Here is a 46096-nt window from a genome sequence, read left to right on the forward strand (position 1 = left end):
TAGAGTCACAGTGCCAAATGAAAAAAGCGAGGTATTCAACGATTAAATCGTTGAATACCTCGCAATGTGAGAAGATATAGACTTTTTCAGTGCCCTCCAATAATGCCGACGATTTTTCCTTTTATCGAAGTTTAGCTTCTATCAGCCTGGTCATTTAGTAAACATCATTGCTCTTTTAAACGCTCTAAAGCTAATTTAAAATCCTGACTTTCCCCTACTTGACGGAAATTTTTAAAGGGGTTGCTCACATTTTTCATTCGCTCCAGTACAGCGGGAATAGTAAAGAGGTCTGGTGTTAAATGCTCATTGACTTCTTCCCAGTGTAATGGCGTTGCTACTAACCCCTTTTCGTTGCCACGAGTCGAGTATGGAGCAATAATCGTTTTGCCTTCTGCATGTTGCACATAATCTAAATATAATTTTTGATGTCTATTTTTCTTTAATCGTTCGATTGTATACAATTCCGGTTTTTGCTCACATAAAAAACGACAAACAAATTCAGTAAATACTCGCACCTCTTCATAAGTAAAGGCATTTTCGGGTAACGGTATATATAACTGTATTCCTTTGCCTCCTGATGTTTTAACAAAAGATTGTAGCTTAAAATAATCGATAATTTCCTTTAAATCCAGTGCCCCAGTAACAGCAAGTGAAAATTGCTCAACAGAAGGAGGATCTAAATCGAAAACAATCTCAGTCGGATGCTCAGTTTGCAATGTTTGGAATGGTATGTGCAGCTCTAATGCAAGCTGATTGCCTAACCACAACAATGCCTCTAGATTGTTGCACACAACATAATTTATACCGTCCATCCACCCTGTTGAAGCAAATGCAGGTATTTTCTCAGGGCTACTTTTTTGATAAAAGCTTTCACCAGGCACTCCATGAGGAAATCGTATTAACGTAAGTGGTCGATCTCGCAAAAAAGGAAGCAAATACGGAGAAATCATTTGCAAATAATACAAATAATCATCCTTCGTAATACCGATTTCTGGCCAAACAGGCTTTTCAGGATGCGTAATCTGCACCGAATCAGGGATAGGATAAAGTTGACGTTGCATATGCTGCCAATGACAGTCCTCTGGCAACATCTCCAGTCGGAATGCATGGAAACGCGGTTCCCGACATTTGCTGCCATCGAAATCAATACAGGCAATATCAAGGCAAATGGACGGCTCCAGCTTCCATGTTTCATTATTCCTCTGTCCATTTGCTTGAAAAAAAGCAATGAGTGTTTTCCGCTCTTCCTCTGACATTCCATGTTTAAAAATAACTACTTCAACTAACACTCCCTGTTGATAAATACTGCCATGAAAATAACCATTTCCATGATCATATTTCGTTACTATGACCGTTACATATCTCCAATTCTTTATTTTTAACCAATGGGTCGAGCGTGTATCTCCTATCCATTTACTCGTCTTCTTCTTTGCAACCATTCCCTCCCCATTGTAAATCTTAATAGCCTGCCAAAGAGGCTCACTATGTTCCACACAGTTAATCACTTGCAAAGGACATGAATCCTCATAATTGACAGTCGCCGGGAGCTTTAACGTTGTAAAAAGCTTAGAAAGTTGCTGTTTGCGTGTTTTTAAATATTTATTGGTCAGCGACTCCCCTTTATAGCACAGTAAATCAAATGCAATATAGTGACAAGGAAAGTCTTTGGCATGCGTAGCAATAACCTCTTTGTTTTGCATCCGCCCTCTTTTTTGGACAAGTGAAAAATCACTTGTAAAGTTATTCGTTAAATACACTAATTCACCATCCAATGATAATGGTAAAAACTTTTTAATGTTATTAAATATGCTTTTACAAAAATCAAGTATCTCTGGAAACAGGTGCGTTAAGTTATTGCCATTTCTGCTTATTAGCATCGGCTGTTCTTCCCATACTAACATACATCTAAATCCATCATATTTTGTTTCGTACATCCATTCCTCACCAATAGGCGTTTCGAGCACTTCTGTTAATAGCATTGGTTTCATATAAATACCTACTTTGCTTTTTACCTTCAGTTTTTGACGATTTCACTTTAAGATACATAAAAATAAGCAAAATATATCATAGTAAGAAAAAACGAGGTGATACAAATGCATACAGTTTGGAAAGGTAGTATCTCATTTGGTCTTGTCAATATACCAGTAAAACTTCATGCTGCAACTGAAAATAAAGACATTAAATTACGACAACTCCATAAAGAATGTCATACCCCTATTAGCTATAAAAAGGTTTGTGAAGGTTGTAACCAAGAAGTAAAAGATGAGGATATTGTTAAAGCATATGAATATGCCAAAAATAAATTTGTCGTATTAGATCCAGAAGAATTAGAAAACTTGCGGAAGGAAAATGAAGATAAGGCAGTTGAAATCATCGATTTTATAAAATTAACTGAAATCGATCCTATTTATTTTGAACGTACTTATTTTTTATCCCCTGATTCGACTGGCGGAAAGGCTTATGCCCTATTACGTCAAACATTAGAACAATCTGGAAAAATAGGTGTGGCCAAAATTATTATCCGTTCAAAAGAGCAATTAGCCATTGTCCGTGTTTATCAAAACGCTTTAGTGATGGAAACGATTCATTACCCTGATGAAGTAAGGAGTGTTGGTGACGTTCCAAGTATTCCAAGTGAACAAAACATTGTTCCAAAAGAACTAGAAACCGCACTCATGTTAGTCGATCAATTAACAACAGAATTTAATCCTGAAAAATATACAGATGACTATCGCAATGCTTTAATGGAGCTTATAGAGGAGAAAAAAGCTACAAATACAATCTCGACAAGCGATAAACGTCCAGTACCTGATAATGTAACGGACTTAATGACAGCTCTTCAAGCCTCTCTAGAAAAAACAAAAAAACCAGCAACAAGAAAACGAGCACCGAGAACGAAAAAAAATGCTTAAAATGTAACGGAAGAAGCGTATCCATTATTTTGGATATGCTTTTTTTAAAGAATCTGCCTCTTACTTGAGATGACTAATAGCTTGTCATAATATATTCCATATTTGTGATAAAAATTAGGTTTGCCAATCTCCTCAAAATAACGATTCCACTTAAACATTTTAATGAATATCGCAAAAGTTGGTTTGTAATTGGACTTTTCCAAACCGAGTTTTTGGCGCGTAAATCTTTTTATGATTCGATAGATTCTGATGAAATAATTTGTATCTAAAAAAATTATTAAGTCGGCATTCAAAAAGCTTTGTGCTACCCAGTCCTCATTATGAACGCCCTCAATAATCCACGCATTTGTAAGAATAATATTATGTAAATAATCCATTTTTTGTTGATCGGTCCTTCTAATATCACCGGAATTTTGCCTTATCCAAACAACATTATCTAATTCATAATATGGTATGTTTAATTTCGTGGATAATTCTTTCGCTAAAGTTGTTTTCCCACTAGCAACAGAGCCTATGATATGTATTTTGTGTGGAAATTTCTTGTTCAAACGAATCCCCTCTATTCATTATAGTTTATTAATTATGTAACTCATCACCAATATTTAGTGATGATAGGGGCTGGGCGACTCCTTGGGAATAGCGTTAAGATGAGACCATGGAGTGCAAGTGAAGCGGCGCATCGGACACCGTAGGAAAGCAATGGAAATCAATCCCACGTTCATGAGATAGCCCAATTTGTGTGAATATTGTATTTATTATACAATATATCTCAAATAAAAATATAATTGATGGAGTTGAATTGTATGTATCAAAATGAGTTTAATGGAAATTTAGAGAAATATAATAACCCTATTGAATATGATGCACTTCATGAAAATTATAACGTGGATTTATATTTTATTAAAAATCTTCTTAACAAAAATAATGATACGATAATTGAATTAGCCTGTGGCACTGGCCGATTAGCTATTCCGCTTGCCAAGCAGGGATACAATGTTTATGCAGTAGATATCCATGAAGGGATGCTGCAATTGGCCATTGAAAAAGCGAGAAAGGAGAATGTTAATATACATTTTACAGTGCAAGACTGTACACAGCTTCAATTACCAATCACATCAAATTTTGTCTTTATGACAGGAAATTCATTTCAACATTTTTTAAGTAATGAAAGTCAAAATGCTTTATTCCATTCCGTTAAAAAGCACTTACATCCAGGAGGAGAATTTGTATTTGATACGAGAAACACAATTCTAAGTGAACTGTCTATCGTAGATGAATACGAAAAAAGTTCAGTCAATAGCGAAGGTGGAAAACTAACTATTCAGCATCGTGAAGAATATGACCCTATCACACAAATCTTAACTTGCCGTTCAATAAATAAGCTAGAACAAGCTACTTTCGAAGATTCAATTCGACTTCGCTATACATATCCAATGGAAATGAAAAGGCTATTAGAACAACATGGGTTCGAAGTGTTACACATCTATGGATCATGGAACAAAAATGACTTTACAAAAGATAGTCCATCAATGATTGTACACGCACGTTTACTAAAATAAAACGAAAAAGCGAACACCTGTTCCGACATTCTGTTATAATTAAGAATAAAAATAGGAGCTAAGTAGATGATAAACATTCGTGAACGCATGGAGCATTACCGTATAGCTGGCCTAAGTCTAGTAGCTATCGATAAGGGAAAAATCAGTAGCACAGGTCATTTTGGTGTTCTGGAGGCAGGTACCGATAAAAAAGTTAATGAGCATACCGTTTTTAATGCTTGCTCGATCAGTAAATTTCTAACAAGTATTTTAGTGATGAAATTAGTGGAACAAGGGATGGTAGATTTAGATGAAGATGTTAATAAAAAATTAGTTTCATGGAAAATTCCTGACAATCCGTTGACAAAGCACAAAAAAGTTACATTACGCAACTTACTATGTCATCAATCTGGTATTGTGGACCCTGAGGGTAGCTTTATGGAACTACAATCTTTCAACACAATACCGTCCATGGTAGAAATATTGAATGGAACAACTCCTTATTGCCCTACTACGATTGAAGTGACATATGAACCTGAAACTGAATTTCACTATTCTGATGCAGGTTTTTGTCTTATTCAATTATTACTAGAAGATATAACGCAAAAACCTTTCTCTCATCTCATGGACAATTTTATATTTAAGCCACTGAGCATGACGAACAGTACGTTTTCTACCTCTCTTTTAACATCAAATTTAGATCATTTTGCATGTGGCCATGATCAAAATGGAGAGGTAATTCCAGGGAAATATTCTATTTATCCTTATCTTGCAGCTTGTGGTATATGGACGACCCCTAGCGATTTAACAAAATTATTACTGGATATTATGGATGCTATCAAAGGACAAAGTAAAATCGACATTACGTCAAAACAAGTACAAGAACTATTCCGCCAACAAGGGTGTAAAGAATGGACCGGTCTCGGCGTATTTCTAGAAAGCGCGGACGACAAATTCGAGTTTTCTTCTCTTGGCTGGGGTGTTGGGTTTCAATGTATGCTAGTTGCCTATCCATACCTTGAACAAGGGATTGTTATGATGACGAATACTGATACAGGAATGCATCAAATGAAGGGAATTATGGGGGAAATTTATCATTCGCTTTACTAAAACGGAAAAAGAGGCTGTTATCAAGCCTCTTTCTTCACCTTATAATGCATTTGCACCATTTGCCCAAAGCGTTGTGTATTTACTAACTCCAGGTCTTGAAATGGATTATTTTCCTTAAACAATGGAATACCAGAACCTAATAGATGCGGTGTAACCGTAATAATTATTTCATCAATCAACTGTTCCTTTATAAAGGGATCGAGAATTCCCGCTCCACCTACCATCCAAATTTTTGAGCCATCCTGTTCCCTTAACTTTTTCGTAAACGCTACAATATCTTCATTTACAAACTCAACATGTTCGTTTTTACCAGATCGTGATGTTGTGAATACATAACATTTCTTATCGAGATATGGAAAAGGCTTAATATGGTCTACAACGTAATCGTACGTTCTCTTGCCCATAATAATAGTATCGATGGATTGATACATGTCTGAATAGCCAGCATCCCCCTCCCCCTCTGTTTCTTCTAGCCATTGTAAATCATCATTCTCTTTCGCAATAAATCCATCCAAACTAGTCGCAATATATAAAATGATTTCTCGTGACATACTGTCATCTCCTTTTCTTTTTTGTAAAACTCATGAACAATATTTATACTATACACAATACATGACAACTACTGGCATGATTAAAAAAGAAAAGGTGAGAAAATGTCAAAAGCACAACGTTTATTAGATATCCTGCTGTTTGTTAGTGCAAAAAAGAAATTTACCGCTCAGGAAATTGCTGATGAATTCAATATATCGATTCGTACGGTACATCGCTATATTTTAGACTTAAGTGATATGGGCTTATCTATTTACGCTGAACAAGGGCGAAACGGCGGCTACACTGTTCTATCGAGCAGATTTCTTCCCCCTATTTTATTTACAGAAGATGAAGCCGTTTCAATTTTCTTTGCATTTCAATCACTGCACTATTATCGTGATTTACCTTTTAATACGGAAAGTAAGTCCGCTTCTCATAAGCTTTATAACTCGCTTCAGGAGGTGGCGAAGCGGAAAGTAGATAAACTTCAATCCTATATCGCGTTTTGGAATCCTAAACGAGCGATTGAAACACCTTTATTGAAGGCTGTTTTAGAGCTAGCTATTGAAAACAAAAATCTACATATTCAATATGAATCTAAATCGGGTACAACAACGAAACATATTCATCCTATTGGTGTTTACGCACATGATGGATTATGGTATATGCCCGCCTTTGATTTCACGAAACAAAAAATATTATTGTTTCGTGTAGATCGTATTCTTTCTATCGTAAAAAGCGAAGAAAACAAAGAGAAATTTTTAAATCTAGAGGAGTGGTTTGGCAACACCTATGAGATTAAACAACCCATTCGTTTACATGTACTACTAACAAGGGAAGGTGTACGACAATGCAAAAGCGAACCAAACTTTGAAGACTTAGTCGTCATCAATGAAGATGGCACAGGCTATATCGATTCCATAATAGACAAAGGTGAACTAAATTTTATAAGTCCCCTCTTTTATCGACTTTGTATGCATGCTCAAATTGTAGAACCAAAAGAATTAATCAATATTTTACGACAGCAGGCAAAGGACATCCTATCAATATATCCAGAAAATGATTAATGTTATATGACGATTTTGTAAGATTGGCGTAACATTCATCGTTACTACTTTATGGACAATTTTCTTATACTTTGTAAGTGAGGAGGAGAAAATATGCAACCAATTGAACTAAACAAACGAATTGATACATTAGATTATTTAAGAGGATTTGCTTTATTAGGCATTATATTAGTAAATATTCCGGCGTTATTATGGATTAAAACACCGGACACATCTATAGATATTGCCTATAACAGATTTTTAATATTATTTGTGGAAGGTAAGTTTTTCTCGATTTTTTCATTTTTATTTGGTGTAGGATTTTATATTTTTATTTCCCGAGCAATGGCTAAAAATAATAACGCCTATCTTTTATTTATTAGAAGAATTATTATTTTATTGTTAATTGGGCTTGTACATTTTTATTTCCAACCTGGAGAAGCATTAACCGTTTATGCAATTTTCGGGCTAATTGCTTTACCATTTTACAAAGTTCGTAAAGAAATAAACATAACTTTAGGGCTTATCCTATTAGCCATAACAGCTTATTATGGCATCAAAATCGCGATGCCGTTCCCACTAATTTTACTAGGATTAGCTGCTGGGCAATATCAAATTTTCGAAAAGATCCATGACAATCGTAAAAACATATTAACCTTTACAGTGATTATGTTCATGATTAGCATAGGTGGCTTGCTGTATCAATGGCATTATGTGCCTGAGGCAATGGTGAACATTGACAATATGACAACGGATGAAATGACTGAACATATGACAAACATTGAAAAATTTTCATTAATCGGTCTTCAATTTAGCCCTTTTGTATCGGCATTTTATGTAGGTTTATTAATGTTATTACTTAAACTTCCTTTATGCCAGGCCTTACTTTCACCATTAAAAGACTATGGACGAATGGCATTAACAAATTATTTAGGGCAAACAGCGCTCATCTTACTAATTGGCAACACTTTTGACCTTATTGGCAATATTCGTTTTATCCAATCTCTTTGGATTTGCATAAGCATTTACATTTTTCAACTACTGTTTAGCAAAATTTGGCTTAAATACTTTAAATTTGGACCATTAGAATGGTTGTGGCGAATGGGTACTTATTGGACAGTACCTTCATTGCTAAAAACTTCTGATTTTAAGGAACGCTCCTAACCAAAAAAATTAAAATGACAAATACCTAACAATTAGCTTTCATTCTTCATAAAATAGTAATGTACCTAATTCGCTTCCAGCTTGCTCAGATAATGGGCAAGAAACACACCCCCATTATTAATTTTTTATTTTTTGGTCATTTTTCTTAGGAAAAGTGACCTTTTTTCTATTTTGTTTACATAAAAAGCCGACAAAATCATAAAGATTTTGTCGGTACTCTACTTATTTAGCAGCCCAAATATCTATTTCTATTTTAATATCAGGGAGTCCTAAAGCCGTAATATAGGCTATCGTCATAGAGGGATAGGGATTTCCAAACATCGATTCCCATTGCTGATCGAAGTCATCCCAATCAATTTCTTCTGTTGCCCAAATATTGGCCTTCACCACATTGTCTGCACTAAGTCCCTCTGCCTCTAATATAATTTGAATATTTTTCAACGTATTTTTAACCTGCTCAGATAGTGATGATGGCAACTCACCGCTAGCCCCTACTCCAATCTGTCCAGATAATGCATACATTGTTGCATTCTTAGGGATTATTGTAAGATGACTGTAATTGCCAACTGGGCTAGGTACTTGGATAGGATTTTTGCGTGTTATTTGATTCATGGTTATTCTCCTTTAGGTTTTTATTTTTCTAAAAAAGGGCAGACTCGTCCCTTAAAACTCAATTTTAGAAAAAAACAGCTGTTGAGAATCCAATACCCATACTTAAAAAACATATTGATCTTTTTTTCATTTGGATTCTCCCCCTTACCTAAAGTTAAATTCAAATTACCACGTTTTTCATAAAAAATCAAATATCTACACTTTTAACCGATTTTGGTTTTCGGTAAAAAGCTTCACTAATCCCAATAAACAATAAACCACACCTGACACTATAACACTATAAAATAACACAGTGATTGAGGTTGGACCCCATACTTTAATAAACGTCCAATTTGATCCATCTAATAAAATTTTTGGGGACATACTCATTAGTGCAAAGATTATTGCAACACTTACAGAATGCAAGATTAATAATAAGGTCCTTTTCATAGTTAAAGCTACTTTAATTCGTTGTTTTTTAATAATTTCCTTCAAGGTTTTTAACAATAGAATGCTTAAAAACATCCCAAAGCCTACAATAATAACGCATAAAAGTGAAACAGTTTTATCCAGCTTCTGAAGGTTATCAGAATGAACAGTATCAACCGTTTTCCCTTCCCATAAATCCATCACACCTTGACCTATCGCTGTTGTATAGCTCGAATTCATATTAGATAATATGGCCACTCCCAATTGTTGATCAGGCTGCATCATAAAATAAGATGTAAATGTTGGATTTTCCCCGGCATGAAATAAATATTGTTTTTTATTTCTTTCTATCACTCCCCACCCACTACCGTAGTATGTATCCTTATCGAAAGGTTCAACAGATTGATCTGGAATATGTGATTCTTGAATAATTTTTTTATCAATCGAATAAATTTGGCTATTGCCTAACTGTAGCTTTAACCATTTTGCTATATCATTTATGTTACTTATTATATAACCAGCAGGCACATTTCCACGGTAGATAGGTGGTTTATAAGCCTGCTCTTTCATAAGCCCTATCTTATATCCTGACGCCATCTCATTAGATTTAACTTGATGAAGTCCAACAAATGAATCCTTCATATTAATCGGCTCTAATATATGCTGTTTGATATACATATCAAAGGGTTGTTTTGAAACTTTTTCAATAACTAGGCCCAAAACATCATAATTGAGTGTTGCATATTCGTATGAACTACCCGGTTGTCTATTTAAAGGCTGATCAAGCAATTTTTTGACGGTTAACTCAAGAGCATTCGGTTCGTTACTTTTTGGGATATTATATAGAGTGTTAGTAGTGATACCACTTGTATGATATAGAAACTGATTAATAGTAATGGACTGAGGCTTGCCATTATATTTTAACGTTAACCATGGGATATACTTTTGGACATCATCAGAACGTTTTAGTAAGCCTTCCCTTTCCAATTGGAGAATGGCTAGACCTGTGAATGCTTTCGATGTAGATCCTAGTTCAAATAATGTCTTAGAGGTAACTGGTGTTTTTGACTGAACATCGGCATATCCAAAGCCTTTTTCATAAACCGTTTTCCCCTTCTCAACAATTACTACCGATATCCCAGGAATTTTACTAATTGCCTTTTGTTCTTTAACAAATTGATCAATTTTCTGAATTTTTTCAGTTGAATTTGCCTTTGCTATTGTAGGCGTTATACTATAAAAGATGACAATCATAACTAATATAAACGAATAATATTTTAATAATGGTTTCATTTTCATTTCTCCTTTAAGCTAGGTACAAGGTTATAAATTCCTTAAAGACTTTGTTAACTATAACAAGGAATTAATACGATATCCATTGTTTTACATGACAAATAACATGACAACATGACAGTTTTGTAACGTACCTTGCTTTTAGAAAATCTTGAATAAATGCAAAAAGATCAGCTACTCATAAAAATAGAGCCGACCTTTTTTGATGACGGTTAAGATTTAAATTTCTGCCCTAAAAGCTTTCCCTAGCTGGTGCCCAAGTCCAAAATAATGGCGGAAATTATAAATGAGTGGGCTCCATTTATTTGGATCAATATAATTTTCATTAACGATAATTTCCTTATGGGCATGTACATGTATTACTTGTGTCTCAACAATGGCAAAAAAGGCAGCATAATCAGGGATTCGAATATGTTTTACTCTTGCCTCAAGTTGAATTGGACACTCTGCAATTCTTGTAGGCTTTACTGATTTAGACTCGTTAGGTGTTAAATTACTAATTTCATATTTATCTTTTTCAAATGTAAATCCATTTGCTAGCTTATATTCAGGAACGGGGTTTTTTCCTGTAAATGGCGCTAATTTTTCTACATTCCCCCATAATGAAGGATCTGGAACATTAATAACACATTCAGGATGTCGTTCTAAATTTTCAATAGCCTTTCCCCCAAGCCCAATTCCTAAAATAATATAATCTCCTAAAGCCCATGATGACGAAAGAGGGCTAATATTTACTGTGCCATCTTCATTTAGCGTAGTTAATAAAATTACAGGAGTCCCGTAGTAAAGAATTTTTGGATTAATCATCTCTGTGTTAGCAATTTGAGTCATTTTATCTCCTCCTAATACGTACTTTCAATTTATATAGTACAAGATAGATATTTCGATTTTCATCGAAATATGGATTACGTATTAAATATTTGACTATAGGATTAAAAAGTTAAATAAGAAGGAGGGTCATTATGAAAAAAGAAAATACTTTTTCCATTATTTTAGAAGATGGACATCTATTAAATTACAAGATTTATGGTAATCCTAAAAATAATCCCATAATTTACTTACATGGCTTTGGTTCATCAGCTTCAGGATTATATATTAATGAAAAGAAATTAGATGCTAAAAATTTTTATGTAATTGCTATTAATCGTCCTGGTTACGGATCTTCAAGTTTAAAACATTATAATATGACTAACTTTTCTAGGGATATAAAATCGTTATTGGAGAAACTTAAATTAGATATGGTAGATATAATTGGCTGGTCAGCAGGTGGAACATATGCTCAAATCTTTGCTTCCATGCTTCCATCTATCCTGATTGTGTGAAATCTTTGACTCTTATAAGTAGTGCTATTCCTTTGAAAGGAAAAAATACTAAAAAGGATTTACCAATCAATTGGAAATTCATCGGTTTTTTTAATAGTTACTTCCCTTTAATGACTAAATATTATTTTAAAAAGTTAAGTAAAAAGATTAACCATCATATAGAAACAACTGTCAAAGATTCGATTAATAAAATGACTGAGGCTGATCAATTAGTAGCCAATCAAAGGAATTTTCAAGAAGTAATAATAAAAGCTGCCGTAGAGGCTTATCAAAATAATGGGCTAGCAGTATATTATGATGCAATGGCAATGACTGAAAAAGTTTCTTTAAACTATGCTGCTCGTCCCTATAAAATTTACATTTGGCATGGCGAAAAAGATAATGTTTGGCCATTAAAGACGGCTAAAATACTAAACAAGCTTTATACAGATTCTTCATTACACATAATAGAAAATAAAGGACATTTACTGTATCTTAGTTATTTTGAGGAAATAGTAACTGAAATAGAAAATGACCAGGCTTGACTTAAATGAAGAGCCTGGTCATCTTAATTTCAAATATTATCGTCTATTTTTAATAACAACTTCAGTTACAGCTAACGCTTTTCTTGGTTTAATATTTTCCATAATAATATCTGCGATGTCATTAGGATCCATTAATGTCTTAGTTTTTTCCTCGGTAAACACACCGTCCCAAAATTCTGTTCTCATGCCACCCATGTACACAGCACATACATTAATAGCGGTATCATTTAATTCCAGTGCAAGACTCTCTGTAAATCCACGTACACCAAATTTACTAGCACAATAAACAGATTCTGTTACTTTTCCTTCTAAACCAGCTGTAGAAACGATATTGACGATTGTTCCTTCATTGTGTTCCCTCATACCTTTTAGTACTTCTTGTGTGCAAAAAATTGTTCCTTTTAAGTTAATATCAATCATTTGATGAACTGAATCCTCATTCAAGTTTTCAGCTTTATCAAAATAGCCAACACCAGCATTATTAATAAGTAATGGAATTGAACCAAAATCATCTTGTATAGAACGCATTATTTGAGTAACCATTTGTTTCGAAGTAACATCAACCTCATAAATAGAATAGCCATTGGTTAAAGCTTTAGCCGTATGCTCAAGCTTTGATTTCGTACGGCCGAGTAAACAAATGTGATAGCCTAAAGATGAATATTTTTTCGCAAGTGCTGCACCTAAACCACTGCCAGCCCCTGTTATAACAACGATATTTTTACTCATATTGATCATCCTCTCTCGCAGTTAATTATACCAGAGGAGGAACGCTAAATTGTACCAATATTCCCCCCTATTCAATTTAAAAAAACTATGAGAGCACGAGAAGTTAACGAAAAATGAATTGAATATGATACCAAAAAGCTAACTACTCTCCAACCAATAGTAGTTATTTCTCTCAAAACCCCAAACAAAAATAAGACTAAAGAACTACACGGTATTTATTCATTTCGATGCATATAAGTTCCAATTCATTCAAACCCCCATGTCAATCAACACTTTTATGTCATTTTTTGGTTATTCAATACATATAATATTATATTTATTAATAAAACGACATAATTTCATCGAACACAGAATATAATTCTGGAGGGTGTTAAATGAATACAATTAAATCTTTAATTTTCCCCCAAGACTTGCATAGATTAAGCAAAACTCAACTCAAAGAGATTTGTAATAAATTGACTTTAGAAACAACTGGCAATGTAAATGAATTAGCTAGTAGAGTGTGGAACTCTTTTGATCATATTGAAGGCGATGTTCTTAAAATGATAAGCAATAATATTTTCTCCGGAGCAGTTTCTTTAGCTTGGTTTCAGGCGACAAATAATACTGGTTTAATTGGATTTAAACAAAGTATTATTGAAAAAATGCCATTTAACCCTTTCGAAAAAGTAGTTACACCAAACAGCGAAAATGTCCCTATTGATCCTACGATTATTGCCGCTGCTGACATCGAAGGTTCTCAAGCATATTATTTAAGATTTATTCATAGAACTGGTGTTAATGTTGATTACTTTTTAGCTAACCGAAGAGAATACATTAAACACGAAATAACAACAGTTTATATTGATGAAGACAAGGGAATAATTGAAGTACGAGCAAGTTCAGCTGTTGCCAAAAAAATCATTGCTTGGTTAACTAAAACAGTCGATGATAAATATGAATTCAAACAACATGATTTGTTAGAGAAGTACGGGGGTAATCTTGAGTCTTTAGCTGATACACTTCAAGGAAGGCTTATTGATGCTACAGGAAGACCAGCAGGGTCAGTAAATACATTTGAAGAAACACAGGGTCAATCAATTGTGAGTATACTTTCTGCAATTGACGAATACTATACTAATGGTGAATTATCCATTCTAGAGCAAAATTTAAATAGCGAAGATATTACTGGCATTTTAGAAACAACACCTTTTACGTTGCTCCTTTTAAGTGGTCTTGAAACAATAGGATTAGGTAGTATTAGAGAACTAAGAGGTTTACCATTATACAATTATTTAGAACCTTATCTATCCAAACAAAAAGGATCCATATTATTTGAACATAGTGTTGATGGCGTGAAACAAGAATATTCTATTCGAATCGGCGTCAATACAAAGACATTTAAGTTCAATGTATTTGCGTCTGAGCCTGTATTGGATTATATTAGAGAAAAATTGATTTACCAAATTTATTCTGCGAGGTAAAAGTATTGAGCAATTTAAAGCCATGGGAAATTTCTCAAAAAATAGATAATGCACTTGAGGCAATTGCTATCAGTAAGATTGAAAAATTTTACCATAGTTATATTGCAAAAATAACTAACTTACCTCTTGGAGTAGTTATTGATACATTATCTGAATTAGAAAAAAAAGAAGCGCTCGTTATAAAATTAGAATTTCACTGCGAGGAATGTAGTAGAAGTATTTTTACTGCTGATAAATCTGAACTTGAAAATATTGATTCCATTCCTTGCAAGTATTGTGGTACAGAAAACTGTTTTGATCCTTTAAACGCCATTCCAATAATCGAATTAAGTGATGATTTCAGACAAAGTTTTTCAAAAAAAAAATTAATAACAAAACGGAAAATGTCGGGTTAAGTAAGCAAAATAAACCTGAAAGTTTAAGAGAAATTATCGGTATTTTAGCCGAAGAAAATTCTGATCAATTATTAGAGAAAGTATCAAAGCTCGGGAAAGTTACTATTATCTTAGGAGATGGTTATATGGGTGATTCTAGTAAATATGGTGGTTTAACTTTTGGAGAAAACAAAGGTAATATAACTATTGAAAACAATGGTACACTCAATCAAGGGATAGCAAGCTTGCCTAATGACATTATCAATGCTTTACAACAGCTTCATGAAGAAATTCAACACCTAGCTGAGGAACAACGAGAGATTGCGGAAGCTAATTTTGAACTTCTTCAAACTCACATAGAAAATGGAGATAACGAGAAAGCTAAAAAACCATTAGAGAAATTAACTAGTATACTAGGTGTTATTAGCTCTATTGTATCGATCGCTTCTGCCTTAGGACTTGGTATTCCTTTAAAATAATAGGAGTCCAACAAATTATTTTTGAAATATAGATCAGAAAAAATCGGATGCCATCTATCGACAACGAAAAATCGATGTAGAACCAGTTTTTCTAGTCTTAAGGCTACTTTGCATTTCACGAGATTTTTTGTCCGTGGAAAATTGCTTATAGGTAGAAAACGAATTGGGCTTTGTGTAAGAGTAGGAAACATTCGTAAATACGTGACCATTAACAGTGAACTAGAATAGTAAATAGCATAACTTAATAAATTTAAGCAAAAAGAGAACTCGAATAACGTCGATTTCTCTTTTTGCTTGAATATCAGCTCACAATTTATTTACCTATTGGATTGGACAATGCTTTCCAGGAATGCACGTAATGGGCGGCGGCGGAGTACCACCAACACCTCATATTGTCAGCACTTGTCCCCGACCAAACGATAAAAGCACAAAACTGCAGTAACAACTGACCATACTGTTTTCTTCTTTTGCACTTACTTCTATTCAAATTTGTCTTTCAATTGTTATATCCCACATTCTTTGCTAAAAACATTTAAAAGAAAAAATTAAGAATTGAATCGCTTCCTCCATTCCGGGATTTTAATAGAACCATCTTTCCCTCTTGCGATATGCTAGCTAAAATCATCTTCAAAGTATGGTGTCTTTGTCGTCCTGTAGCGAGGATAAACGGATTAACTGTATAACATGGTACGAAATAAGCTAATTAGTTACCTTTTTCGCCCATTGAAGCTACAAAGCGATCGTTTCGTACTTTCATTTAATTTACTAACTGCCGTAAAAAAGTACTAAAAAACGCTGACTCGTTTATTACTGGCCGCCAGCGTTAGTACGTGAGATATTCATTAGCTATTGCACTAAACATTACTACACAAATTATGGGTACAAGCTATTTTCTTGTACCCTTCATTCATAGAACTATCTAAATATATTATGCTCGTATAGGAAATCATACGAAAGATCGACGAACAAATATTCATGCTCATTAATAGCAATAGAAAATGTCCTTGTAATTTCTCCTGTCTCGATATCTCGATAAAGCTCTGAGATTTCTCCACTTTGATCGTTGCGCATTTTAATGATTGTTTGTAGGAAGTACGGGCGCCAACTCCAATTTTTATTGATAGCTCTAGGCTGCAGCTCCCACAGTCCATCTATACGCATTACGTTTGGAGAAAGTTGGAAGCCATCTTCATTACAAATATATACTCGGAACGAATAACTATCCAATAGCTGTGCTAAATGCTCTAAAAGTGTGATGTTGTCACTAGAAGGTTTGACACGATGGACAATCGCTTCTAGCTCCTCTCTCAGCTTTTTCAACTCGAAATATTGTGCCTCTAGAATTTTCTTTTCAGAGGTAATAAACTGCTGGCACTCTTCCTTAAAACGTTCCTTTAAAATATCCTTCTCTACGAATGTTATGGCAGGATTTGCCAAGTATCGCCCCTGATAAAATCGTCCCCCGTTTTTCCAAGCAAACTGCAATTGATACACAGTTTCGATTCCTTCAAATAAAAGATTTGCGCCAATTTTATACGCGAGACTACCTATTGCTGATATCATATCAGACTGTGCAGACCATGAATCATAATTTAAGTCTTGAATATCGACCTTTAAAATTTGTGGTGATAATAGAGCAATGTGCTCTAAATGACTCTCCGCTCCCACTTCCTGAACGGCAATTTTGACACCAAAAGTCGTAAAGTAACGTACTGCATGGTGCAGCTTATGAATATCGCCTAAAAAACGATGCTCAGAAACAACTAATACAATACGATGTAAATCGTCTTCACTTATATATTGTTGAATAATATTAAAATGACTTTCACCAAAATCCTGCATCAGTAAGTTCGGGTTACTAGGAATATAAATATCAATATCCTGTCCGATTTCTTCTACTTTTGCTAATGCAGCATGTAGAATTTTATGTTCCATATCAATACGATACTCTTCTGGAATATCTTCATTATTCACAAAATCTTTTAAATTAATTTGTTGACCCTCGATTTGTAACTGTCCGGAAATTTCGTAGGCAATCACCGTATGCGCATCCGCGCTAAAAATAGGTTGAAAATACCCATGTATTTGATCTAAATTTGTTAAAACTTCAATTGCATCCATTGTCGAAACCTCCATACATGATGTTATCCAAGAATAACATTGCATTCACAGCTTATTACATGAAAAAAAAGCTCTCTGACTGTATAATAATTTGTTTAAAGTAAATTGGCAACTTCACATGGCGTTATTTTATGGAAAAAATCTGTCCTGGAAATTTAACAAACTTCCACCTAACTGATTTATTTTTTTCTGACAATTCATCACTAATAACGACTTTCTCGCCTAATAGGTTGCTGGAGTATGCTTATTGTTATTTAGCGTCACCCTATATGCATTCACAAAATTTTTCCTGTATCGCTGTCCTTCAAAATACCTTTATCTTATAACTTATGCAACAATTCAATATGAAAGCTATGATCATTAAAGGTTTTCATTCTTTATCCTAAAATTATTCAGCCGTTCACCCACACCAGTAAAAAGCAGTATTCCAAAGTATGGATTATATCCTACAGGAATACTGCTCATGACTATTCTGACATGAAGAAATACCAAATAATCGCAATTGCAATTAAAGATAAGATAACTGCAATTGTTACACGAAGTGGTGAAATAGGAGCATCCCCACCTACTCGACCTGTTTGTCCATTTACCATAAAGCGATAAATTTTCTCTTTGTAACGGAATGAAGAAAGCCAAATCGGCAACATTAGATATTTGTATGTAATATCATCATGAGTCGTTGAGAAATGTAAATTGGATACTACATCCGCATTATGTTCCCAACGTATTTTTGACGTAATTTGTGCATTCAAATGATCAGAAATTTCCCTCTTCGCCTGACTCCATCCGTCCTGTAAACCAATACTGTAGCGTTCTGATAAAAATCCTGATACGTATTCTGGTTTATAGGCTTTATTATTAAGTAAATTAAAGGGTTCTATTTTTCTCATCATATTACGATCATAACGTGTTGTCGCACTGATTAAATGATCATCAATAAATTCCTGATAAAAACCACTTGTAGAATACCAATCAGTTTCAGTTCGAGTATTGCCATCTTTATCTGTAACTGTGCGATGTCTACCGTACCTTGCAGAATACCTCGAGCTTGTTTTCGTATCGAAAGTCCAATAAGGAAGATATACCCCTTTAAATGAATCAGGCTTTGCACTCTCTTTTGCTGCTCTCGGTGTAAACCATTTTCCCTTAATCCAACTTTGGAAGTTCTCTCCCGCTTGCTTATCTGTTATTTCAAATGCGCATACTCCGTTCGGGGCTAGTGTATTTTCAGCACTAGCCTCCATAACCTGATTAGAGCCACAGTATGGGCAACTATCAGCTACCTGTAATGCATCATAAATCGTTTCTGCCGCACAGGATTTGCAAATGACTGTTTTTTTCTCAACACCCCAGTTAAAATTCCCACGTTCTTCAGCCATTGCAAAATCCATTTCCTGGGCAACTTTTTCCTCTTGCTTCTCTGGGGCTGCAATTTCAGTTTCATAGCCACAATAAGGACATGTTAGCTTCCCAGTTGCTGGGTTAAATTCAATGGATGCACTACATGATGGACACTCAGCGTCAAAATCAAGCTTTACTTGTTTAGCATTTTCAGCGTCTTGCGTTGGCATCATTAGTCATCTCCTTACTTAACATCATTCTCATCAAACACATCGCCACACTCTGGGCAGAATTTAGGTGGGTTTGCAGGATCCTCTGGTAGCCAACCACATTTATCGCAAACGTATTGCAATGCTCCTGAAGGTTTTTTAGCACCACATTCGCTACAGAATTTTCCTTTGTTGACAGCACCACATGTACAAGTCCATCCTTCTTCTGCTGGCTTTGGTGATCCACAATTTGAACAGAATTTACCCGTGTTTTCACTACCACATGCACATTTCCATGTAGCTGAGTTCGTCGCTGTTTGTCCTTGTTGAGCTACCTGTTTATTTTGTTCATTCATTTGGTAAAGCTGTCCTGCATTAACACCGCCTGCTTGTGTCGCCATGTTCATGCCCATAAATCCTGCCATTGCTCCGCCATCATTATTAGCTGCTGCAATCATTGCTTCCGCCTGTGCACCTGTTAAATGAGCTGCAGCCATACCTGGATCACGCATTACTGCATTTCGTTGTAGTTGTTTTATCATTGCTTCATCTTCTTCAGATGCTTTTAATGAACTAATGCCAAATGATACAACTGCTAAACCACGTGTTGCTAGCCACTTCTCTGATAACACTTTATTTAGGGCATCTGCTAGAGCAACCGTATGTGCAGGAATTTCACTATAGCGTACCCCGCTTGCTGAAATATGTGCGAAAGCCGGCTGTAACGCCGTCATCAATTCCGTTTTTAATTGGCTATCGATGGCATCTCTTGTAAATTCACGCTCAACGTTTCCACATACATTTGTATAGAATAATAATGGATCGACAATTTTATATGAATATTCGCCATGGCAACGAATAGCAATATCAATATCTAGGCCGATATTACGATCGATCACACGGAAAGGAATCGGTGCAGGTGTCCCGTATTTATTACCTACGATTTCTTTTTTATTAAAATAATACACACGCTGATCCTTTGCAGGCTCTCCGCCAAATGTGAAGCGTTTACCAATCTGCTTGAATGTTTCCTTTATACCTTCGGACAAATCATTGCCATACATTATCGACGGCTCTGTGGATGTATCATAAACATACTCACCAGACTCCGCAGAGAACTCTACTACTTTCCCTTGCTCGACAATCATCATACATTGCCCTTCATTGATAGCAATAATAGAGCCATTACTAATAATGTTGTCATTGCCTTTATTTGACCCTCTTTTAGAAGTACGTTTACGCCCCTTTTCCACAAGCACATCCGCTGACAGCGACTCACAATAGAAATATTCACGCCATTGATCTTCTAGAACACCTGCTAATGCCCCAACCCCTGCTTTTAATAAACCCATATTTATTCCCACCTTCAACTTATATACTTAAGACTTATTTTATCATAGCAATTATGCCTCAGCTTAATTGCGTCCGGATTCGGCTTTGTGCTTAGACCAGTCATTTCGATATTGCCGCAGGTATGTGGCATTTTTACCGATGCAGGTCAGTTAGCCATTATCTTATTTTAGGCTAACCCAAAATGAACTTCTTGCCGAATCAGTGACATTCGCCGAAAGATAAATAATCTAATCATTATGTAGTACGCATAAAAAGGATGATTTGTTTCATTTTTTTCAAACTTCTCTATAAAAAGAGATAGCTCCAAAGGAACTACCTCTATCGTATTGTAAATACTATCGTTTTTTAGTGAATCTTAGCGGTTCTTAAGATAATGCGGAAATAGCCACAAGCACCCAGGCAACGATAAATAACAAACCACCGATTGGGGTAATCGCACCAAGCTTTTTCACACCTGTAACAGCTAATACATACAAACTGCCTGAGAAAAACACAATACCTGCAAACATTAAATAGCCTGCCCAAGAAAGCATACTTGAAGCGCCTAAAAGGGCTTCACTCGATAAAATCCCAAGCCCTAGTAAGCCTAATGCATGATACATATGGTATTGCACTGCAGTCTCCCAAATAGCTGCATAGTGTGGTGACGCAAATTTATCTTTTAGTGCATGCGCTCCAAAAGCGCCTAACACAACACCAAGACAAGCCATAATTGCACCGATTGTCAATAAAAGTTCCATATATGATTCTCCTATTTCGTCTCGCGTGCGATTTCTTTGTATTTCGCATCCCATGCCGGATCAATTTTACTTAAGGATACCGGACGTAACGTATCTTTTTGAGCTAGAATATGTACGGACTGAGCAGTAGCTGCAATCGTGCCATCCTCATGTAAAATTTCATAGCCATATGTTGTACGTAAACGATCGTGTTTTTCCACCCATGTACGGACCGTCGCCACTTGGCCATAATGCATAGCAGCCTTATAAGAAATGGATAAATCCATCACTGGCGATACATAACCGTCTTTTTCTAACTTAGCATACTCAAAGCCTGCATCATTTACTAACTGAGAACGGCCTATCTCCATCCAAATGATGTAGTTCGCATGATACACCACGCCCATTTGGTCGGTCTCAGCATATCGAATTTCAATTTGTTTTTCACTAACAAACATTTTCTTCACCTCGTCCTACATTATAGCGTAAAAATATTGATTTGGTGTAACGGGTTCTGTTTTCGAGTACAAAACTCTAAAAAACATTATAAAAAAGATATCAAATCGCAATGATTTGGATATCCTTTTTTTATTGATATAAAGCGACTTTTTAACAATTTTCATACGAAATGGTATATCAAATCGTATAAATAAAGGTACATTATAAAACATTCTATAACGATGCGAATACATAATCTTTTTTCGCACGAATTAGTTGGCGTAATATGTTATATGGCAAGGAACTATATTCAACCAACGATGTAGTTTACTGCATTATGAAGGAATAATGTAAACTGTAATAAAAGGCGGTTTATGCAGGGTTAAAATAGGAGGGTGAACCAACAATGGATAAGACAGTTACTTTTTCATTCAGTAGTACAAAATATGAAGGTACAGAGGCGACAGAAACATTTACTTTTAAAGAATTAGGTATTGATGATGATTTGGATGATAAAGCACTAAAAATAGAAATAGATAGAATTTTTCAGGCTTGGGTTTGGGATAAGCTTAATATCTCATTTAGTATAGTAATAGAATAAGAGAAACACACATAGTACACATGATGTTCGGTAACAATATTTGACGAACGGGTTGCTTTAGTTAACTTTTGATGCACGAAATATCAAACCAAGTTGTACATAAAATAATTAATTGTCTTTTAACCTGCGATTTTGCTTTTTGTACTTCAAAACAGAACCCGTTAGAATTGTTGGGTTTTTGTTTTTGAACAAGAGAAAATTAAAATTTTTGATTTTTACAAAATTTAGAATCTTCATTTTAATAATTAATTTGGTAAGAAAGGTATCCGTTTTTACCCTATGTACCCCACTTAATTGGGGTTTACTCAAAAGAAGTGACTTCCGAAAAATTTATTCCTAATTTCATCTAGACTTACATTATTTAGTTACCTATTATTAAAATGAGGTGATACTTTGTCAGGCATTTTTAAATTTACAAAATACATTCTTATTCTCATTTCTTTGTTTCAGTTAATGAGGTTCAGTCCAGAACATTTAGAACCCATACTTTTATATGAGTATCTTGCATTTATAGGATTTTGTATTTTACTTGGTGTATTAGAAGACTTTTTCAAACCTAGTAAAAGAACAAATATTTTATTACGTATAGCCATTATCATTTGTTCTCTTGCTTTATTGATTACATCATTCTCTTTTAAATCCACTTCTACCATTATTTTTTCTATAGTAATGTTTATTGCAATTGGTTTCTCAATATTTTTAGAAATTAAGCAAAAGAAAGATTAACACCTTTTGCTTTTTACCCCCTCTACTAATTTTTTGTTAAATTCTTCTTTGGGTCTTTCTTGAAAGTAAGCTCCTTTAACTCTTACACATGTTCTTTGTATACTTGAAACGTTGCATTCTTTTTTAATAGAGTGCTCTTTTTTATGCAGAAATTGAATATCACATTAATTTTCATGTAACATAATTCTGAATTTCGGAAGTAAAATATTTTAGTAACGCTATAATATCAATGTACTTACAACTTCACTTTTTATTGCCTATTTAAGATTGAAAGACTACTTTGTTTTATTTCGCCTATATTATTACTACCTGCTATTAATGGTGGTTTGTGTAGCAATCATATTGTTCAGTAAAATTAATTTGAGATTAGTCCAAATTTAGGTACATAAAATCACTCGTATTTGCAAATAACAACAAACAAATACAGAAAGGAATTTTTTTATGATGAAAAAAATAATCATCTCGTTACTTTTAATGAGTTTCCTAGCCATAAATTTTGCTTTTGCTAAATCAGATACTGAATATTTCCCACAAGATCAACCACCGAGTGTTATAGAGTTAGCATTTTTACGTGAATTAGGTCTACCAATTCTTGAAACAATGTCTTCATACGGTAATAATCAATTATTCGATTATGGAAGAATCGAAAAAATTGAAAGAAATAGACAAAATGACTACTATGATGTTAGTTTAAGGGTTATTTCTTTTGAAGGTGCTCACAATCCACCATTTAAACTAATTAACATCACTTTTCGTATACCTCCTGGTGAAACTTCAGAAAAGTATAAAGTTATTTCAAATAAGGCCGTTATTTCTTATAAAGTTAAAAATATTACTCCTGAAGAAGTTGATAAGTTATCTAAATTCACTAATTAACTCAAAACTGCACATTTTCTTTCAAATCTTCACTTGCCCGCCTATGTTCCATAGTTGCCTATAAATCTAGTATTTCCTGCATTTCTTGGTACTTTCCAATCAACTCTTTTACTACTTCTGGCTGGACACGGAATCGGTTGATTGTTCGGTAGATTGGTTCATGCCCTTGAGCTAACCACATCATCCGAAGACTATCTTTTAAAAGCGCTTAAATTTTGCGCCCTGAGAAGACAGATTGCGTGTAGGCACATAAGCTAATTTTATGCATCATGCGTGGATGGTAGGCAGGACATCCCTCATTTCGAAGGAATGGTTCAAATGCTTCAGGCGGGATACTTTCGACTAAATGATGGACATGGAAGGCAATATCATTCTTTTGTAATTTTACTTCTAAATCTAAAGGAATAACTAATTGATTCATGTTATAATCTTTAAACATAAGGATCCTTCTTTCTGTATAATTTTGTTGTGGTGACTTAATTTTATCAGAAGTGGTCCTTATTTTTTTATGAAAAATATTTAAAGCCGGTGAAATTTTACTGATCGTAAAATTTCACCGGCTTTTTAGTTTAAAGATGGGTTTTGTCCCAGCCTCTTCAGTTTGAGGACAATTTTAAATTTCTTTGGGTTTGTCTACTACATTCTCATAATATCAATCATTCTCATAATATCATCTGATATAACTAATAAAAACAACTAATGACCATAAGAGTGGTTCAATGATTAAACCAACCTTCTATTGCCACTAAAATAACCTTCTTTCGTTAGTTAAGATAATTAAAATGAAGAATCAACCCAGTAAGTGCTTTGGCTACTCTTAAATATACATAATCTGTGCGCTGATTTGCTCCTTCTTTAGGTCTTACCTTCGCTTTTATTCCACCAGATGCCGAATAAACTCTAGAGAGTTCGTCATGAGCTCCTTGAAGCCTACAAAAATCGTTTGGTGGTTCAATTACATTGCCTTCCTCATCGTAAAAAGTGGCTTCACTGAAATCAACTCCAGCTACTGAACCATTTGAATATGTTGTGATTTGAGAATAAGGAGCTATACAATGAAACTCTCATGAAGTGTTTCGGAATAGTTCGGTTTTTCATTTATCATGTTTTGTTAATTTAGAGATTTTTCGGCTTTATGAAGGAACAATTTAGTTATGTCCCAGCCCCTTTTAACAGGTTTTTCATTTTGCAGCTATACTTATTGAAACTGCTCGACACTCACTTTTCAGAGCAAAAGAGCAGTCACATTCAAATGAACATGACTGAATGTTTAATGTACTTAATTAAATATTACTGCCCGTTTGTCACTGTTGGGATACCACGTTGAAGAAGTCCGGCTAAACCAGATAATGTACGATGGCCTGCCGCTTCCCCTCGTCGACCATAAGCAACGATTGAAGAAGTTGTCCCCATTTCAGCTGTACTTCTCCATAAACCTTCGCCAGATTCTCGTACCGCTTTATCGACTTTGTTAATAAAATCTGAATCTCCGTTATTAGCGAATGTATATAAATATCCTGTTGAATACGGATGATCATTAATTAGCCCTGTAAGGTTTAAAACCTCGTCATTAGTTGGCGTCTGAGTCCCAAAGAATGTTTTTGCAGCTGTGAAAGTAGATCCAGATAACGTGGCTGGTGAGCCATTAGTTAATGGGACCATAGCCATCGGAGCATTTGATCTGTTAGTAAGCACATAATTTTTGTAATAATTGCTTAGCTGTATAGAAGAAGTAACTAGAGTCGATTCTGTAAGTGCATAAATATTATTTGTTGGAACAATGCCATGACCTAACCAAACAAGCGATGCACCTACATATGAATCATATCCTGATGAAACATACGGTGCTCGTAATTGTGCCCATGTAGTACCTTTAGCACCACCACCAATTGCAATCGAAACACAATCCGAATCAACAGCGTTACCAAAAGCGTTAATCAAATTAACTCCAGCATTAAAAATATTTGTATAAAGAGGATCATTTTCAACTTCAGTTTGAGAATGGTTAAGTACAACGTCATGATAGTAAGCTAAAGACCCTAACATCATATATGTAGTATTAACAACGCCATTAGCCACTTTAAAAGTTGATCCATCAGCTGTTGTGAATGAACGAACAGTTGGATTTGTTGTACCAAATGATCCCGGATCAGTCATAAGAGTTTTACCGTGACCCGAATTTTGGCAGTGATATAATATTTTTTGATAGTGTCGAGTAAGTGCTGTATTCAAGTACGCTTGTGAATCTCCTGAATCATTTACACCTAAATTATTATACGCATGAGTTGATTTACGAAGCATAGATAATGCTACTAACATAATTGGATAACCTGGATCAATTTCAACTACCCCAGCTTCCCAAGCTGTACTACCACTCGGAATTTCAATTGTGGCCTCCGTTTTAGTGTGAATAGGTGTTGTATAGAAGATATTTAAGTTATGAACGATTGCACTCATCACTCGGCAAGAATCTGAATGATTTGGACCAATTTTGTCGTAAAGCGTTGTCAAGAATTGAATTTGCCATCCCATGCGTTGTAAACCAACTCCTGGAACTGCTCGCCCCGCGAAAATTCGCCCCTGTGCAATTTGTGCTTCTTCAGCTCCCCTATAAGAAGAACCTTCTGGAAATTGTTCGTTAAAGAATTTTAAAGCTTCGTTTACCGTATTTAATACTGCCATTTTTTTCACCTCATGTTTAATAGATTCTAGTTACATATCACTTTTAGACTTTATACTAATAAAGTCACATAATTATGAGCCGGCCAAGTTTGTCACGCTCCAAACTAGTCTGCCAAGCGCAGGTCGGTCGGCAGTCTGTCTCCCCCCTATATAAAGGATATGACAAATACCAAGTCAGGGAAATATTTACATCACCTCCTACCCCCAATTATCTCTTATTTGTTTACTTAATGCACGAAGTAAACGTATGTATCATTTAAACCGTTTGTACTTTTACAACAATTATTCAAGAATCTCTTAAAATTTTCCCTTGAACCTCTAGTTACTTTAGGTTGTATGATAAAGCTATACTTTTGATAGGAGGAATTTTGATGAATAAGGATAGAAAGTTTTCTATTGGTGAATTTTCTGAAAAGACAGGAATGCCAATACCTACTTTGCATTACTATGATGAAATTGGTTTATTACAACCCGAGAAGAATCCTTCTTCTGGGCATCGCACTTACTATTTTCAAGATATTATTACTTTACAAAAAATTATAAGCCTAAAATTTCTAGGGTACCGATTAGATAAAATAGCAATTTTGTTAAATGAGTCGAGTTTTAACGTTGATTTGAATGAAAGTTTATCACTACATTTAAATGCCTTAGTAAGTGAAAAGGAAAAAATTGAACAATCCATACAAGCAATTAAAAGAGTAATAAAGTTACTCGAAGAAGAAGGAGAAGTAGATAGTACGATATTATTTAGCCTTATTTACAATATGAAAGTAGAGCATAAACATGAAGAATGGATGGAACATCATCGTTTAACAGACATCACAGAAGAGCTTTCAATCAAATCAGGGGAAGATAAAATTATGTTGGATAAAACATTTATTCAATTTTCTAAAGAAATGAAACAATTATATGGTAAACCTATAGATGACTCCAAAGTACAAGAGATGGTCAAAAACTATTTAGATTCCATTTTTTCATTTCTAGGTGACGATTTAATACAAAAGTTAGCTAATACTAATTTGGAAGAACTGAATATTCAAGAACTTGAAAATATGACAACTTCTCCTTTCACTGAGGATGAACAAAAATGGTTTAATCAAGCACTAGAGTTTTATATGAAGCAAGGAGAACTGGAATAAAAATCACAAGTATTCATATTTTTTCATGGCTTTTTTTACTGTTTGTCTCCGATTACTTACTTTGTCTAAGCATCGTTTCCACATTCATCTTTTACTGAATATTATAAGAACATAACTAATAAGTTGAGGTGAAATATGGATTTCAATCATTTACGTTATCTTGCAATAGGCGATTCACTTACTGTAGGTATCGGCGTCCCGTTTTTAGACCCTGGATATGTTGAATATTACAGATATCTAAGCCAGCAAAGTTTAACAAAGCGTATTTCTTATCAAAAACATGCAAGGTCAGGGGCAACGACTGAGGATGTTTTAGCCATGCTTAATGCGCCGATTGTGAGGGAAGCTGTAAAATGTGCAAATATTATCACGCTAACAGCTGGAGGGAATGATTTAATAAACGCGGGTAAAGAATTTCTCATAAATAAAAACGAAGAAAATATATCTCATGCTATTAAGCAATCAGGGAAAAACATCTCAAAAATATTAGAAAAAATTCATCATCTAAACCAACAAGAAAAATATATTTTACGCTTACAGAACTTATACAATCCATTTAGCGATATTCCTATAGCAGATGAGGGCATTCGAGCGTTTAATTCATTAATTAACCGTTTTGGTCGGGAATTGAATGTTAAAGTAGCGGATATCTATAGTGTGTTTAAGGGAAACGAAAAAGCTTTGCTGTCAACAGGAGGCATTCATCCTAATAGTAGGGGATACTATCAAATGGCATTAGCTCTAAGTAAGCTCGGATATTCCCCGTTATAAAGCTAAGGGCTTGCAGTAAAAATCTAATCCTTTTTATTTGATGAGCAATTACTTTTTTATTTTTCTAGTAAGGGGCTGACAATCATTGTCAGCCTTTGAACCATATCAGAAATAGAAATGATGGAATTATAAATTCCTCAAATCACAACGCATTTACCTTATTCACATTTCTTCTGTCGTGTTTTTTTGACAAAAGATAAAATGATCGTTAGGGTTCCAAATATGTAGATGATCAGCACGGTATCCACGAAGCCATAAAACACCGTTAATTCGTCTAAGATAAAAACCTTTCGGAAAATTATCGTCTTCAGTTAGTTTTTCGGATGCTATTGTTATAGAGCCAGATGGAGCTTGTTGTTGCTGTAAAGAATCCTCTGAATAACCTTCAGTTTGATCCAGATACTCCATTCTTAGATAAGGTCCTAGCTCAAGCGGACACAATTTCAAACCAAGTTCCTCAGCTCTTTTATAGATTCGATCCGTATTAGCTCCATCAGGAAAGCCAAGGTCTCCAACAGTTAGTTCAACCGTCTGAAGGCTGTACTTCTTATCAGAGGTGGTAAACTTATCAGCAGTAAACAACTTCTCTCCATAATCATTCATCAAGATAGAGTACTGTTTCAATTTCTGAATAAGCTGTGATTTAGAAAGGCCGCCAACTTCCACCGTTCTAGTGATAAATGAGCAATGTGGATACATTTCGTTTTTTTCAATACGCAATTGTAGTCACTCCTATCAAATTTGTTTGAAAATACAATATAGAAGATTATATTTAATTATTCTACAATTACCAATAAATCTCCTTGTTTAACTAACCTGTGCTGTTAGTTGGTGGAAAGCTTCAACATTGCAATCCCAATCACGTATGTAATGCGTTTTTTGCACTTCTACAATCTTTTGCTTGTATTTGCAATACTGTTTTTTTATTTTCATCTCTATGTCACAGGCTATTCACTATACAAACATAGCTATCACATCATAATAATAGTAAGGTAAAGCTAATTTAGCCTTACACCTCCGAAGGGTTTTACTGAGGGTCACTCCTATCCCAAGTGACCCTTTTTTATTTTCTTATCTCACAAAAAAATATTTTTTAATGCCTATAGCTATATGGTTTAACACCCCACTCCGTCTCTACAGCTTACATATAATAGATTGTAGAAAGGAGGGATATATATGGGATACTACGGCAACGTTGGTGGTATAAATAGTGGATGCTACTATGGTGGCGGATATGGTAGTGGTTCTTCATTTGCCTTAATTGTTGTTCTATTTATACTTCTAATTATTATCGGCGCTACTTTTTTGAATAGAGAGTATTAAAATTTCCGATTTAAGGGTCGCCTTAGCCTGGTGGCCCTTTTATAGTTACTTTACTCATAAGCATCCTATCGGATAGACTTCGGTCTAGAAACAGGATGGATAATTATAAGATTGAAAATTAAATAATTACTATTCTTCATTCTACCTTCCTTTTTGTCCAAACAACTGTATTTGATATGAATAAAATATTGAATAGAAAGGAGGTGAATATAAATGGCATCATTTGAAATTGGAGCGAGAAGCCTTTTCAATTTTCGAAACGAACGCTTTTTCTTATTAGTTGAAGATGAAATTACAATTCCAGATCAAGGTGTGGAGATTGATCCCGTTAACATTTATGAGATTGACCAACAAACATTCAATTTTATCAGAGATGAAGGGGATACACCTGTGATTCGACCAGTTATTAAACTTCCAACTGTACCACCTGGATTTAAATTAGAACGAAAATGTATTTTTACAGTTGATAATGCATACTACGTAATTTATGATTTAGAAAATGGAACAGATAACAATGTTTTATTAAGAATCGGTGCAGCTTTATTTAACTCATTGAGAAATTCTGGTGTTCGTGAATGTGTACCTCAAGATTTCATTAATTAATAAAATTAACTTGTCAGATGATGAAGTGTTATATATAGAACAGAACTTTGATATTGACTGACATTGGGAATTTATAGAAAAACCTTAAAAATAATGAAGGCTCCACCTTGAACTTCTTCCCATATGTTCATTAATTTTTATTTCCCTTTTTACTTAGATAACTTATACTTCATAGTAAAAAAGGGACGATCATCAATGAACAATAGTTCAATATCAAAATTAAAAGCCTTAGCTAAAAAACTACAACAAAATTTATTTATACTTTATTTGTCCTATAAAGATCCCAGATCACCTTGGTATGCCAAGCTTGTGGCAATGCTCGTAGTTGCTTATGCTTTTAGCCCTATAGATTTAATTCCAGATTTCATTCCTGTTCTAGGGTATCTTGATGATTTAATAATAGTACCTTTAGGAATTATCTTCGCTTTAAAACTAATTCCATCATATATAGTAGAGGACAATAAAGAAGCCGCAGAAAAGTTAAAACTATCTAAAAAACCAAAGAATTGGTTAGTTGGGATACTTTTTATTATTATCTGGGTTATCTTTGCTGCTTGGATTAGTAAAATTATTATTCAATATATTTAAAGAAATGTTCAGCAAGATTATATCTTCCTTGCTGAACATTTCTTTTTAACTATTCACTTGTCCAACATCGGAAATTTTCGAAGCGTGTCTTTGTTTTACTTTTTTCCAAATTTCCCGTTACCCTGTTTAAATTACCCGTAATCTTTGATCCTTGCTTTAAGAGGCTCAGCCGCTTTATCCGTTGTTTTTCTTCGTAATATACGACAATTTCGGTTCTTCGCTTAAGCTGTTTCGTTTATTTATCTCACTACACCAACACCTTTCAGTATAAATTGACTATATATGCTCAATATTTTAGCGATTCATAAGTTCGTCAGTACCCTTGCTTAAACCTTCCACAATCTTTTTACATCGACCAATTCTTGTCCATCAAATTCCATTCTGTATATGTCTGGCTTTGTTGTATGTAGTAAAAAGTTCAGATCGTATCTACTATCATAAAAGCCCATCATTAAAGTCATAACAGCCCCATGTGTGCCGATTACTACTTTCTGTCCTTGATAGGTCTTTAATAATTCTTTTAAAACTTTAATAGCACGTTGTTGGCAGGCAGCATTTGACTCGCCTCCTTCTAAAGCATAGATTGGGTCAGAAAACGACTTTTCTAATAAAGGATATAATTCCTTGTCAGAGATTCGCTTATCCCCTGCACTAAAAATTTTCTCTTTAAGATTTTCAAACACAATTACCTCTTTTGCTATTTGTTCAGCTACTTTCTGAACAGTTAAGATTGAACGACTATACGGACTTGAGATAACAGTATCAATACCCTCTTTTTGTAGAATATCTGTTATTCTTTGAGCGTCTAATCTACCTTTTTCAGTTAATTCTCTCGTTCTCTCATTTCCGTCTTTTGGTGAATCACCGTGTCGTACCATATAAATAAATGTTTTCATAAATGCCCCCTGTATTGATTCTTTTTTTGACCTAAACACTTTGGCGACCATGCTAAAAATCCAAAGAACCTCTACTGTTCAACTTCTGATATCGGTAAGACTGTTGAATATTTAATTTCTCGTAAAGATAAGTTCGTTTGAATGCGGGATATGCCCAGCCTATTTAATTTTCTAATAAAGCGATCTAATTCTTTTCGATCCTTAATAACAACCTTTAAAAGATAATCATACTCTCCAGTTAAACAATGGCATTCTAATATTTCTGTCATTGTTTTTAAGGCATTCTCCAAAGCTTCTAATTCCTTAGCTTGATGAATATTTGTACTCATGAATACGTAGCACAGTAAATCGAATCCCAGTTTCTCTTGATTTAAAATGGCAACTTGTTTGTCAATAAACCCTTCACTTTCTAAACGTTTTATTCTCGTATGGGTTGCTGGCGGGGACAAATTCACCCGTCTCGCTATCTCCACATTACTTATCTGAACATCTCTCTGTAAAATATCCAGTATTTGAGTATCAACACTATCTAATAATTTTCCTTCAACATCTTTCATGCATTTTTCTCCCTTTTTTATATTCGAAATTCCAGCTACATTCGGCGACTTTTTTTAATTTTATTTTGAAAAATCCAGTTATTCTTATTATTATTTTGTTTTTCATTCATCACACAAAATATTATACAGTTAAAAAGATAAAAATGTTATTATTCTTTTATCTAAAAATCTCAATTATACATACCGAAATCAAAGGAGAGATCGTGATTTGAAGAATGTCTATGTTTTATTAATGCTTTTAACTAGTTTACTTTGGGGAGGCAATTTTGTAGTTGCCAAATCTCTTGTTGATCATGCCTCTCCGTTAACATTGACGAGCTTAAGATGGCTCATTGCCGTCGCTGTGCTTCTTCCAATGGTGTGGTGGAAAGAAAAAAGATTACTTCCCTCTCGAGATGCCCTCCTCCCTTTATTGTTAATGGGTGTTACAGGTGTGGTATTGTTCAATATCTTTCAATTTTTAGCCTTAGAAAGAACGACGTCAACGAATGTTGGCTTCATATCTACATTAAATACAATTTCAATTGCGATTTTTTCAACTGTTTTACTAAAGGAAAAGATTAATGTACTTCAAGCAATTGCAATGCTACTGTCACTGTTCGGTGTTCTTCTGGTCCTCTCAAAGGGAAATTTCAACCTATTATTGTCTTTTCATTTTAATTTGGGTGATTTATGGATGCTTGCAGCTGTATGTGTCTGGGGAATTTATTCTGTGTGTAATAAATGGGCAATGAAAACGACCTCGCCACTAATGGCAACATTGTATTCAGGCATATTTGGACTTCTAATCCTATTGCCGTTTAACCTTAGGGATTTTACCATTTCTAATGTTGATCATTCTTTTATACTATCACTTTTATATACGGGGTTTATCTCCACTGTCGTTTGTATGGTACTTTGGGGCATTGGTATTCAAAAATTAGGGGCTACAACATCCGGTGTTTTCCTTAATTTCAATCCCATTTTCACTGCACTTCTTGCGTTTTTATTTTTAGGAGAGAGCATCTCATGGACGCAAGGAATTGGGGGATTGATAGTTATTATTGGATGTTTTTTATTTTCGCATTTTAAAGCAAAAACGAATCAATTAAAGAAATTCTTCTTCAAATCTAGGTCAATAAAACCCATTAACTAATCTTAGAGTAAAATGCTTCACTTAAGGTAGGCTGATTTCTCATAAGGGTCGCGTCATAAGTAATATAAAGTTAAGTATAAAAAGTTCCCGAACCTGTTTTGGGCGCTTTTTTGTATCGAACAACCTTTATTGAGTAAAAACGTCTATTCTAAAAAATAGAGATAAAACTGAGGTGACATTATGCGATTTATTTTTAATAAGATAACACTTTTTAGCATAATTTTTTTATCATTTTGTTTAATAGTAATTGGATCTTTCTTACAAATGATCCTTTTCCCTTTACAAGATATTAATTCTATAAGTAGTCAAGAGCTATTGGAATTTCAAAAAGAATATGCAATAAACTATCCCTTAGGACATGGGCTACTCAATCTAGGTCTATTTCTGATGATTTTAGTAATAATTTTATTCATGATAAAGTTAAAAATAAAATATAATAATCAAAATTAAGATTTCTAACGATCCAAACTCATATAAAGGCGTAGAACGTAGTTAATACAAGGTTTTTTGGAATTTTGCAGAAAAACGCTGCTAGTGCGCTTTCTAAATAAAATCATATATACCATTTCTTAACTTGTAAAAACGCATTATTATGAAGAGACCCTTACTGCAACAACCTTCTTCTATAAACATTGATGTATGAACGGTTTCCTTCACTTCATGGTGAAGAAAATCGTTCTTAGTCCGATCTCCTTTATTTCAGCGGAGGCTTGGACACCAGCTAAAAGAAATTAAAGTGAATTATATTTTTTCACTTCTAAAGGAATCGATATTATATATAAATCAATAGCATATGTAGTAATCGTAATCCCTTTACCTTCTTCAGTAAATTTTGCTTGAAGAAACCGCTCCGAAACTTTTCTTTTTCCCCATTTTTTAGGGAGCCATTCAAATCCTAAAAACATACTATTTATCACCTTAAAAGTATTTTATTAAACCTAGACGACAAATTTAAACTGCATCCCAATTGTTAAATCAGAATGTAGTTCGCGCTAAATAATGCTCTTTTTTCTTTTGGCATTAATTTCATTGTAAAATAAGCGGTAATTATTTTCAAAAAAGAATTCTAACACTAAGCTCGTCGTGTGTTCACTGTCTTGTCAAGATTATGCTTCAATTTATGTTGCAAATAGAATTCCTTTCCCCTCTTCCTTCGTACATGGTTTATACTCATAATAAGGTGTATTAAGTACGAATGCCGGGTACTATAACGGCTGAAAATAAAATATTCGAGGTGGAATGACGATGGAACATTGTTGTAGTGGCCTTAAAAATGAAAAGATTATTAGTTGTCCCTCTTGTAAAAATAAAGCTAAAAATGTACAACTAATAACTATTAAATCAATGATGAAACCATCAGTATTAGGATCTATAAACGCTATGAATGATCACTATTTTTGTGCTACCAAAGATTGCCATGTCGTTTATTTTGATGCGAGCAATAAAGAGTATCTTCTAACTGATATTAAGATAGATGTACATCAAAAGAATGATTCATTAAGTACACCGGTTTGTTATTGTTTTGATTGGACTAAAGAAAAAATTAAACAACATGTTGAAAATGAACTTGCTCCTAATCCATTAGAACATATTCGAGCAAATATAAAAGAACAACGTTGTGGCTGTGAGGTAAATAACCCTCAAGGTAGTTGTTGTTTAGGGAATGTTACGAAATATATAAAAGGTCTAGCCTAATGCAAAATATAGCCCATCATCATAACGTATAATTGATTTCCGTTCCAACTAGGTGCTTTGTAACTGACGCTTCGTTCACAGAGCAAAGCTACCTGGAGCGACCGCTGAGCAGCTTCACTCGCGATGCTCGCTCCATGGTCTCGGGCCAGCACGATGTTGACCACGAAGGCGTTATCACAGGATGTGATGTTTTTATCTTCGTCCCTCTACCGCTAATCCCCAAGGAATTGCCCAGTCTTCACTACAATCATCTTATTTACATGACATCCGAAAACAAACGAAACTGATTCCTCTCCAAACAAAAAGCATATAGAAACCACGATGAGTATTTGAATAGTAGTTTATATGGTTCTACGGTCCTTTTGCTTTAACCAGACTTTGATTGATATTCAATTGCCATTAATAACTGTCCTCTAATTGCTTTTCTAAAGTGTAGTACATAATCTTGAAAACTGTGAACTATGATGATAAGTCGATGACAATAACGATATTTTTAAGTGTCGTTTGCTCATCTTTTTCCACAATTTTTTATAGTTGGCTAGAATCCCCCACCTTGACCTGGATAACTCACTATAGGAATTCCCGCTAAGTGCTTCAATATCGCGATAAATAGTTCGTTTCGACACATCAAGCTTTCAACCAATTCTTGAGCTGTCATTTTTTGATGATTCACTAACAAATTTAAAATACTAAACATGCGGGTTGATTTCATTTCTTCTTGCTCTTTCAATCATTTATGGGTTATCTTTACCCTTTTGTTCAGTCTGAGCATTTTTCCAATAAGTGTTTGATCCATTACATTTTAAAGTTGCATTTTTCGGTACCTGTTTCATTATAAGAAGAAGATTTAGTAAATCAACTGACGATCCCAGCGAGTTTAGTATAATCAGGAACTTTAATGTCGTTGTTAAAAGTCCAAATGCACTGAAAATTAAAGGGAAAATTATTGAAAGTATCATAAAAGGTGCAATCGTAATGAATAGATATCTTGATTTTGAAATTTCTTCTTCCGTCATGACAAAACCCCCGAACAGAGTAAGGCCTACAGCAGTTTTTTCTGATTTCATAAAATTAGGAATGAATATCAAATGAAGTAGCTCGTGAATGATTAATAGGCAGACGATCCCCAAAATAACGCTTAAGTTAATAGTTATTGATAATCCAGCAGAAGTAAATCCAAAATCTCTCAATGAAATACTAGAAAAAATATTTATTACCCCAATAGAGATCATTGAAGCGACAATCATTAACGGGATAGATAACAAAATAGCACTTATTAAATTTTTTGGTTCTTTCATTGGAATCCAGCCATGTTTAATGAAGTCTACATGTAATTTTGGGTTACTTTTTGGCAATTTGTTTAATAGTTTCATTTAACCCCTCCTTTTATAATTTCACTTAATTGGAATATACCTTCTTTCATGTCATCGAGTGAGGCATACCCATAAGAGATTCGTATAAACTGACCCGATTTTTCAGCATAAATACTACCGGGATTTAGAAGAATATTGTTGGCTAATGCTTTTTCAAATAGCCTTTTCACTTTAAATTCAGGCTTTATTTTTACCCATATGAACAATCCACCTTTTGGGATGTCCCACGTAGCGTAAGCACTTAAATATTTATCCAGTGCATCTACAGCAATTTTTCTACGAATGCTAAGTTGTTCTCTTACTTTTTCAAGATGATCATCATAGAAATTACTAGCTAGCCACTCTGCTGCAACGAGTTGTGAAAGAGTACTTGATCCATAATCGGATTGCATTTTTAAATCTGCTAATCGATTTATGACTGACTCCGGGCCAACGATCCAACCAATTCGTAATCCTGGACTAATGGTTTTCGATAAACTCCCAACATATAATACATTTCCGTATAGATCCATTGCTTTCAATGGTTTAGGTGGTGGATTGTCAATCCATAAATCACGGTACACATCATCTTCTATAACTGGTAGCTGCTCTCTTTCACAGTATGCAATTAATTTCGCACGTCTTTCTTCTTGCATTAAGGCGCCTGTTGGATTATGGAAGGTCGGAATAGAATATAAAATATTTTTTCCTTTTTCCTTTGTCGGATAAATTGAATCGATAATAATGCCCTCGTTGTCCATTGCTAATCCTTGCAACTCCATCCCTGCTGACTCAAAAACAGTCAACGAGTATAGATAGGACGGCACTTCTAACAACACCGTCGAACCTCTTTTTAGAAGTCCAATCGAGATTAGATGTAAAGCTTGGAGCGCTCCAGAAACTACGAGAATGGACGCCGGGGACGCTTCGACCCCTCTTACCTTTAAATAGTCACTAATGGCTTGCCGTAATTTTATATTTCCTTTCGGCTCTTCATAGCCAAACGAGGTTAATTGATTCGAAACCTTTTGAACGATGGTTTTCATTTCTTCTAACGGGAACATCTCTGGTGATAACTCCCCTTTACTTAATTGAATAAGATTCGAATTTGATTCCGCTTCGTTAATCTCCTGCACCATCGAAACGCTAGGTTTATGAATGCCTAATCTGACATTTTCATTCCAGTTAGTCGAGGCTTTTGCCCCCATCAACGTCCAAGTATTATTGGTAACGACTGTTTCCTTCCCTGCTTTACCTTCTAGTAGCCCATCGGCCATAAGTTCCTCTAATGCCGTTATGACTGTACTACGATTAACCTCAAACTGTTTTGCTAAATTACGTTGACTTGGTATGGGGCTTCCGATCGCCCACTCCCCTTTAGCAATTTTTTCTTTTATAAAATCTATAATCAATTGATATTTTGGTTTTTTCATATGTACGCTCTTTTCTGAACTGGTTGGTTTTTTTCATTTTAACCTGTTGGAGAAATTTTACCAAAATCCTATTAATATTGAAAACATAAAAATAAATGGTTGGATAACGAGGTGTATTCATGTTAAAAACATTAGATCTTAAGATTATTTCTGCTCATTTCATAACAATCATAATATGGGCATCGGCTTTTCCAGGAATACGGGTGGCATTAATGGCCTATTCACCTGAACATATATCACTTTTACGATTATTAATCGGCTCATTCGTTTTAATAATCATAGCAGTTATTAGAAAAACTCCTTTGCCTGAGTTAAAAGATATCCCCATTATTTTATTACTTGGCTTTTTAGGTTTCACCGTGTATCAAGTAGCACTAAATTATGGAGAGCAAACGATTAGTGCTGGCGTTGCAAGTTTACTTGTTTCAACAACCCCAATAATAACGGCTTTATTAGCTGTATTCTTTTATCGTGAGAAGCTTAGTTTATGGGGGTGGGTTGGTTCACTTGTTGGTTTTTGTGGTGTAGCATTTATTTCTATAGGAGGTTCAAGTGAAAGTTTTACTTTTAATACTGGCATTGTCATAGTTTTAGTAGCATCCCTTTCAGAAAGTATTTACTTTGTTTTTCAACATCGTTATCTAGAAAAATACGGCGCTATTCCCTTTACGATGTACGCCATTTGGTCAGGTACTATTTTTATGCTACTATTCTCACCCGGCTTAAGTAAAGCAATAATGGATGCCCCGTTAAATGCAACATTAGTCATTTTATATCTTGGAATCTTTCCCACAATCATTCCATATTTTACGCTAGCTTATGTTACTTCGCGAACAGGGGCAGCTGAAGCAACAAGTACGCTTTATTTAACCACTGTTTTTGCATTTCTTATCGCATGGATTTGGCTTGGTGAAGTGCCGCATTTTTCTGCCATCACTGGTGGCTTGATTACTTTAATAGGTGTATTTATTGCAAACATAAAGAAAGAAGATATTCATAGAGAAAATAACAATGCACAGAGTTTAAACTAACTGGCTGTTGACAACAGGTATTAGTGTAGTTAACGCTAAACCTGTTGTCTGTTTTTTAGTATTATTAAATAATCTCACAGCACAAAATAATAGCCCTCCACATTTGTGAAAGGCAATTAGCGATTTAGCTACTCACTTGTAATAAAAATTCATCGCGTTTTGATACAGAATTTTCTCAGCTGACCTTGCATCAAACAATTCTTGAATTAGTTCAATATCGGCATAAGCAAAGGGTCTTTTTGCACGTGTGGATGGCAAATCTGTGCCGAACATTAACGCCTCTGGATTAACAGCATAAATAGATTTCAAAGCATGTCCTACATCGAGCTCCACACGACCAAAACCAGTCGCCTTAACTCGTACACCTTTTTCTACGAGGCGTAACAAATGAGGTAAGCCTTCTTCGGATAATCCCAAATGATCAATTGAAATCGCTGGTAATTTTTCAATCGTCGGTGCAATTTCAGGCAAATCTTGTGCGTCGATATATAATTCACTATGCCAACCAGCTAAATCATACACACGTCTCGCAAAATAATCGAGCTTGGATAAATTTTCAGAACCACCACGCTTCACATTGAACCGTAGTGCGCGCACACCTTTTTTATGTAAGTCCATAATCTTATCATCTGTCGCCGAAAACGGTAGTTGCGTAACACCACAAAATGCAGAACCCATTTTCTCTAAAGCATTCACTAAATAATCTTGGTCAAAACCTTGAAAAGAACCTGATACAATTGCACCACCTTCAATATGATAAGTCGCTGTTTCCTTTTGGTAATCTTCAACAACATAACTAGGTGGTATATATCCTTGATTTTCAGTAATAGGGTAATTAAAATCAATAATATGAAAGTGCGCATCAAAAATTTTCATCTTTTCGCCTCCTTTTTCTTATGTTATCAAACAAATAACATAAAAGGAATTTATGAATTCATGCGGTTATCCATAAGTTTTTCTTATCAAACTGAACAACCGTACCGTTGAAGTCTTGCACAAATCCTTATTTTGTTCTATATAAGAAATACTTTAAATAACGCTATAAAATCTGCAACAAGGAACCATATTGCATAGTGATTCTCTTGTTGTTTTCTCTTGCTTATCCAAAATAATATCATACTGATTCATACTAAAATTATTTCCAACACTGCACCTGTTTTAATGCCTATAATCATTCCCAAGTTGCCTTCTCACTTTTCGTTTTTTTATTGTAAGTACAAATTTATTACATTACTTCCTGTTATACCACATCTACGTTTTCAATATTACGAATACCTAGATACGCAATGATTACTCCAACTGCTCCAGGCCCTAATTGCAGTGGAATGAAGGTCACCAAAGAAATTTCTGGGTTATAAGCACAAGCAATTGCTACCACGAGAAGAGATGAACCAATAGTAGCCGGGACAGAATAATTACGCATTCCAAAATATAATGGAATTAAACTTGTTCCTGTTGAAGCAATAGTAAAAGGTACTATGTTTGTAGCTTCACCTACGAACTGACTTACAGTTATTGTAAATGGGACGATAGGGAAATAAGTATTTATGATCGAAAATAGACCCGCTACAACGATATTCGATATCATCGTAGTCATGAATGTTAAAAAAGCTATCAAGGTCAATTTACTAGCAATCAGTTTCTTGCGACTAACAGGATACGTGAACATAAGCAAAATTGTTCTATTTTTATACTCTTCAACAACTAGTTTCGCCATTAATACAGAGGCAAATACAATAAACGTTGCCCTCACGCTTGCACCAAGTAGTACATTTACATCTTCGTACGTTGAAATGGGTATATCCCCCTCCTTCTGTGTAATAAAAATTACGCAACACACTACTGCAGTTATCATGATGTTTGCGATCATGGCACCTTTCACATACCAACCTAAGTTACATTTTTTCAATTCCAGTTTCAGTAAATGCAGCATAGAACGAATTCTCCCTTTTCAGTTTGTTATTGTATGATAATAAAAACAACACTCATTATGTTGAATAGCAACCTATAGCTGTTCTTGAATTTATCCATTATTAAACGTAATAAATTAATAACGATAATAATAGTCACTGTCGTTTTAACAAGAATATCTAATAATAGCATTAGTCCGCCTCCATTTTTAAATCCCCACGACACAAGTTCAAAAGGACAGGCGGTCGCCACAATACAAATGATTATTTCTATAAAATAATTAGATAATCGATATTTTTTCCATCCTAGTTCTATCAGTTTAAGCATAGATTTTCTCTCCGTTCGTTTATTAAAGAAATACTCCTCTAAAGAGCTATGTTGTTAAGCGTAGCTTACATTAATTGACAACTTTTTTTAGCGCTCATAATCCGTAATAGAATTTCCTCCTTTCCTATACTTTAATTGTACGAATCGATCATCTCTTTTTTCTTACTCATTCCTTACAAAATTATTAATTGCAATAGACTAAATCAGCAGTTCTTTAAAGTGAGAGAAAATATCTAAAAAAATACCAGGCTCAAATTAATAGAGTACCTGGTATTTTGGGTTTACCTTATGACATCAGAAAATTTTGAATAGCACGACGTTCTAAATAAGGCATTTGAAGTCGTGCTAATTGTTAAGACAGAAGTATTAAAGTTCTTTCCTCAATTTAAATGATTATGTATTTAAGCCTTTACTTGACTTTGTACTGAATTCCGTTTGTTTATATTAGTAGCAATGTAAACACCTACCAGCACCATCACCATCCCAACGATTTGTATCGATGTAATTGAGCTACCATACGCAATAACTGCAAGTAATGTTGCGACTATAGGCGTCAAGTTTAAATACAAGCTTGCTTTACTGCCTCCTAAGCTCTCTACACCCTTGTTAAAAATAACATAGCCAATCAATGTCCCACAGACGACCATATAAAACATTTCAATCCAACTTTGAACCGACATATTAACTACTTGATCCCAACCGCCTTCAAATACCGTACTAATCGCTAGGAAAGTAGCACCAGATAACATCATAATAGTATTCGATAGCATTACTGGTATACCTTTAAGCATAGATTCACCCATTAATGCATAAACAACTCCGCATAAAAGTGCCCCGACAAAAAGAATATCTCCTAAGTTAAAAGAAAGAGCAAACAAATCAGACAGGGACCCTTTGACAATAACAATAATTACGCCAATCATCGATAAAGCTAAACCTATTCCAGATTTGTTATTCCATTTTTCTTTACCTAATATGAATGCCCCTAACATCGTGAATACAGGCATCGCAGCTATAATTAACGCACCATTTGTTGCTGAAGTATACTTCAATGCCGTAAAGAAAAGAGCATTATAACCAAAAATTCCGATAAAGCCAATAAATAATAAACCTTTCCATCGATTTCTAATGACTTGCCACTGCCATTCTTTCTGAATTGTGATGAATGTAACGAGTATTATGCCTGTTATGCCAAAACGTAGCGTAGCGGCAACAAGTGGTGGAACTTCCGTAATGACATGCTTCGCTGTCGCAAAGGCTCCACCCCAAAACAAAGGAACGAACAGCATTAATAAATACATGTTTCTCGATTGATTTTTATTTTCCATAATTTAACCCCTCCTAATCTTTTTAACGACGTTCATATGTTTAAATTTTTAAACATATGAACGTTGATTGTAAAAAAGAACAAATCAATAGCTTTGCTCAATCGTTTGAATTAGCTCTTTGATTTGTTTTAAAAACTCATTAGAACTTAATGAATAATATTTTTCATTCCCATTTCGGTTAAAAGTAATTAAGCCTGCTTGTCTTAAAATTTTTAAATGATGGGAAACGGCTGGTCTAGAAAGCTCTATTCTTTCTGTTAATTGATTGACATTTAGGCTATCATGTGTGAGTAATAGCATGATGATTTGTTGACGATTCTCATCACCAAGTGCTTGGAAAATGGGGGTTGATAATTTAAATTTTTCTAAAACTTGTTCTTTGTTATTGCAATTAAAATTTTCCATAATTCCCATCCCTATGTTTAAATTTTTAAACATATTTAATTTTAATTAAAAAACACAATTTGTCAAGACACTTCCATACGAAAACCCATACCAGATGGATACAGCAATCTAGCTTTTATAAAACTTTATTCAAAAGCTATTGCTCACAAAAGATTGATTTCGGTAAAGGTTCGTTACTAATTCTCCTTCAGGGCTATTCTCATCTTTAGCGAGAACCATATCTCCGACTTCTATGGCTTCGATTTTCTTCTCTCCTTCATCCGTTAAAAACTTTGTTCCTGCGAAAAGCAATTACATCTTGCTTTTTTTATTTACCTGCATTCTTAGTTCAATAAGAAAGAAAAGAGCTACTTATGCAACTCTATGATCTTTAGGGAAAGCCCCCATTACTTTATGTACATTTATTCACAAACTTAGCTGTTCGTTTGGAATAAAGTTTGATTAAAATAGAATTACAAACATTAGTTCTATAACATAAAAAAAGCTCACACTTTGAAAAAAGATTAATCAAAATGTGAGTTCAATTTATTATTAGATGATCACTTTTTTTAAAAAAAGTTCGGCTACTTACTTACTACAATTCACTCTCAATTTTTGATTGCATTCTTAAATAATGAAGTAACTCCCTTGATGCAAATTCAACAAACCCACTGATAAAATCTAACTTATCTTCTGCCAAAAAAGGGGTATACCCTTGAGGATTCCCCACATATCCTTTTGAGACAATTACCTTTGCTCTTTCGCCTCCTTCTTGCCATTGTTCCATTTCCTCTTTGTTCAATAGCCTAGGGGATAGTTCCTTGATTTTTTCTCCTCTCACCAAATCAGGGAAATGTTTCAAAAATCGAGCTGTCCCCTGCGCTCCTGCATGAAAATCAGGATAGCTCGGAGGAGGTTCAAACGAACCAAAGGAGAGATCGATATCAAAAATCAAAAATTCTTCTTGATCTTTTGTAATTCCTAACTGATTCGCTAACATATTAGCAATAACCGAACGAACATCAATATTTAGTGTTTGCCTTGTCTTTCTAATAGCTCCTATCAGCGCATCACCATGCTGTTGATCTCCGTGTACATCAATAACAAATATCCGTTTCGCTCCCCATCTGAAAAGAGATTCCCACATATCGAATAAGACTGCCTGTACCGTCTCCTTTCTTGACGTAAAAGAACCAGGAAATGCACCAGTAATATGATTTACACCAAAGTAGTAAGGAGGTGCTATTATAGATGAAATGTTCTCTTTTTCTAGCCTTTTTTTTATAGAACGACAAATATAATGACTCTCGTAAATATCAACCCCTGTTGGTAGGTGAGGCCCCTGTTGTTCAATCACACCAGTCGGTGACAGTACCACTGCACCTTTTTGTAATGCCTCTTCAATTTCAAGCCAAGTCATATCAGCAACAGTATCTTTAAAAATAGAATACATGGATTCTCCCCCATTTCTTTTATTTGAAATAAGTTATATTACTTAAGCTAAGTCTTAGGGAAAGGTGGAAAATGGCGTAGAATACTGTTAAAAGCTAAGGTGGCTGCAAGTATTAAGGAGTTCCGAAAAATAAGGGGTTTGGCACCGATTGAGACAGCTGAAAAGGATTCTCCCCTATTCACAACGAAAACTGGTAACGCTTATTTTCCGAGTTATTTGGACCAGATATTTAAGCGCGAATTTTCGAATATAGTAAGTGATAAAGTAATAACTCCCCATATTTTTCTCCATGCTTTTGCTATTATCTCACATATTTATGGAGCCGATATCTATAAGATAATGAAATCTCTGGGGCATGAAAAAATAGAAACAACAATCATTTAGATGAGAAGATTTTGGCTACTGCTCAACATGCTATTCATGAATGGGAAGCGGATCAGTTTGATGGGTATATATAAAATAATCCATTTAAGATTAAAACTTTTTGAAAAAAAAGAATTTAATGATACTATAAACTAAGGTAAATAAAAACTGCTATGGAAAATAATTCAATAGCAGTTTTTTAAATAATTATATTTATTTCTTCACAGTGTACACAAAGTAGAATTCGCCATCTGCAGCACCATTTGAAAGTAATTTTGGTGCGTCTGCAGAAGCATTCTTTGTATCTAATAAACCATCCCAGTTAGAGTACCTAGATAATTTACCCCATACACGGTTCAAATAAGGTTTGAAAGCCACATAACCTTTTTCGCCAGTTTTTAACCCTTCAAAACTAAACGTAGTAGATCTTGTAGCACTATTTGTCCATGTGAACCCTGCATTTGCTTTGATAGCATTTTTTTCAGCTGTTAGGCCGACGCTGTATGATGCTGATACAGTTGCTGAAACACTTTCACGAACTGAACATTTAGGTGTAGTACAACTAATATTAGCTGTAACTTTTTGTACTGGTCCATCGACTACTGAATGAGCAGTTCTTACAAATTTATAATATTCATAATAATCTCTTAAAGGAGCAATATCTATTAGTTGGGAATCATTCATTGGAGGTTCTACTTCTTTAATAACGTTAATTTCTGAAGGTGAAGTTTCTGTCTCTGTCTTTAGAGGTACCACATAAGCATCTAAACTTTCATCGAAAATTGATTCCACTTGCGATAGGTCGAGAGTAACATTTTCTTCAGCTGAAGCATTAGATACACCTAAACTTAGTCCAATACCTACAATTAATAAACCAAAGATATTTCTAAAAGCTTTTTTCATGATCTCCATCATCTCCTTTTTTTTATTTCACAAACATAATATACTAATATTTACAAATAATCAAATAAATGGAGGTATTTTGAATGTCAAAAAGATTTATTGCTATTTTTGGTTCCATCTTTATTGTTTTTATCTTTATTGGAATATACCTATTTTTTATGCAAAAGCCCAATCTACAAATTAAAGAATTTGGTACTGGTTCAGGAGATTATGAAGTCATAGCATTTAAAATCGAAAACAAAAGCCCAAAGGATTTAATAATAAAAGAAATTTTCATTGATAATAAAAATATTAATGAAGATACAAGAATTATTAAATATACAGATGAAATAG

Annotated in this window: 47 protein-coding genes and 3 pseudogenes; 23 read left to right on the top strand and 27 right to left on the bottom strand. The window is 34.4% G+C overall.

Annotation, left to right across the window (positions count from 1 at the left end; genetic code table 11):
- Nucleotides 1-164: 164 nt before the first annotated feature.
- Nucleotides 165-1988 (bottom strand): DNA ligase D, encoded by a 1824-nt coding sequence (locus PVA17_RS15035; RefSeq protein WP_274068128.1) that lies wholly within the window; start codon nt 1986-1988, stop codon nt 165-167.
- Nucleotides 1989-2093: 105 nt separating this feature from the next.
- Between PVA17_RS15035 and ku the strand changes: the two genes are divergently transcribed.
- Nucleotides 2094-2912: a non-homologous end joining protein Ku gene (ku, locus tag PVA17_RS15040; protein ID WP_274068129.1), complete on the top strand. Its 819-nt coding sequence runs from the start codon at nt 2094-2096 to the stop codon at nt 2910-2912.
- Nucleotides 2913-2956: 44 nt separating this feature from the next.
- Here ku and PVA17_RS15045 read toward each other — a convergent pair whose 3' ends face one another.
- Nucleotides 2957-3460 (bottom strand): AAA family ATPase, encoded by a 504-nt coding sequence (locus PVA17_RS15045; RefSeq protein WP_274068130.1) that lies wholly within the window; start codon nt 3458-3460, stop codon nt 2957-2959.
- A gap of 255 nt (nt 3461-3715) precedes the next feature.
- Here PVA17_RS15045 and PVA17_RS15050 point away from each other — a divergent pair, with 255 nt between their 5' ends.
- Both PVA17_RS15050 and PVA17_RS15055 read left to right on the top strand, forming a co-directional pair.
- Nucleotides 3716-4471, top strand: coding sequence for a class I SAM-dependent methyltransferase (locus PVA17_RS15050; RefSeq protein WP_274068131.1), 756 nt, complete (start codon nt 3716-3718; stop codon nt 4469-4471).
- A gap of 66 nt (nt 4472-4537) precedes the next feature.
- Nucleotides 4538-5560 (top strand): serine hydrolase domain-containing protein, encoded by a 1023-nt coding sequence (locus PVA17_RS15055; RefSeq protein ID WP_274068132.1) that lies wholly within the window; start codon nt 4538-4540, stop codon nt 5558-5560.
- Between the two features lie 20 nt (nt 5561-5580).
- On the opposite strand, the gene PVA17_RS15060 is transcribed toward PVA17_RS15055, so the two are convergent.
- Nucleotides 5581-6111, bottom strand: a complete 531-nt coding sequence (locus PVA17_RS15060) for a dihydrofolate reductase family protein (protein ID WP_274068133.1) — start codon at nt 6109-6111, stop codon at nt 5581-5583.
- A gap of 102 nt (nt 6112-6213) precedes the next feature.
- On the opposite strand from PVA17_RS15060, the gene PVA17_RS15065 reads away from it, so the two are divergent.
- Complete coding sequence (locus PVA17_RS15065) at nt 6214-7158, top strand: helix-turn-helix transcriptional regulator (RefSeq protein WP_132360813.1); 945 nt, start codon at nt 6214-6216, stop codon at nt 7156-7158.
- A gap of 93 nt (nt 7159-7251) precedes the next feature.
- Nucleotides 7252-8301, top strand: coding sequence for a DUF418 domain-containing protein (locus PVA17_RS15070; RefSeq protein ID WP_274068134.1), 1050 nt, complete (start codon nt 7252-7254; stop codon nt 8299-8301).
- 222 nt (nt 8302-8523) lie between these two features.
- Here PVA17_RS15070 and PVA17_RS15075 read toward each other — a convergent pair whose 3' ends face one another.
- The 3 genes from PVA17_RS15075 to PVA17_RS15085 all read right to left on the bottom strand — a co-directional run bounded on the left by PVA17_RS15075 (nt 8524) and on the right by PVA17_RS15085 (nt 11445).
- Nucleotides 8524-8913 carry a RidA family protein gene (locus PVA17_RS15075; protein WP_274068135.1) on the bottom strand — a complete coding sequence of 130 codons (390 nt, stop codon included), beginning with the start codon at nt 8911-8913 and terminating at the stop codon, nt 8524-8526.
- A gap of 195 nt (nt 8914-9108) precedes the next feature.
- Nucleotides 9109-10620, bottom strand: a complete 1512-nt coding sequence (locus tag PVA17_RS15080; protein ID WP_274068136.1) for a serine hydrolase domain-containing protein — start codon at nt 10618-10620, stop codon at nt 9109-9111.
- Between the two features lie 213 nt (nt 10621-10833).
- Nucleotides 10834-11445 carry a flavin reductase family protein gene (locus PVA17_RS15085; RefSeq protein WP_274068137.1) on the bottom strand — a complete coding sequence of 204 codons (612 nt, stop codon included), beginning with the start codon at nt 11443-11445 and terminating at the stop codon, nt 10834-10836.
- Between the two features lie 131 nt (nt 11446-11576).
- Here PVA17_RS15085 and PVA17_RS15090 point away from each other — a divergent pair, with 131 nt between their 5' ends.
- Nucleotides 11577-11936: an alpha/beta fold hydrolase gene (locus PVA17_RS15090; protein ID WP_274068138.1), complete on the top strand. Its 360-nt coding sequence runs from the start codon at nt 11577-11579 to the stop codon at nt 11934-11936.
- Nucleotides 11937-11968: 32 nt separating this feature from the next.
- On the top strand, nt 11969-12460 hold the full coding sequence (locus PVA17_RS15095; RefSeq protein WP_274068139.1) for an SdiA-regulated/phytase-like domain-containing protein: 492 nt from the start codon (nt 11969-11971) through the stop codon (nt 12458-12460).
- 36 nt (nt 12461-12496) lie between these two features.
- Here PVA17_RS15095 and PVA17_RS15100 read toward each other — a convergent pair whose 3' ends face one another.
- The gene (locus PVA17_RS15100) at nt 12497-13189 is read right to left on the bottom strand and encodes an SDR family oxidoreductase (protein ID WP_274068140.1); all 693 of its coding nucleotides are present in this window, start codon (nt 13187-13189) and stop codon (nt 12497-12499) included.
- A 374-nt stretch (nt 13190-13563) separates the two neighbouring features.
- Between PVA17_RS15100 and PVA17_RS15105 the strand changes: the two genes are divergently transcribed.
- The 3 genes from PVA17_RS15105 (at nt 13564) to PVA17_RS15115 (ending at nt 15505) form a co-directional block, all read left to right on the top strand.
- Nucleotides 13564-14652, top strand: coding sequence for a hypothetical protein (locus PVA17_RS15105; RefSeq protein WP_274068141.1), 1089 nt, complete (start codon nt 13564-13566; stop codon nt 14650-14652).
- Between the two features lie 5 nt (nt 14653-14657).
- Nucleotides 14658-15047, top strand: coding sequence for a hypothetical protein (locus PVA17_RS15110; protein ID WP_132360832.1), 390 nt, complete (start codon nt 14658-14660; stop codon nt 15045-15047).
- Nucleotides 15048-15172: 125 nt separating this feature from the next.
- Nucleotides 15173-15505, top strand: coding sequence for a hypothetical protein (locus PVA17_RS15115; protein WP_132360834.1), 333 nt, complete (start codon nt 15173-15175; stop codon nt 15503-15505).
- Nucleotides 15506-16420: 915 nt separating this feature from the next.
- Here the strand turns inward: PVA17_RS15115 and PVA17_RS15120 are convergent.
- The 5 genes from PVA17_RS15120 to PVA17_RS15140 all read right to left on the bottom strand — a co-directional run bounded on the left by PVA17_RS15120 (nt 16421) and on the right by PVA17_RS15140 (nt 21706).
- Nucleotides 16421-17626, bottom strand: coding sequence for an EAL domain-containing protein (locus tag PVA17_RS15120; RefSeq protein WP_132360836.1), 1206 nt, complete (start codon nt 17624-17626; stop codon nt 16421-16423).
- A gap of 467 nt (nt 17627-18093) precedes the next feature.
- The gene (locus PVA17_RS15125) at nt 18094-19197 is read right to left on the bottom strand and encodes a TFIIB-type zinc ribbon-containing protein (protein ID WP_132361118.1); all 1104 of its coding nucleotides are present in this window, start codon (nt 19195-19197) and stop codon (nt 18094-18096) included.
- Nucleotides 19198-19211: 14 nt separating this feature from the next.
- Nucleotides 19212-20528, bottom strand: a complete 1317-nt coding sequence (locus tag PVA17_RS15130) for an SPFH domain-containing protein (RefSeq protein ID WP_274068142.1) — start codon at nt 20526-20528, stop codon at nt 19212-19214.
- 366 nt (nt 20529-20894) lie between these two features.
- The gene (locus PVA17_RS15135) at nt 20895-21269 is read right to left on the bottom strand and encodes a DUF423 domain-containing protein (RefSeq protein ID WP_274068143.1); all 375 of its coding nucleotides are present in this window, start codon (nt 21267-21269) and stop codon (nt 20895-20897) included.
- 11 nt (nt 21270-21280) lie between these two features.
- Nucleotides 21281-21706 carry an acyl-CoA thioesterase gene (locus PVA17_RS15140; RefSeq protein ID WP_132360842.1) on the bottom strand — a complete coding sequence of 142 codons (426 nt, stop codon included), beginning with the start codon at nt 21704-21706 and terminating at the stop codon, nt 21281-21283.
- Between the two features lie 386 nt (nt 21707-22092).
- Here PVA17_RS15140 and PVA17_RS15145 point away from each other — a divergent pair, with 386 nt between their 5' ends.
- The 3 genes from PVA17_RS15145 to PVA17_RS15155 all read left to right on the top strand — a co-directional run bounded on the left by PVA17_RS15145 (nt 22093) and on the right by PVA17_RS15155 (nt 23889).
- Nucleotides 22093-22287, top strand: coding sequence for a hypothetical protein (locus tag PVA17_RS15145; protein WP_107894816.1), 195 nt, complete (start codon nt 22093-22095; stop codon nt 22285-22287).
- A 393-nt stretch (nt 22288-22680) separates the two neighbouring features.
- A complete protein-coding gene (locus PVA17_RS15150) occupies nt 22681-23013 on the top strand; it encodes a hypothetical protein (protein WP_274068144.1) in 333 nt (110 codons plus the stop codon).
- 441 nt (nt 23014-23454) lie between these two features.
- Nucleotides 23455-23889, top strand: coding sequence for a DUF3888 domain-containing protein (locus PVA17_RS15155; RefSeq protein ID WP_132360846.1), 435 nt, complete (start codon nt 23455-23457; stop codon nt 23887-23889).
- A 106-nt stretch (nt 23890-23995) separates the two neighbouring features.
- On the opposite strand, the pseudogene PVA17_RS15160 reads toward PVA17_RS15155, so the two are convergent.
- Nucleotides 23996-24328, bottom strand: a pseudogene (locus PVA17_RS15160) (transposase); the annotation flags it as partial.
- An 851-nt stretch (nt 24329-25179) separates the two neighbouring features.
- Nucleotides 25180-26571 (bottom strand): hypothetical protein, encoded by a 1392-nt coding sequence (locus PVA17_RS15165; protein WP_274068145.1) that lies wholly within the window; start codon nt 26569-26571, stop codon nt 25180-25182.
- Between the two features lie 371 nt (nt 26572-26942).
- On the opposite strand from PVA17_RS15165, the gene PVA17_RS15170 reads away from it, so the two are divergent.
- Nucleotides 26943-27710: a MerR family transcriptional regulator gene (locus PVA17_RS15170; RefSeq protein WP_274068146.1), complete on the top strand. Its 768-nt coding sequence runs from the start codon at nt 26943-26945 to the stop codon at nt 27708-27710.
- A gap of 135 nt (nt 27711-27845) precedes the next feature.
- Nucleotides 27846-28481 (top strand): GDSL-type esterase/lipase family protein, encoded by a 636-nt coding sequence (locus PVA17_RS15175; RefSeq protein WP_274068147.1) that lies wholly within the window; start codon nt 27846-27848, stop codon nt 28479-28481.
- 162 nt (nt 28482-28643) lie between these two features.
- Here the strand turns inward: PVA17_RS15175 and PVA17_RS15180 are convergent, their stop codons facing one another.
- Nucleotides 28644-29180 carry a helicase gene (locus PVA17_RS15180; protein WP_274068156.1) on the bottom strand — a complete coding sequence of 179 codons (537 nt, stop codon included), beginning with the start codon at nt 29178-29180 and terminating at the stop codon, nt 28644-28646.
- Between the two features lie 477 nt (nt 29181-29657).
- On the opposite strand from PVA17_RS15180, the gene PVA17_RS15185 reads away from it, so the two are divergent.
- From PVA17_RS15185 to PVA17_RS15195, 3 genes are all read left to right on the top strand, one after another.
- Nucleotides 29658-29804, top strand: coding sequence for a YjcZ family sporulation protein (locus tag PVA17_RS15185; RefSeq protein ID WP_132360854.1), 147 nt, complete (start codon nt 29658-29660; stop codon nt 29802-29804).
- Nucleotides 29805-30017: 213 nt separating this feature from the next.
- Entirely contained in the window at nt 30018-30407 is a 390-nt protein-coding gene (locus PVA17_RS15190) for a spore coat protein (protein ID WP_132360856.1), read from the top strand.
- A 195-nt stretch (nt 30408-30602) separates the two neighbouring features.
- Complete coding sequence (locus tag PVA17_RS15195) at nt 30603-30995, top strand: YkvA family protein (protein ID WP_132360858.1); 393 nt, start codon at nt 30603-30605, stop codon at nt 30993-30995.
- 326 nt (nt 30996-31321) lie between these two features.
- Here PVA17_RS15195 and PVA17_RS15200 read toward each other — a convergent pair whose 3' ends face one another.
- Nucleotides 31322-31891: a histidine phosphatase family protein gene (locus tag PVA17_RS15200; protein ID WP_132360860.1), complete on the bottom strand. Its 570-nt coding sequence runs from the start codon at nt 31889-31891 to the stop codon at nt 31322-31324.
- Between the two features lie 71 nt (nt 31892-31962).
- Nucleotides 31963-32448: an Lrp/AsnC family transcriptional regulator gene (locus PVA17_RS15205; RefSeq protein WP_132360862.1), complete on the bottom strand. Its 486-nt coding sequence runs from the start codon at nt 32446-32448 to the stop codon at nt 31963-31965.
- 232 nt (nt 32449-32680) lie between these two features.
- Between PVA17_RS15205 and PVA17_RS15210 the strand changes: the two genes are divergently transcribed.
- Nucleotides 32681-33583 (top strand): DMT family transporter, encoded by a 903-nt coding sequence (locus PVA17_RS15210; protein ID WP_274068157.1) that lies wholly within the window; start codon nt 32681-32683, stop codon nt 33581-33583.
- Between the two features lie 731 nt (nt 33584-34314).
- Here PVA17_RS15210 and PVA17_RS15215 read toward each other — a convergent pair.
- On the bottom strand, nt 34315-34488 hold the full coding sequence (locus PVA17_RS15215) for a hypothetical protein (RefSeq protein WP_185903505.1): 174 nt from the start codon (nt 34486-34488) through the stop codon (nt 34315-34317).
- Between the two features lie 340 nt (nt 34489-34828).
- Between PVA17_RS15215 and PVA17_RS15220 the strand changes: the two genes are divergently transcribed.
- On the top strand, nt 34829-35278 hold the full coding sequence (locus PVA17_RS15220; RefSeq protein WP_132360866.1) for a putative iron-sulfur cluster-binding metallochaperone: 450 nt from the start codon (nt 34829-34831) through the stop codon (nt 35276-35278).
- A 256-nt stretch (nt 35279-35534) separates the two neighbouring features.
- Here the strand turns inward: PVA17_RS15220 and PVA17_RS25365 are convergent.
- From PVA17_RS25365 to PVA17_RS15230, 3 genes and pseudogenes are all read right to left on the bottom strand, one after another.
- Nucleotides 35535-35633, bottom strand: a pseudogene (locus PVA17_RS25365) (WYL domain-containing protein); the annotation flags it as partial.
- Nucleotides 35634-36012: 379 nt separating this feature from the next.
- Complete coding sequence (locus tag PVA17_RS15225; protein WP_132360868.1) at nt 36013-36651, bottom strand: DUF3267 domain-containing protein; 639 nt, start codon at nt 36649-36651, stop codon at nt 36013-36015.
- A complete protein-coding gene (locus PVA17_RS15230) occupies nt 36648-38063 on the bottom strand; it encodes an aminotransferase-like domain-containing protein (protein WP_274068148.1) in 1416 nt (471 codons plus the stop codon). The genes PVA17_RS15225 and PVA17_RS15230 overlap by 4 nt, the downstream gene beginning before the upstream one ends.
- A gap of 119 nt (nt 38064-38182) precedes the next feature.
- On the opposite strand from PVA17_RS15230, the gene PVA17_RS15235 reads away from it, so the two are divergent.
- Nucleotides 38183-39094 carry a DMT family transporter gene (locus PVA17_RS15235; RefSeq protein WP_132360872.1) on the top strand — a complete coding sequence of 304 codons (912 nt, stop codon included), beginning with the start codon at nt 38183-38185 and terminating at the stop codon, nt 39092-39094.
- A gap of 132 nt (nt 39095-39226) precedes the next feature.
- On the opposite strand, the gene PVA17_RS15240 is transcribed toward PVA17_RS15235, so the two are convergent.
- The 5 genes from PVA17_RS15240 to PVA17_RS15260 form a co-directional block, all read right to left on the bottom strand.
- A complete protein-coding gene (locus tag PVA17_RS15240) occupies nt 39227-39970 on the bottom strand; it encodes an amidohydrolase family protein (RefSeq protein WP_274068149.1) in 744 nt (247 codons plus the stop codon).
- 364 nt (nt 39971-40334) lie between these two features.
- On the bottom strand, nt 40335-41027 hold the full coding sequence (locus PVA17_RS15245) for an ABC transporter permease (protein ID WP_274068150.1): 693 nt from the start codon (nt 41025-41027) through the stop codon (nt 40335-40337).
- A 706-nt stretch (nt 41028-41733) separates the two neighbouring features.
- Entirely contained in the window at nt 41734-42660 is a 927-nt protein-coding gene (locus PVA17_RS15250; protein WP_274068151.1) for a DMT family transporter, read from the bottom strand.
- Between the two features lie 84 nt (nt 42661-42744).
- On the bottom strand, nt 42745-43065 hold the full coding sequence (locus tag PVA17_RS15255; RefSeq protein WP_274068152.1) for an ArsR/SmtB family transcription factor: 321 nt from the start codon (nt 43063-43065) through the stop codon (nt 42745-42747).
- A gap of 574 nt (nt 43066-43639) precedes the next feature.
- On the bottom strand, nt 43640-44497 hold the full coding sequence (locus PVA17_RS15260; protein ID WP_274068153.1) for a creatininase family protein: 858 nt from the start codon (nt 44495-44497) through the stop codon (nt 43640-43642).
- 69 nt (nt 44498-44566) lie between these two features.
- On the opposite strand from PVA17_RS15260, the pseudogene PVA17_RS25375 reads away from it, so the two are divergent.
- A pseudogene (locus PVA17_RS25375) lies at nt 44567-44881 on the top strand (tyrosine-type recombinase/integrase); the annotation flags it as partial.
- A 192-nt stretch (nt 44882-45073) separates the two neighbouring features.
- Here the strand turns inward: PVA17_RS25375 and PVA17_RS15265 are convergent.
- Complete coding sequence (locus PVA17_RS15265; protein ID WP_274068154.1) at nt 45074-45763, bottom strand: DUF6060 domain-containing protein; 690 nt, start codon at nt 45761-45763, stop codon at nt 45074-45076.
- An 83-nt stretch (nt 45764-45846) separates the two neighbouring features.
- On the opposite strand from PVA17_RS15265, the gene PVA17_RS15270 reads away from it, so the two are divergent.
- Nucleotides 45847-46096, top strand: a 250-nt coding sequence (locus PVA17_RS15270) for a hypothetical protein (protein ID WP_274068155.1), incomplete at its 3' end; no start/stop codon positions are given.

Source organism: Lysinibacillus sp. CNPSo 3705, from assembly GCF_028674935.1.
In the GTDB taxonomy this organism is placed as follows: Bacteria; Bacillota; Bacilli; order Bacillales_A; family Planococcaceae; genus Lysinibacillus.

Excerpts from the sequence above, each read along its gene's own strand:
- PVA17_RS15265 (WP_274068154.1), bottom strand. The coding sequence starts at position 45,763 with ATGAAAAAAGCTTTTAGAAATATCTTTGGTTTATTAATTGTAGGTATT.
- PVA17_RS15190 (WP_132360856.1), top strand. The coding sequence starts at position 30,018 with ATGGCATCATTTGAAATTGGAGCGAGAAGCCTTTTCAATTTTCGAAAC.
- PVA17_RS15060 (WP_274068133.1), bottom strand. The coding sequence starts at position 6,111 with ATGTCACGAGAAATCATTTTATATATTGCGACTAGTTTGGATGGATTT.
- PVA17_RS15065 (WP_132360813.1), top strand. The coding sequence starts at position 6,214 with ATGTCAAAAGCACAACGTTTATTAGATATCCTGCTGTTTGTTAGTGCA.
- PVA17_RS15080 (WP_274068136.1), bottom strand. The coding sequence starts at position 10,620 with ATGAAAATGAAACCATTATTAAAATATTATTCGTTTATATTAGTTATG.
- PVA17_RS15180 (WP_274068156.1), bottom strand. The coding sequence starts at position 29,180 with ATGTATCCACATTGCTCATTTATCACTAGAACGGTGGAAGTTGGCGGC.
- PVA17_RS15170 (WP_274068146.1), top strand. The coding sequence starts at position 26,943 with ATGAATAAGGATAGAAAGTTTTCTATTGGTGAATTTTCTGAAAAGACA.
- PVA17_RS15220 (WP_132360866.1), top strand. The coding sequence starts at position 34,829 with ATGGAACATTGTTGTAGTGGCCTTAAAAATGAAAAGATTATTAGTTGT.
- PVA17_RS15035 (WP_274068128.1), bottom strand. The coding sequence starts at position 1,988 with ATGAAACCAATGCTATTAACAGAAGTGCTCGAAACGCCTATTGGTGAG.
- PVA17_RS15225 (WP_132360868.1), bottom strand. The coding sequence starts at position 36,651 with ATGAAACTATTAAACAAATTGCCAAAAAGTAACCCAAAATTACATGTA.
- PVA17_RS15185 (WP_132360854.1), top strand. The coding sequence starts at position 29,658 with ATGGGATACTACGGCAACGTTGGTGGTATAAATAGTGGATGCTACTAT.
- PVA17_RS15200 (WP_132360860.1), bottom strand. The coding sequence starts at position 31,891 with ATGAAAACATTTATTTATATGGTACGACACGGTGATTCACCAAAAGAC.
- PVA17_RS15155 (WP_132360846.1), top strand. The coding sequence starts at position 23,455 with ATGATGAAAAAAATAATCATCTCGTTACTTTTAATGAGTTTCCTAGCC.
- PVA17_RS15055 (WP_274068132.1), top strand. The coding sequence starts at position 4,538 with ATGATAAACATTCGTGAACGCATGGAGCATTACCGTATAGCTGGCCTA.
- PVA17_RS15230 (WP_274068148.1), bottom strand. The coding sequence starts at position 38,063 with ATGAAAAAACCAAAATATCAATTGATTATAGATTTTATAAAAGAAAAA.
- PVA17_RS15205 (WP_132360862.1), bottom strand. The coding sequence starts at position 32,448 with ATGAAAGATGTTGAAGGAAAATTATTAGATAGTGTTGATACTCAAATA.
- PVA17_RS15145 (WP_107894816.1), top strand. The coding sequence starts at position 22,093 with ATGGATAAGACAGTTACTTTTTCATTCAGTAGTACAAAATATGAAGGT.
- PVA17_RS15050 (WP_274068131.1), top strand. The coding sequence starts at position 3,716 with ATGTATCAAAATGAGTTTAATGGAAATTTAGAGAAATATAATAACCCT.
- PVA17_RS15260 (WP_274068153.1), bottom strand. The coding sequence starts at position 44,497 with ATGTATTCTATTTTTAAAGATACTGTTGCTGATATGACTTGGCTTGAA.
- PVA17_RS15070 (WP_274068134.1), top strand. The coding sequence starts at position 7,252 with ATGCAACCAATTGAACTAAACAAACGAATTGATACATTAGATTATTTA.
- PVA17_RS15120 (WP_132360836.1), bottom strand. The coding sequence starts at position 17,626 with ATGGATGCAATTGAAGTTTTAACAAATTTAGATCAAATACATGGGTAT.
- PVA17_RS15240 (WP_274068149.1), bottom strand. The coding sequence starts at position 39,970 with ATGAAAATTTTTGATGCGCACTTTCATATTATTGATTTTAATTACCCT.
- PVA17_RS15130 (WP_274068142.1), bottom strand. The coding sequence starts at position 20,528 with ATGGGTTTATTAAAAGCAGGGGTTGGGGCATTAGCAGGTGTTCTAGAA.
- PVA17_RS15255 (WP_274068152.1), bottom strand. The coding sequence starts at position 43,065 with ATGGAAAATTTTAATTGCAATAACAAAGAACAAGTTTTAGAAAAATTT.
- PVA17_RS15085 (WP_274068137.1), bottom strand. The coding sequence starts at position 11,445 with ATGACTCAAATTGCTAACACAGAGATGATTAATCCAAAAATTCTTTAC.
- PVA17_RS15245 (WP_274068150.1), bottom strand. The coding sequence starts at position 41,027 with ATGCTGCATTTACTGAAACTGGAATTGAAAAAATGTAACTTAGGTTGG.
- ku (WP_274068129.1), top strand. The coding sequence starts at position 2,094 with ATGCATACAGTTTGGAAAGGTAGTATCTCATTTGGTCTTGTCAATATA.
- PVA17_RS15175 (WP_274068147.1), top strand. The coding sequence starts at position 27,846 with ATGGATTTCAATCATTTACGTTATCTTGCAATAGGCGATTCACTTACT.
- PVA17_RS15235 (WP_132360872.1), top strand. The coding sequence starts at position 38,183 with ATGTTAAAAACATTAGATCTTAAGATTATTTCTGCTCATTTCATAACA.
- PVA17_RS15090 (WP_274068138.1), top strand. The coding sequence starts at position 11,577 with ATGAAAAAAGAAAATACTTTTTCCATTATTTTAGAAGATGGACATCTA.
- PVA17_RS15100 (WP_274068140.1), bottom strand. The coding sequence starts at position 13,189 with ATGAGTAAAAATATCGTTGTTATAACAGGGGCTGGCAGTGGTTTAGGT.
- PVA17_RS15125 (WP_132361118.1), bottom strand. The coding sequence starts at position 19,197 with ATGCCAACGCAAGACGCTGAAAATGCTAAACAAGTAAAGCTTGATTTT.
- PVA17_RS15115 (WP_132360834.1), top strand. The coding sequence starts at position 15,173 with ATGGGTGATTCTAGTAAATATGGTGGTTTAACTTTTGGAGAAAACAAA.
- PVA17_RS15165 (WP_274068145.1), bottom strand. The coding sequence starts at position 26,571 with ATGGCAGTATTAAATACGGTAAACGAAGCTTTAAAATTCTTTAACGAA.
- PVA17_RS15215 (WP_185903505.1), bottom strand. The coding sequence starts at position 34,488 with ATGTTTTTAGGATTTGAATGGCTCCCTAAAAAATGGGGAAAAAGAAAA.
- PVA17_RS15075 (WP_274068135.1), bottom strand. The coding sequence starts at position 8,913 with ATGAATCAAATAACACGCAAAAATCCTATCCAAGTACCTAGCCCAGTT.
- PVA17_RS15195 (WP_132360858.1), top strand. The coding sequence starts at position 30,603 with ATGAACAATAGTTCAATATCAAAATTAAAAGCCTTAGCTAAAAAACTA.
- PVA17_RS15140 (WP_132360842.1), bottom strand. The coding sequence starts at position 21,706 with ATGTTTGTTAGTGAAAAACAAATTGAAATTCGATATGCTGAGACCGAC.
- PVA17_RS15250 (WP_274068151.1), bottom strand. The coding sequence starts at position 42,660 with ATGGAAAATAAAAATCAATCGAGAAACATGTATTTATTAATGCTGTTC.
- PVA17_RS15210 (WP_274068157.1), top strand. The coding sequence starts at position 32,681 with ATGCTTTTAACTAGTTTACTTTGGGGAGGCAATTTTGTAGTTGCCAAA.
- PVA17_RS15135 (WP_274068143.1), bottom strand. The coding sequence starts at position 21,269 with ATGGAACTTTTATTGACAATCGGTGCAATTATGGCTTGTCTTGGTGTT.
- PVA17_RS15105 (WP_274068141.1), top strand. The coding sequence starts at position 13,564 with ATGAATACAATTAAATCTTTAATTTTCCCCCAAGACTTGCATAGATTA.